Below are 56912 nucleotides of genomic sequence, written 5' to 3' on the forward strand. Positions count from 1 at the left end.
CGCAGTGCCGGGAAACGACGGAACACCCACTTGCTGAGCCCGGAATAGGCGCGCTCATCGCGGGGGATGATCCACGGCGGGGTACGCTGCACCACGGTCAGGTGCCCGGCCTCCTTGGCTACATGGGGCACATACTGAATAGCGCTGGCGCCGGTGCCGATGGATACCACCTTCTTGCCGGCCATGTCGTAGTCATGGTCCCATTTGGCGGAATGGATCACCTTGCCCTTGAAGGCATCCAGGCCCTTGAAGTTGGGGATGGAGGGCACATGCAGCGGACCACTGGCCAGCACCCAGTGCTGACACTCCACCCGTGAGCCATCCTTGAGATTCAGAGTCCAGCGGGCGCTCTGCTCGTCAAAATGGGCGCCGGTCACCTCGGCATTGAAGCGGGTGAAGCGGCGAATATCGTGCTTGTCGGTGACCCGCTCGATGTAGTCATGGATCTCCTGCTGACCGCTGTAGCGGTGGCTCCAGTCCGGGTTACCCTCGAAGGAGAAGGAGTACATGTGGGATTGCACATCACAGGCGGCGCCGGGGTAGCTGTTGTGGTACCAGGTACCGCCCACGTCGTCTGCCTTTTCCAATAGCACAAAATCATCAATACCGGCTTCACGCAGCTTGATAGTCATGCACAGACCGCCGAAACCGCCGCCCACGATGGCGACCTTCACACGACGGGTGTCTACGTTGATATGAGCCTGACTGGTCATTGTTATCCTCCTGATACAGGGTGCTGAAAAGCCTCCTTGAGACTTTTCAAGCCAGCTTCACGGCGCAGGTCCGTAAAGCTGGACAGGGAAAATGAAGCGCTCGGCGCGTTTCATTTTTCTGGCGTCCCGGTCGCGCCGCCAGAACAGGCTGCTTGCAACAACCTGTTGGGATGCCTATGCATCGTCAATGGCTGATACCTTAGTCTTGCCAGGGACCTGTGAATACGTGTTAACCTGACTGAAAAATTGATAATTCCGGCCATGTCTGCACGCTCCATTCTTGCCCTGATCTACACCATTGACCTGCTCGAGACCGAGAAGGGCATCGACTGCCGCCCGGCGCTGGCCCGCCATGGACTGGACCGGGACAAGCTCGACCCCAACAGTGAAATCGGCCGCGACCGGGAGCTGCTGATTTTCACCGAGCTGCTGCCCCAGGTGGATGACCCGCTTCTTGGCTTCGAAATGGGCAGCCGTTTCGGTTTTGCCGGCTATGGACAGCTGGCCATGCTGCTGATGACCAGCGAAACCGCCTTCCAGGGCTTCCAGTTTGGTGTCAAATACCAGGCGCTCACCTATCTCTATGGCGAGATTGCCCTGGTACCCGGGGAACAAACCACGGCCCTGGAGCTCTACCCGATTCCGCTCCCCCAGGAAGTCAGCCGCATCCTGATCGACCGGGACATGGTTGGCACCTTCAAGCTGGTCAATGACATCCAGACCCAGCTCAACCTGGACCTGAAACCGGTGGAAGTGTGGATGCCCTACCCCAGACCACCCCATGCCGCCGTTTTCGAAGACTATTTCGGCTGCCCGGTGCGTTACGAGCAGCCCCATTGCAGGGCCGTCATCCGCAACCAGGATCTGGCCCTGCGCATGCCGGGCTACAACCGCATGGCCCAGGACATGTACCGGGAACAGTGTGACGCCATGCTGGCCCGGCGCGAGCAACCCACGGAGCACCTGGCCAGCCGCGTGGCCGCCTACCTGACCCTGTTTGTGCGCACCTTTCCCACCGCCGAGCAAGTTGCCCAGGCCTTCGGCATTCCCGAACGCAGCTTCCGGCGGCAACTGGGCAAGGAAGAGCGCCCCTTCCAGGGCATTCTTGATCAGGTCAGGGAAGAAAAGGCAAAACGCTATCTGGCGGACTCCGAACGCAGTGTGGCGCAGATCGCCGAACTGCTCGGCTACAGTGAATCAGCCGCCTTTGTGCGGGCGTTTGAAAGGTGGACCGGGGTGACGCCGGCCAAACACCGGAAAGGCGATGGATAATTGATAACGGCGCGGATCACTACTGTGCCAACCGAAACGAAAGAGGCCGCGTCCAGATTTTGATCGCGGCCTCTTCGGGTCTGGAAAGCTGCAAGCCCTGGCTCGCGAGCTATCAATTATCCATTCTCAATTATCAATTAATCCTTCTCTCTGATTCTCTCCACGATCTTGGTGGTGGAAATATCATCAATAAAGTCGAGCACCTTCACCTCACCGCCGTAGCTGTGCACGAACTCGTGGCCGACCACCTGGTCGACGCTGTAGTCCCCGCCTTTTACCAGCACGTCCGGCTTGATCGCTTCCAGCAGGGGCTCGGGGGTATCGGTGTCGAAGGGGACCACCCAGTCCACCGCCTCCAGCGCGGCCAGTACCGCCATGCGCCGCTCCAGCGGGTTAATAGGCCGGCCCGGGCCTTTCAGGCGGCGGATGGAGTCGTCGCCGTTGACCGCCAGCACCAGGCGATCACCCTGGCGGCGAGCGGAATCCAGATAGCCCACGTGGCCGGCATGAATAATGTCGAAGCAGCCATTGGTGAAGACAATTTTCTCGCCCTGGGCACGGGCATCGGCGATGGCGATCAGCAGCTGCTCTTCGGTCATCACACCCCGGCCCAGGCCGCCTTCCTGATGGACTGCCCGGCGCAGCTCCGGCGCCGACACCACCGCGGTGCCCAGCTTGGCAACCACGATACCGGCGGCGATATTGGCCAGTGCCACCGCATCTTCCATGGGCGCACCGGCCGCCAGGGCCACCGCCAGCACGGAAATCACCGTGTCACCGGCACCGGTTACATCAAACACTTCCCGCGCCCGTGCCGGCAGATGCAGCTCCGGCTGGCCATCGCGCAGCAGGGTCATGCCCTTTTCACTGCGGGTCACCAGCAGGGCCTGCAGGTCAAAATCACGGATCAGCTGCTGGCCCTTTTCAATCAGGTCCTGCTCATCCTTCACCGCCCCGACCACGGCCTCGAACTCACTCAGGTTGGGCGTCAGCAGGGTGGCTCCCCGGTAAGGGGAAAAATCGGTGCCCTTGGGGTCTACCAGCACCGGCACACCGGCGTCCCGGGCCATGGCGATCAGCCCCGGGCAGTCGCGCAGCGCGCCTTTGGCATAGTCCGACAGCACCAGTGCGCCGCAGTGAGCCAGCTGAGCCTGTACCCGTGCGGCAAAGGGCGCCGGGTCCTGATCATGAAAGGCCTCTTCAAAGTCCAGCCGCAGCAACTGCTGCTGACGGCTGATCACCCTCAGCTTGGTGATGGTGGGCAGCGCCGGCACTTTCTGAAAATGACAGGCCACCTCCGCCGCCGCCAGGCGCTCCTCCAGAATCCGCGCTGCCTCGTCATCGCCGGTGATGCCCACCAGCTCGGCACGGGCTCCCAGGGCCGCCATGTTCAGGGCCACGTTGGCAGCGCCGCCGGGACGATCTTCCAGCTCGGTGACCCGCACCACCGGCACCGGCGCTTCCGGCGAAATCCGCCCGGTGGGGCCGTGCCAGTAACGGTCCAGCATCACATCGCCGGCCACCAGGACGCGGGCCTTGGCCAGGGCGGGGATCTGCGGGTTATGCATGGAAGTCTCCTGAACTGATCAGATTGGGCACGGTATGGCGAAACCTTACTGCACTGCCGATGTCTTGTCTTGCCAAGCACCTCACGATGTAACAGCCGGGTTACAGCGCCAAACGGCGGCGCAGTGTAGCATAGCGGTGGATACCGCCGGACGCTGCCTTTAAACTCTGCCAGCGCCGGGATGCAGGCAGTCAACACACGCACAATGGAAATCCGTATGCCGCTATTGAACAACATCATGCAGGGTCGCTGGTTGCGCTGGTGGCTGACACTGTCGTTTGCGGTGATGTTTTCCGCGGTTTTCCTGTTCAATTCCCGCACTTCCATGCTCAACGTGGTGGACTTTCTGTTTTTCCTGCCCTCGTTGACACTGGTGACCCGGGCCGTGGTCAGCGGTGACCACCGCCTGCTGACCGCGCCGCTGATGCTGCCCCTTTATTTACTGCTGGCCTGGGCACTGCTGAGCATGGCCTGGGCGGAACAGCCCAATGGCTCACGCACCGTGCGGGGGGTGGTACAGATCCTGATCATGGCCGGCATGTTCCGCTGGTTGCACCTGTATTACCGCCATACCTTCAAACAGGCACTCACCAACGGCGCCCTGTGCGCCATGATCGTGGCGACCACGGTGGTGGTGAGTTACTACACCACCCAGCCGATCAACAGCCCACTGTTCAGTGAGCCGGCCAACCTGATCTTCCACCTGCCGTCACTGGAGGCACCCACCGCCCTGATGGCACTGGTGGCGCCCACCTTCATTCTGGTGGCCCAGGCGCGGGAAGAAGGGGCCACCGGCAAGGGCGGCCGACGCCTGGCCGGCGCCATGGTCGGGTTTGCCATTCTCTGCCTGACCTCGCTGCCGCTGGGGCTGATGAGCATTTTCCTGGCGCTGGCCTGGCTAATTGCTTCCGGGCGCTACCGCTGGTTTGCCCTGTTACCGTTGCTGGCAGCGGTGTACCTGCTGGTCGATACCAGCCACCTGCAAACGGCGGCCAACTATATGCTGCACCCCTGGTTCGGTAACGGCCTGAACCAGGAAACCCTCAACAATGTGCTGGCCCATGATGGCGATGCACTGCGCAGCCTGGCCCACCCGCGCAACATGTTTCTGCTGTTGATTCATGCGCTCGGCGTGGTCGGCCTGCTGTTGTTCGTGGCCTGCTGGGCCGTGCCTCTCGCCCTGCTGATACGGCGAAAGACCCCCTGGTTCGAAGACGGGCTGTTCACCGTTACAGTGGCCCCCTCCCTGTTCATGCTGTTTGCCACCGGTGCCTTTTTGCTGGTGCCCTTCCACAGCAGCTGGGAGAGCCTTTGGGTTCCCATGGCCCTGTTACTGGCGCGACTCAGCGAGCGGGACGTGATCCGCCCGCTGGCGACCCGCTAACGGTCGGACAACGTCATGGGAACACGCCGCAACCGCCCCACCCGCCTGTCTGATCCGCGCCTGTTGCCCACCTGGATCGGCTTCGGCCTTTTCTGGCTGATCGGTCAATTGCCCTGGAACCTGCTGCTGGCAGCGGGTCGCCTGCTTGGCCACCTGGCCTGGTATCTGGCCAGCAGCCGCCGCGACATTGCCCTGACCAATATCCGACTCTGCTTCCCGGAACGGGACGAACAGCAACAACGGAAACTGGCCAGGGCCAGCCTGGTCAGTACCGGTGAAGCCATTCTGGAAATGGCCGGCAGCTTCAGCAATCACCGCATCAACCTGGATAAACGCCTGAGCGTAACCGGCATGGAACATATCAAGCGAGCCCAGGAAAATGGCCAGGGCGTGCTATTGCTGGGCATGCACTTCAACAGTATCGATGTGGGTTCCAGGCTGCTCGGCTATCTGATCGATTTCTATGCGGTCTATCGCCCCAATGACAACCCGGTGCTGGACAAGATCATCAACAAGGGACGTGGCAACTATCTGAAGGGCAATGTCCCCCGCAGCGACATTCGGCAAATGATTCGCGTACTGCGCCAGGGCGATGTGCTCTGGTATGCGCCGGATCAGGATTACGGCATCAACCATGCGGTATTCGTGCCGTTCTTTGGCAACCTGGCGGCCACCATCACCGCCACCAGCCGCATCGCCAAAATGGGCAAGGCCGCGGTCGTTCCCTGTGCCCACTACCGTTTCCCCGGCGGCCGCTATCTGATTGAGTTCGGCGAACCGCTGTCAGACTTTCCCTGCGGCGATGACGAACAGGACACTGCCCGTATCAATCAAACCATTGAGCATTATGTGCGCAAGCACCCCGAGCAATATCTCTGGGTGCACAAGCGCTTCAAGCACCAGCCGGACGGCCAACGCTCTCCCTACCGAAGAAAAAAATGACACAGACCTCCACGGAATCCCCCTGGTACAAGGGGTTTATTGCTTTTATCGCTTGCGGTTTTCTACTCTGGGTAGCCGGGTTTTACCTGGCCCCATCCAGTGGTGCCCAGGACCGTATTTACTACAATTGCTTTGTCATCCCCTTTTTGCTTTTAAGCTTTTTCAAAGGCAAGGAATTTGCCCTGGATCCCAGGTATCGCAATCAACGCTGGCTACTTTTCATGGTTTTTCTGCTGTGGCTTCCGGTTTGTTGGGGCAACAGTGACAATCAGCTGGATGTGGCGCGCAAGGAATTCAAGAACTTGCTGATGATTTACAGCATTCTTTTCGGCACGGCGTTTCTACTCTACCGTCCGTCCTCCCTGCTAAAACATGTTCAAGCCACGATTGTTTCCGCCGCCGCCATTGCCGCTGTTCTTTTCTTTCATGGCGCCTGGCAAACCTTTCACCAGGGCAGTGGCATTGGCGAGGGCCTTAACGGCTACGGCAATCTGGGGGATAACCCCAATGAGACCGGTCTCGCTTTTGCCGCAGCCTTGCTCGTGGTGATGCACAAGCTGCCGGATTTGCGCGGCAAAAAACTGGCAGGCGCTCTGCTCTTTGCCTTCGCTATCCTGGTGGCTTTACTCCTGACAATGGGGCGAACAGGCATGCTGGCCGTGGCAGCGGGAACACTGGCGTCCTACGCCCGCTATCTGCGTGCCAGACAAGTGGCCGTACTTTTTCTTTCCGGCGGCGCAGTTTTCCTGGTCTCGCTGGCGGCCTTTCCGGAATGGTACAGCTATATTATCCAGGCAGGCCTGAGCCGCAGGCCGGATGTCTGGCAGCCAAGGATCGAGGATTTCCTCAACCACCCCCTGTTTGGTATCGGCCTGAACGGGGAGCACGTGCGCTATATCCCCGAACTGCAGCAAATGCTGGACAGCCACAGCCTCTATATCGATACGGCATTACGCAGCGGCATTTACGGCCTGCTGGTCCTTACGGGGATCATTGTCTTTTCTGTGTCGAGGGGGATAACGCTTCCCAGAAAGGAAAGCCTCTTTCTCTATCTGCTGGTATTTGGCCTGGTATCCCAGTTTTTTGAAGGCTACTACACCCTTTACGATCCGAATTCGTTCTGGCTTTTTATCTGGCTACCCATCGCCATGATCGCGGCACTGAGTGAAAAGTTAGCGCCTCGCGGCGCTAAGGCAGGCCTTTAGCGCCTTGAAATGCACTCTCAGATCGAACCACGCGGGCACCCCTGATCGCTGCAGGTACCCTTTCCAGACACTCAGCGCATCCGCAGAATGGCCCTGCTTGGCGACAATGCGCAGCAGCCCGCGCACCTTCATACGATAGATGGAGACTCGGTAGCGCTCCAGCTGCTGGCAGTGATAGGGGGGCGCGAACAGTACATCCATGTTGGCAAAGCCTTCCTGCAGAGCCTTGTCCTTGGCCTTGCTTACAGCGCCCCGATACTTGTGGTAACGAACCATTTCCACTTCCATGACCAAGCACTGAAGTCTCGCCAGGCAGGAAAGAAAAAACGGGATATCCTCCTGGGTGGACAGCCCCTCCGGGAAAGGCGCCTGCAAATAGGCATCACGGCGAATCAGATAAGCGCCCTGCTGAACACTCAATCGGCCTGCCAGGTAATTCCTGACACCCTGGTTGTTGCCGAGAGTGGCGGGCATGCATTTCACCGTGCCATCTTCGTATTCGATGGAATAACGACCGATATAGAGATCGTGAGCGGCCCCGTCAGACTCGATGGTATCGACCGCCGCGGCCAAACCACCGGCGCAGATAACGTCATCCGCATCCAGAAACAGCAGAAAATCACCCTTGGAGGCTTTGGCGCCGTTATTGCGAGCGACGGCAACCCCCTGATTGGATTGCCTGACAATGGAGACTTGTGAATAACGCTGTTTCAGATCCGCCAGCACAGGTTCGATATCGTCGGTTGAGCCGTCGTCGACAACAAGGATTTCGACCTGACCATCAAAGTTGTCCAGCACCGAATCCACCGCACCCGGCAAATACTGACTACTGTTGTAACAGGGGATAATAACTGAAAGCAGCATACTCTTAATTCAATATCCTTTTCGCCACAGCCTTGAAGGTTGCTACCCGGTAGTGCAAACCTTTAAAGACCGTTAAAATGCTGGCCCGTATTTCCTACCGCTGACGCCATGCCTCATTTTACTTACATCGCCCCGAGCCTTGATCAAAAGGCACTGCATGAGGGGATAAAATCCGTTTTATCGGATCAGAAAGGCTGGTCTGTGGTAAAACAAAACGCCCGTAACCTGATTGCCTATCAGGAAAACGGCCGACTGTATTTCAAAAGCTTCAATAATGACCGCCTCAAGGAGCTGGCCAAACGCTCTCTGGGCGGCAGTCGCGCCTGGCGCACCCTCAAGGGTACCCGGCTACTGACGGAGGCCGGATGCCTGGCACCTGCCATTATTGCATGTGGCCACCACCAGCGCTGCGACTTCATACTCATGGAGGATCTGGAAGGCCCGCAGCTGCTCAATGCGCTGGAGTCGTTCCTGCAAGCCCCCTCGGCCCGGCCATGGCGCCGTGAGCTGTTCCGTGCCCTGGGGCATATGGTTGGCCGGATGCATGCCGCCCGGGTAGCCCATGGCGACCTGCGCCCCAACAACATCATCATACACCCTGGCCGCCTGGGCTACCGGCTGGCCCTGATCGATAACGAACGTACCCGCAAACCGCTGCAGTTTGGCCGCGAGCAGAAGCGTAACCTCAAGCAGGTCATGCTGCTGGCCGATGACTACATCACACCGGCCGAGCGACGGCGTTTCTTCGCCGCCTATTTTTCCCGGCTGGACCTGCCCCGGCACAAACAGCGCCGACTTTACCGGGAAACCCTTGAAAGCGTCCGCGAACACTTCGCGCGCAAAGGGGTGGCGCGTGGCACGCCGATAAGCCAGGACTACTGGTACATCTTGCGCCATCAGCAACCGGACTACCGCTAACCCTTCACCCTGCCGGCCACGGATAAGGCATCCGCCTGCGCACAGACACGGCAGTAGCCCCTGACGAACGCCTCGCTGCGCGTCGCATCCAGCACCAGGCCACTGCGCCGGTTTCGATACCAGGCGCGCTCCAGGGAGCGCAGCGCGGCCTGTTTATGCCAACCGGGCCGACCCGGCGGTTTTTCCCGGTCCAGCAAGATCAGCTGATGTCGGTCGACAATCACATCCTTGGCGCGCAGGGGCTCATAAACACCCAGGCCATGCAATTGAGCACACAGGGCACCATAGGCCTCGGCCAGTTCGCTGCGCCTGGGCGACGGCGCGCTCTGCAACAGTGCTTCCAGGGGGTCACCAGGCTGGGCCCGACTGAGCATGAAGCCGGCCACCGGCAAGCCGAACCGGTAACGGGTGGCAAGCGTCTGCACCGGTATCACCGCCACCCCCTGGCCAGCCAGCCATTGCAGGTTGCGTCCCTCCAGCTCCGTCGAGGAGCACCAGGCGCGGGCCTTCCAGAGTCGAGGCAACAGGCTTTTCAGCGACTCAGGCTCACTGACCTTGAGAAAAAAGGGCTCACCGTCAATTTCCAGGGCGTACACCCGGGTAGTCGTACCGGCACCGGAAATCGGCGTACCGGCCCCTTTTAGCAGGGCCTCAAGATCCAGCGGGTCAGGCCGGTAGCGCCACATCAGAACGGCTCCCCGGACAGGATCTGATCCAGCCTCTCGCGCATACGCTGCGGATAATCAGGCCCGTATTCCGGCCAGCGCCCTGGCACCAGATACTGCTCGCGCAACCAGGCGACGAAATGACGCACCAGCGCGCCATCAAACGGCAGCGCCTGCGGGTCGCTCACCAGCCCGCGCAGGGTATCCCGGTTATCGGCATGGGCAACCAGTTCTTCGATGTTGTAACAGGCGTTACCCAGCGTAATCACCGGCCGCCCCAGCAGCAGGCTTTCGATGCCGACGGTGGAGTTGACCGTGATCACCCCCAGCGAACGCTCGATCAGTTGCTGGGTGTCGTTGGCGTTGGCAAACAGGATACGGGGGTGGCGCCCATGCAGTTCCGGATAGGCTTTTTTGGAAGTGGGGTGCTCCTTGACCACATAGACACAGTCATCCGGCAGGGCATCCACCGTCTCGACCAGCGCCTGGTAAAGCGCTTCCATACTGGGAACCCAGGGCGAATGGATCAGGATCTGGGTATCGTCATACACCTGGAAAGGCACGAACAGGTAGCGCGCTGGCAGCTCGATGGGCTCGCCCACCGGCTTGCGCGGTGGCCGCCGCACCAGGGTGGCATCCGCGACCTCTCCCCGGGGCGAGTAGTTGCGATAAAAAGCGGCCTGCCGGGGAATGCTGTTGGCATAATTCACCCCGGCACCATCCAGCGCCATGGTATTGGGCAGAAAGCCCAACTCCAGATAGGCCACCTTGAGACCGGCTTCCCGGGCCCAGCTGATGGCCGCCTGCTGTTTGTAGTGAGCCCCGTTGAGCACGAACAGCACCTGCGGTTGCCAGTCACGGACCTGCCGCATCAGGCCGGCCATCAGGTGAGCAATGCGCAACCCCAGGCCGAACCGGAACCAGCGCCCGTGGGCACCGTCATTGAGCTGCCCCTTGCTGACCCGAAAGCGCAGCCAGCCCGGCAACTGGTCACGGCGCCGCCAGAGCCAGCCCAGGGCCGTGAGCCAGGGGCCACGCCCGGGGTGCTTGGCATTGATGACCCGGCCGTCCACCGGCATCTGCTCGGCCAGGGCACGAAAATGTTTTTCCTGATTGCGGCTCATGGCCAGAAACAGCACCCGTGGCAATGGCGGCGTCACTGATCACCTCCGGTCTTCTGGCGCGGAGAAAAGGCCGAATCGCTTATCAGGCCACGCGTATCCATGGCCGCGTACATCAGCGTTTCCTGATAGGCTGCCTGGGCCGGGGGGATTTTCTGGCGCAGATGATCATCCGCACCAAGGCGATAACGGTAGCCGTAAATCAGGTCCACCATGATCTTGTCATCGCCATCCAGCAGGCTGGCATTGGACGGCGCGTTGCCCTTGCGAGTCTGCGAATAAAGCAACAGGGGCCGGTTGTTGTCACCGGCCATCAGGGTACGACCAAACACCGGCGCCGGGCATTCGATGCCCAGCAGATCCAGTACCGTGGGCATCAGATCAAAATGGGTGGAGCGATTCAGGGTGGCGGCATCCAGCTTCGGGTGCTGCATCACCAACGGCACCCGCACCTGGGGATTGACGCTGGCACTGGAGTGGGACACATAACCGAATTCCCCGAAGCTCTGACCATGGTCACCGGTATAGACGATCAGGGTATTTGACAGGTCACGGCGCTCGCCCAGTGCGGCAAGAAAGCGGGCCATGACCTCATCCGCTTCTTCGGCGGCATTCTTGAAATGCGCTTCACGACTTTCATCGCTGTGCCGACTGAAACGCGCCTTTTCCACCACCTGATAAGGTGAATGGGTCTGCTCGTTTTTCAGATGCAGAAAGAAGGGCCCCTCACCCAGGGCCTCATTGATGGCATCCACCTGATCGAGGAAGGCATAATCGCCGCGGGCCGGCTCCAGCCCCTGGCTATCGCGGTCCAGTACCCGGTCAAATCCGATATCCGCCAGAATATCGCAGAGGTTAAAAAAGCGGGTTCGGGAAATCATCATGTAGGTGGTGCTGTAACCGGCCGCCTTGAGCAGCGGCAGGAAGGGGTAATCCGGCGAGCAGGGATAGTTGCCCTGATAGATATGCTGGATGGCCCGGTTGGTATTCGGGCAGCAGGCATAGTGGTTATCGGACACCAGCCCCTGGGCCGCCAGACTTTTCAACCAGGGCAGATCCGCCCCTTCCGGGTTGTAGGGCTGGATGTAATCCCGCGCCAGCGACTCCATGGTGATCATGATCACGCTGGCCCCCCGGCAACGGCCAAAGGCCTCACTGGGCATGGGCGACGCCTGCGGAAGAGAGACAAAACGCTGACGGTCCGCTTCGCTCAGGGTCACCGACTTGCTGGGCCGCAACCGGGCGCCATGGATGAAATCACGAACCGGAGAGCGGGCCGAGAAGAAACGGCTGGCCACCCCGCGCCCGAACAGCTTGGCGGCAAAAACCAGCACCACCAGCGCCAGCGCCGACCAGGCAAAAACGTGCTGCCAGAGCAGCACCGGCAGATCGTCCAGGTGCTCGATCACCAGATAAGCCAGCCCCGCCAGCCCCAGCCACACCGGCGCGCCGACCAGACGAAACCGGCTCTTGGTAATACCCATCAGAAACAGGGCAAGAAAGCCGCTCCAGGCAATCTGTTCGCCATCGTTCCAGGCTTCCATGTTGAGAAAGGAGGATAGCGCCAGCATCACCACCGCCAGCGGTGCGGCCAGAAACCAGGAGCGTTTTTTCAGGTTATCGAGCAACTCCCGGGAATCGCCGGAAAAACTTTCCGCCCCCTGCAGGAAAATGCGGATATTACTGAGATTGACCTCAAAGCCGAACAGGTGCACCAGCACTGCATCCAGCCACATGATCAGCATGGAAACCGTCACCACGGTCAGCAGCACACCGTGCAACCAGGGCACCGGTGCAGTGGCGGCCACCGCCAGCGCCACCAGCGCCAGCATCCATAAATCGTCCAGACAGGGGCGGGTTTCCACATAGTTGCGCAGCGCATAGATCTTGCGCTGCATGTACAGCACCGCCAGCATGCCGCTGAACAGTTTCAGGAAAATCAGCCCCATATCCGACAATTCATTCATCACACTGTCGACCCGTATTTGTCGCGATGCCGTCTGGCAAGTTTATTATAAGCCGGCGTCAGGTCCGCCCGGACCTGGTCCACGGAGCGCCCCCGCGCCCGCGCGTACATTGCCAGCAGGGTATCAATATTGTCCGGGGCGGCCCCCAGCTCTCTGGCATTGAGAATAAACCGGGCCAGATCGCGGCCAAAGCGCTTGTTGCGAAACAGCCAGGGGCGCCGCAAGCCATCCAGATCGATCAGGATCAGTTCCCGGGACGCCTCATCGACCATCAGGTTGGCCCATTTCATGTCACCATGGGCAAAACCCGCTCCATGGAGCGCCACCAGCATGGTGCCCACACGCTCAAACACCCGGGCTTCGCCGCCGATCTGGTCGAGCCCCGGCCCGCAGGCAACACTCTTCAGATCGCGGGCCCGCAACGCCTCACAGACAAAAAAGGAGGATAGCCTGTCACGACGGCGATCCAGCACATAGGCCAGCGGCTGCGGCACGCGCACGCCAATGGCCAACAGGCAGAGGGAAAGGCGGAACATACGCCGGGCCCGGAAGCCGGTCAGCGCCACCAGTGCCCGGCGCAGACGGCTGGCCACCTTGTATTGCTTGACGAACACCGGCCCGGAGGACGACGACAACAAACGGGCATCCACCTTGGCATTGTGCTTGAGGGAGCGATGCGGCTGATCGAACCATTGATCAACAGGGGCCCCCTCCAGCAACGGCTGAACCGGCCCGGCCTGATGATAGCCAATCATGGCCACGGCACTGCGATGGGTTTTCAGATCCAACGTGGCGCCTCCCGGCCCATGTCTTTTTGATAAAGGGTTTCCGCCCGCCGGCGCACGGCCAGCCAGAAAGACCGGTCTTCGCTTAGCGTGCGGCGCCAGCTCTTGCCGGTATAGAGGGCCATGGCCCGCAGCAGGTCCCGGTGGGTGAGACCGATATCCATGGCGGAATAGAACAGCCCGGCCACATCCTTGATACGCCAGCGCAGCGGCACAGCCCGGCGCAGGCCGGCCCGGTGCAGGTCGATCAGATGACAGCGAATCTGCGCCACACTGCTACCCTGCTCCAGGCTCTCCGGCACCAGCAGGAAGTGACACAGGTAAAAATCACGATGATTGATGCCGCAACCGTGCATGGTGGCGGCCATCCACATCACCTTGTGCAACAACCGCCGCTTTTGTGCCACCGGCGGCGGCTGGTCCGGCCAGCCCCGGCAGTAATCCTCCAGGCTGACGGTGCCGACCAGGTCATCGGTAATCAGAAAACTTTCCACCGCCGCCGGGTTATGGCCACGGCGGCCATAGGCCGCCGGCGTCAGGGTATCCACCCCGGCCTCGGCCAGTGCCAGGCTGGCCAGGTACTCGTTACGGGCACTGACCACCGGCGCTCGCCCCTGCAGCAGATTCTTGATCACCTCGCCCCAGCCAACGCCCTGGTGGTATTTGAGAAAGTAGGGCCGTCCCGCATGGAAAAAACGCAGGGTGCGGCGCCCTTCCTTGCTGCGAAAGACGTCGCCGTCCAGCGCCTGGACCCGGGCGAACGGATCCTGCCCCTGCCAGGCGGCACGGAATTCCTCGCGCAGGAACAACTCAGTCACGGGCGCTCCCCTCCAGCCAGTCCACCACGGTTTCCGGCAGCCGATAGAGGCTCTCCTGCTGGCCGTATTCGATACCGGCGGCGGACCAGGGCCCGGGCCGCTGCGCCAGCATGTTGGCCAGGGTGCGATTGAGGGCCTGCTGATCAAAGGGCGAAGCAATGACTTCGCCGGCACCGGCCTCCTGCACATAACGGGCATAGCCACAGGTATCGGTGGTCAGCACCGGCAGCCCGGCCACCGTGGCCTCCAGCAGCACCATACCGGCGGATTCCCGGTAGGCCGGGTGCAACAACAGGTCCGCCGCCTGCAACAGGGCCGGCACGTCATCCCGGGGGCCGAGCACGCTGACGCGGGCGCGCTGTTCATGGCTCAGCACTTTCAGGTAAGGCGTCGCATCATCATTGCCTACGATCAGCAGGCGCAGTGGCGCCGGCTGGGACGCAAACGCCGCCAGCGCCCGGTCCAGACCCTTGACCTTGAACCCGGAACCGAGGAACAGCAGTACCGGCTCATCATCGGCCAGTCCCAGCTCGGCACGCAGCCCGGCGCGCAGTTGCTGGTAATTATCCGTGCGCCGGCGGTCACGCTCGATGCCCGGTGGCAGCAGGCGATAACGTGACTCGGTCAGCGGATAGTGCGCCTGATACTGGCGGCGCTGGTGGTCATTGAGAAACAGCAGCAGGGGACCGCCCTCGGCCATCACCGCCTGCTCCAGTTTCAAATAGGTGCGATAACGGGGCAGCCTCTTTGCCAGGCCCGGCTTGCTGCGCAGATGCTCGGCGAAACAGCTGTCCGCGGCAAAATACAGATCGAGGCCCGGCAGGCGGTTAAAACCCAGCACCCGGTCAAAACTTTCCGTCGCCAGCTGGCCACGCACCGCGCGGGCAAAGGACGCCATGCGGCCATGGTTGCTGCTGCCCTGCACGTCCAGCTGCTCCACGGTCACCCCCTCCAGCCAGTCGCCCTGCCAGTCGGCCACCAGCGCCACCACCTGGTGACCCCGGCGCACCGCTTCCCGGGCAATGCGGGCAAAGTCGCGTTGCAGACCGCCATAGGGAAAATAGTGATAGAGCACCATGGCCAACTTCATGCCGTCACCTCCAGCAGCCGCTGCCAGACCCGGTGGGGTTTGAGGCTGCTGAAACAGGGTGGATCGACGCCCTGACCCAGCTCACCGCGATAGGTGCACTTTTCCTGTACGCAAGGCGCACAGGGAAATTCCGCCGCCAGGGAGCGGGCACGCAGCCCCTCGACTCCGGTGAGCGTCGGGTCGGTGGGACCGTAAAGACCGAGTCCCGGCAGGCCGGCGGCGGCGGCCAGATGGGCAAGGCCGGTATCCACCGCCACAAAGGCATCCCATTGCAGCATGCGGTCGGTGAGTTCGTGCAGGCTGAGTTTGTCGAGCACCCGGGCCCCGTTCAGCCCCTCGGCAAGCCGGCGCGCACGGGCCAGCTCGTCCTCACTGCCCCAGGGCAGATAGACCGTATGCCCGGCCCGGCAGGCCAGGGTCAACAATTCACGCCAGAAGGCTTCCGGGTAATGCTTGGTGGGCCAGGTGGTGCCGTGACAGAACAGCAGTTGTGCCGGCTCTTGCAGAGGCCGTGGCTCATGGCTGCGAATCAGGCCGTAATCCGGCGCCCCGGACGGTAGCGGGTAGTTGAGCGCCAGGGCGAAAAGCTGGCGCACCCGGGCAATGGCATGCTGGCCCCGGGGCACCGACAGCGGGTGATCCAGCACCCGGGCGGACAGCCCCTCACGGGCGCAGTGCTTGTCCAGGCCATATTTGGGGCCCCGCGCCAGGCGGGTGACAAAGGCGCTCTTGAGCAAACCCTGGGCATCGATCACCGCGTCGTAGTCCTGGTGCTGAAGCGCCGCCTTGAAGTCGGCCCATTCGCCACTGCGGCGGGCGCGCAGGGGATGCTGGCGCCAGCGACGCAGGGCACAGGGAATGACTCGCACCACGGCCGGGTGGCGGCGGGCCAGGTCGGCAAAACCGTCCTCCACCACCCAGTCCAGTTGCAGATCGGGAATCGCCGCCAGCGCATCGGTCAGTGCCGGCAGGGTGTGGATCACATCACCCATGGAGGATGTCTTGATCAGCAACACTCGCATGTCAGGGCAGACTCGCGCTCAGAGAATCAGGCATCCGCACTTTCCAGCTGCTGCAGGGCATCAATGACCCGGGATGGCGGCAGCTGTCGCAGACAGTTCAAATGCCCCAGCGGACATTCGCGCTCGAAACAGGGGCTGCATTCCAGCCCCAATCGTACCACGGCCACGCGATCACCGAGGGGCGGGGTAAAGCCCGGCGAGGTGGAGCCGTAAACCGCCACCAGCGGCCGCTTGAGGGCCGCGGCAATGTGCATCAGGCCGGAATCATTGCTGACCACGGCAGTGGTGGCCGACAGCAGATCCACCGCCTGCTCCAGGGATGTGGCCCCGGCCAGCACCCGGGCCTGTTCGCCCAGCTCGCCCAGCTCCGCCACGATGGTGTCGGCCACCGGCACGTCCTTGCCGGAGCCGAAGATCCACACCTGCCCGCCCTGCTCGATCCAGTGACGCGCCACGGCGGCGTAGTGATGCTCCGGCCAGCGCTTGGCCGGGCCGAATTCGGCACCGGGGCACAGCCCCAGTACCGGGCGACCGGTATCCAGCTGGTGGGCCTTCATGGCCTGGGCACGGGAATCATCGCTGACCTGCAGATGCGGTGCGCTGATCGATTCCAGCAGCGGCACCGGCGCCCGGGGCGGCAACGCCAGCGCCACGAAACGCTGCACCATCAGCGGATAGCGCTGCTTGTCGAGCTTGCGCACGTCATTGAGCAGGCCATAACGCATTTCCCCGCGCCAGCCAGTACGCACAGGAATGCGGGCCGACAACGGCACGATGGCGGACTTGAGGGAATTGGGCAGCACATAGGCCTGCTGGTAACGACCACGCAGGGAGCGCCCCAGGGCACGGCGTTCACCCAGGCGCAGGTCGCCGTGATCAAAGGGCAACGACAGCGCCTCACGCACCTCCGGCATGCGCGACAGCAGCGGCCGGCACCAGGCCGGCGCCAACACGTCAATGGCACAGTCGGGGTGTTGGCGACGCAGTTCGGAAAACAGGGTCTGGGCCATCACCATGTCGCCGACCCAGGACGGGCCGACGACAAGAATGGCGGACGGATGATCCGGTGCCATCACTGGGCTCAGCCCACGTAGGTGAGCCAGTCCTTGTGGTCGTCGAGCTTGCCGCGCACCAGGTCGAAGTAGACCGCCTGCAGCTGCTCGGTGATCGGGCCGCGCTTGCCTTCTCCGATGATGCGGCCATCCAGCTCGCGGATCGGCGTCACTTCGGCGGCGGTACCGGTGAAGAAGGCCTCGTCCGCCACGTAGATCTCGTCACGGGTGATACGCTTCTCGCGGACCTGGTAGCCACGCTCTTCGGCCAGCTCGATGATGCTCTTGCGGGTGATGCCATCCAGGCAGGAGGTCAGTTCCGGGGTGTAGAGCACCTTGCCCTTGATCACGAAGATGTTCTCGCCGGAGCCTTCCGCCACATAGCCTTCGTTATCCAGCAACAGGGCCTCGTCGGCGCCGCCGGACAGGGCTTCGTTCAAGGCCAGCATGGAGTTGATGTAGTTGCCGTTGGCCTTGGCCTTGCACATGGTGATGTTCACATGGTGACGGGTGTAGCTTGAAGTGCGCACCTTGATACCCAGCTCCAGGGCTTCCGGCGACATGTAGGCCGGCCATTCCCAGGCGGCCACCATCAGATGCACTTTCAGGTTGTGGGCACGCAGACCCATGCCTTCACTGCCGTAGAACACCATTGGGCGCAGGTAGGCGTGGGGCAGCTTGTTGTCCTTCACGGCGGCCAGCTGGGCGGCGTTGACCTCGTCCTTGGAGAACGGGATCTTCATGTTCATGATGTGGGCACTGTTGAACAGGCGGTCAGTGTGCTCCTTGAGGCGGAAAATCGCCGGGCCGCTGTCCGTCTCGTAGGCGCGCACCCCCTCGAACACGCCCATGCCGTAATGCAGGGTGTGAGTCAGCACATGAACCTTGGCCTCCTGCCAGGGAACCATTTCACCATCCAACCAGATAAAACCGTCTCGTACAGCCATCGACATGGCAGGGATACTCCCGAACTGAGGACCTGGGGCTGAATGCCCTAGAGGTCAAACCAATGAGTCCAGATCGTCCGTACGCCTTCTCGCAAATCGCGGAATTGGGTGTCGTCGACGATGGATTTCTCTTTGCGCAATGACGCGCGATGAGCCGCGGATCGGTAAGCGAGGTACGCTTCCCGCAGCAGGCCGGCATCCTGAGCCGACATCAAATCCAGTGCAGCCAGTGTTTCCAGCAACCGCACGTTATCGGTGAAACGGGTCAATTCACCGTGGGAGGAGGCCCATCTAAGAACCCCATATTGCACCATAAATTCGATATCAACGATACCACCCGGATCCTGCTTGAGATGAAAACAGCCCGGCTGGTCGGCCGCCAGGTGATCGACCATCCGGCGGCGCATGGCCAGCACATCCTCGCGCAGCGTTTCCAGCGGCCGTTCGCGGCACAGCACACCGGCGCGAATCTCATCAAAGCGCTGGCGGGCACGGGCACAGCCAGCCACTACCCGGGCGCGCACCAACGCCTGATGCTCCCAGGTCCAGGCATCGTTGCGCTGGTACTTCTCGAAGGCATCCATGGAGCTGACCAGCAGCCCGGAACTGCCGGACGGGCGCAGCCGGGTATCCACGTCGTAGAGCTGGCCGCTCATGGTGCGGGTGGAAAGAATATGGACGATGCGCTGGCCCAGGCGTGCGTAGAACTGCTCGTTGGCCACCGGCTTGTCGCCATCGGTCATGCCGCCACTGGCCGCATCATGCAGGAAGACCAGGTCCAGATCCGAGTTGTGGCCCAGCTCGATACCGCCCAGCTTGCCATAGCCGACCACCACGAAATCCGGATTGCAGGGCTGGCCGTTACTGCGCGACGGGCGTCCATGGCGCTCCACCAGCGGCTCCCAGGCAAGCATCACCACCTGATTGAGAATACTTTCGGCCAGCCAGGTGAGGTAATCACTGACCTTCATCAGCGGCAGCACTTCGGTGACTTCCGACGCCGCCACCCGCAGCAGGTGGGCCTGCTTGAAGTTACGCAGCACCTCCATCTGCTGTTCCAGATCATCCTCGGCCACCCGCAACAGCTGCTGGCGCAGCTCGTCATCCAGCTCGGCGCGTTCCGGCGGCGAATAGAGGGTGCGCACATCCAGCAGCTCGTCGAGCAGCACCGGGTGCAGGGTGAGCCGTTCGGCAATCCAGGGGCTGGCGCCGGACAGCTTGACCAGCTGGGTCAGGGCATCCGGGTTTTCCACCAGCAGCGCAATGTAGGCGCTACGGCGCAGCACCGATTCCATGAAGGCCAGCAGACGGGTAACGGTGGTTTCACCGTGGCCCTGATAGCCGAGCGCCTCCAGCAACAGCGGCATCACCCGGTCGAGACGCTCACGACCGATGGCCTGCATGTTCTGCACCGCGCGGCTGTCACGGAAGGTGCACAGGTGCTGATAAACCGCCGGCGCTTCCAGCACGCCGATATTTTCCAGCAGCGACACCGCCGCCTCTGTCTCCAGCTGACCGAGCCACAGGTCCAGCAGCTCCTGGTCGGCCCCCTGCACGGTGTCGTTTTCCTTTTCCGGGTCGGCGATCACCTGACTGAAGTGGTAACGCACATTCTCGCGCTGGCGCCGCAGTTGCCGCTCGAAGGCGGCACGGGCGGAAAAGCCCATGGCAAAGGTCAGACGCTGCCAGCCCAGCTCGTCATCGGGCAGGCGCTGGGTCTGCCTGTCGCCCACGGCCTGCAGGCGGTGCTCCACGTTGCGCAGGAACAGGTAGGCCTCCATCAGTTCCTCGGCCACGTCCTCGGGCAGCAACTCCTCGTCCACCAGCCGCGGCAGCACCCGCATCAGGTTGGGCTGGCGCAGGGCGGGTAGCTGCCCACCGCGGATCAGCTGAAAGGCCTGCACGATGAATTCCACTTCACGGATGCCGCCGGCGCCCAGCTTCACATCCGCCTGCATCCCCTTGCGGTTTACCTCCCGCTCGATCAGGGCCTTCATTTCACGCAGTGACTGGAAGGCACCGAAGTCGATGTAGCGGCGATAGACAAAGGGGTTGAGCCGGCGAATCAGGCGGGCGCCAGCGGCCAGATCGCCGGCCACCGGGCGCATCTTGATCAGTGCATAGCGTTCCCATTCGCGCCCCTGGGTTTCGTAGTAGCCCTCCATGGCATCGAAGCCGATGGCCAGGGCGCCGCTTTTGCCCCAGGGGCGCAGGCGCATATCCACCCGGAATACGAAACCGTCTGCGGTGGTCTGGTCGAGCACCTTGATCAGTTGCTGGCCCAGGCGCAGGAAAAACTGGTTGTGGCTCAGCGGCCGACGTTCGCCAGGCACCTCGCCTTCATGTTCGTAGGCGAAAATCAGATCAATGTCGGAGGACAGGTTGAGCTCACGGGCGCCCAGCTTGCCCATGGCCAATACCACCAGCCGCACGGCCTCTCCGTCCGGGCCGACCGGCGTACCATTGCGTTCACAGGCCCAGCCATAGAGCCGTTCCAGTGCCACGCTGATCAGGGTGTCGGCAAGCAGGGACAAATCCGCCACGGTGGAGTGATAGTCCCCGATGGCCGCCAGATCCCGCCAGATGATGCGGCTCATGTGGCGGTGACGCAGGCGCCGCAGGGCGCGCTTGAGATCGTCCTCGCCAACACAGCCTGATACCGCTTCCTGCACCTCTTCGGCCAGCGAGGCCGCATCCAGGGGGCGGGTCAGGCCACAGGCGGCCAGCCAGTCGCCCAGTTGCGGGTCGCGAATGAATTGCTCGGCCACATAGTCGGAGCCCGCCCACACCCGTGGCAGGTCCTTGTGCAGGGAGTCCGGCAGGCGGTGGCCGGCCTCGACAAAGCGCTGCCAGTGCTGGCTGACCAGCACGGACAGTTCGTCGGGCAGGGAGTGATATTGCGGTTCGGTCATGGGCGGCTATTGTCCACCGCCGGGGCGGCAAAGACCAGCGTCCCGAGCATCATCAGCCATCAATCACCGATCAGGACATCCTGGGACGGCGTCACCCGCATGACCTCCTCGATGGTGGTCAGGCCACGCACCACCTTTTGCGCACCACTGATGCGCAGTGGCTTCATGCCGGCCTTGAGGGCCTGGCGGGTAATCTGCTCCAGGTCCCCGTGGCGGCTGATGGTGCCTTTCAGCGCCGGCCCCAGAGGCATGGTTTCATACACGCCCATGCGACCATGGTAGCCGGTCCCCCGGCACTCCAGGCAGCCCACCGGCCGGTAGAGTTTTTCCGGCATTTTCATCTTGAAGGGGCGCACCAGCTCTTCCCAGGCCACCGGGTCCGCGTCGATTTCCTGCTTGCAACTGGGGCACAGGGTTCGCACCAGGCGCTGGGCCATGACACCGATCACCGTGGCGGAAATCATGTAGGGCGGCACCCCCAGGTCCACCAGCCGGGTCACCGAGGACGGCGCGTCATTGGTATGCAGGGTCGACAGCACCAGGTGGCCGGTAAGCGCCGCCTGGATGGCCATGTCGGCGGTTTTCAGATCACGGATCTCACCGATCATGATGATATCCGGGTCCTGACGCAGCATGGCCTTGACGCCCTGGGCGAAGTCCACATCGATATTGGCCTGCACCTGCATCTGGTTAAAGCTGGGCTCCACCATTTCGATGGGGTCTTCGATGGTGCAGACATTGACCTCGCTGGTGGCCAGCTGCTTGAGGGTGGAATAGAGCGTGGTGGTCTTGCCCGAGCCGGTGGGGCCGGTGACGAAGATGATGCCATGGGGGCGCTCGGTCATCTTCTGCCAGGCGGCGTGGTCCTCGCGGCTGAAACCCAGTTGCTCGAAGTTGCGCACCAGCACGTCCGGGTCGAACACCCGCATCACCATCTTTTCGCCAAAGGCGGTGGGCAGGGTGGAAATCCGCAGCTCCACCTCGTCCCCTTCCGGGCTTTTGGTCTTCAGACGGCCGTCCTGGGGCTTGCGCTTTTCGGCCACGTTAAGGCGACTGAGAATCTTCAGGCGGCTGGTCACCGCAGCCATGATGGCCGCCGGCAGCTCGTAGACATCATGCAGCACGCCATCGATGCGAAAGCGCATCTTGCCGGTCTCCCGGCGCGGCTCCAGGTGGATGTCGCTGGCGCGCTGGGAAAAGGCGTACTGCAGAATCCAGTCAACGATATTGACAATGTGCTGATCGTCCGCGTCCGGGCTGCCCTTGCCCACCTCCAGCAACTGCTCGAAGTTGGTGATGCTGCCCATTTCCTGGCCGGTATTGTCCTTGGCGCTGGCGATGGAACGGCTCAGGTTGTAGAACTCGATGCGATAGCGACGCAGCTTTTCCGGATTGGCCATCACCACATCCAGATCGCGATCACGCAGCACCTGCTTGAGATGCGCCTGCCAGTCGTGCACGAACGGCTGGTCACAGGCCACCACCACCCGGTCACGGTAGACCTCCACGGCGACAATGCCGTGGCGCTCCGCAAAGGCGTAGCTCATCACATTGGTCACCTGATCCACATGCACCTTGAGCGGATCAATGTGGTAGACCGGCATGTTGGCCTTGTCGGCCAGCCAGCGGGTGAGAAAGTCCACATCCAGCAGCTGGTGGGTATTGCTGCGATCGGTGAGGCGATACTTGGCCAGCACCTCAATGGGGTGCCAGTTGAGCTCCTTCTTCTCGCGCGGGGTGGTGGAAATGACGTTGTAATCCTCCCGGCTGACGCGGCCCTCCTCAAGCAGCTCGCGGGTCAGCCAGCGCACATCCACGTGCAGGCCGTCCAGATGGGGGGGAATGGCGGATGCGTTCACCAGGGCTCTCCGGGTTATTCTTGTGTCACTCTTTTTACCTACTCTACAAGGCACCCGCTCCGCTGACTATCCTGGCCGGGTTGTTCTCCCTGACATGGCGGGCGGGTTTCACTATACTCGCCTCCAGTTTCATGACCATACTGTGACAGTGACCGCGGCGACCCCGGTCGGCCCATGGCCCCGCGCCCCGGTTCGTCACATCATGGGACCCCATCGACCTGAACTGGACCCGAGGCAGCCATGTCCTTTGGAAGCTCCATAGCCGGCCTGTTTGGCCGCTCACCGATCAAACCCCTTCAACAGCACTACGATACCGTGCATGCCTGCGCGGAAACCCTGGCGGCTTTCTTCGCAGCCGTTACAGACGATGACTGGGAACAGGCCAGCGGCCTGCGTCGCCAGATCGCCGACCTGGAAAACCAGGCCGACGAGCTGAAGAAGGAATTCCGACTCAACCTGCCCAAGAGCCTGTTTCTGCCCGTGCCCCGCACCGACCTGCTGGACCTGGTCAGCGTGCAGGACAAGGTGGCCAACAAGGCCAAGGACATTGCCGGCCTGATGCTGGGCCGCCAGATGACCATACCGGCCTCGCTGGCCGACGCCATGCGCGACTATGTGCAAGGCGCCATCGACACGTCCGCCCAGGCCCAGAAAGCCATCAATGAGCTCGACGAACTGGTGGAAACCGGCTTCAGCGGCCGGGAAATCCACCTGGTGGAAGACCTGATCGAAGAACTCGATCGCCTGGAACGCGCCAATGACGACCAGCAGGTCCGTATTCGCGCCGGCCTGTTCAAGCTGGAGGCCGAGCTGCCTCCGGTGGACGTCATGTTTCTTTACCAGATCATCGACTGGGTGGGCGATCTCGCCGATCGCGCCCAGAAAGTGGGCGGCCGCCTGCAGATGTTGGTCGCACGCTAGCGAGGAGAAGGCTTTATGGAGTGGATGCTGGAACACAGCTACCTGATGCTGTTACTGGCCGGCGCGTTCGGCTTTCTGATGGCCTGGGGCGTGGGCGCCAATGATGTGGCCAACGCCATGGGGACCTCGGTGGGGGCCCGCGCCCTGACCGTCAAGCAGGCGGTACTGATCGCCATCGTTTTTGAATTCTGTGGCGCCTACCTGGCTGGCGGCGAAGTGACCGCCACCATCCGCAAGGGCATCATTGATGCCGGCGCCTTTACCGACACCCCGCAGTATCTGGTCTATGGCATGATGTCAGCCCTGCTGGCCGCCGGCATCTGGCTGGTGATTGCCTCCTGGTTCGGCTGGCCGGTGTCCACCACCCACTCCATTGTCGGCGCCATTGTCGGCTTTGCGGCGGTGGGCCTGGGCTATGACGCCGTGCACTGGAACAAGGTCGGCAACATCGTTGCCAGCTGGGTAACGTCACCGATCCTCGCCGGTGTCATTTCCTTCGCCCTGATCAAGAGTGTGCAGCGGCTGGTGCTCAATCACGAGGACCCGTTCGAGCGCGCCAAGAAAATCGTGCCCTTCTACATGTTCCTGGTGGGCTTCGTGATTTCCATGGTCACCCTGATCAAGGGGCTGAAACATATCGGCCTGGACATGAGCTTCGCCCACAGCTTCCTCTGGTCCCTGCTGGGCGGCGCCGTGGTCATGGGCCTGGGTATCGTTTTCCTCAGCCGCATCAAACCGGACCCGGCCGCCGACAAGGCGTTCCGCTACAGTTCCGTGGAACGGGTGTTCGCGGTTTTGATGATCTTCACCGCCTGTGCCATGGCCTTTGCCCACGGTTCCAACGACGTGGCCAACGCCATCGGCCCGCTGGCCGCCATCAACAGCGTGATCGCCTCCGGCGGCGTGGTCGGCAGCCAGGCCCCCATGCCCAGCTGGATCCTGCTGCTCGGCGGCCTGGGCATCGTCTTCGGGCTGGCCCTGTTCGGCGCCCGGGTGATGGCCACCGTGGGCAAGAAGATCACCGAGCTGACCCCGTCGCGCGGCTTCGCCGCCGAGCTGGGCGCCGCCTCTACCGTGGTGCTGGCCTCCGGCACCGGCCTGCCGATCTCCACCACCCACACCCTGGTGGGCGCCATCCTCGGCGTGGGCATGGCCCGCGGCATCGGCTCGCTGAACATGCGCACCATCGGCGCCATCTTCACCTCCTGGATTGTCACCTTACCGGCCGGCGCGCTGCTGTCGATCCTGTTCTTCTATTTCTTCAAGGGGCTGTTCGGCGCCTGATCGCCGGTCGACGCCATGCCCGTCAACGCCGCCCTTTCCGGGGCGGCGTTCTTGTTTGTGCGGCGCACACCGCGGCACATCGCAACGCTGGCCCCGGCGCCCGCCGGCTCGCTATACTGGCCGAATACCCTTTGATTCAAGGCCGACAGCATCGTGTCCGAACGCACCTTTGACCAGGTCAGCTGGTTCCGTAACAGCTCGCCCTACATCAACGCCCATCGCGGGCGCACCTTCGTGGTCATGTTGGCCGGCGAACTGCTGGCCGGCCCGGCACTGCCGACCCTGATCCACGACCTGGCGCTGCTCAACACCCTGGGCATCAAACTGGTGCTGGTGCACGGGGCACGCCCGCAGATCAGCGAGCGGCTGGCCGCCGCCGGCATCGAATCGACCTTCGAGCAACACAGCCGCATCACCGATGCTGCCGCCCTGGATAGTGTCATGGCCGCGGTGGGCGCCCTGCGCCTGAAGCTGGAGGGGCTGTTCTCCATGGGCCTGGCCAATTCCCCCATGCACAACGCCAGCATCCAGCTGATCAGCGGCAACTTCGTGATTGCCAAACCGGTGGGTGTGCGCAACGGCTTCGACTACCAGCACACCGGCGAGGTGCGCCGCATCGAGGTGGACCCGATTCGCCGCCAGCTGGAGGCCGGCAATGTGGTGCTGCTGTCACCGCTGGGCTGTTCGCCCACCGGCGAGCTGTTCAACCTCAACGCCGAGGAAGTCGCCTCCAGCGCCGCCATCGCCCTGCGCGCCGACAAGCTCATCATCATGGGGCCGCAGGTCCGTATCAACGACAGCGACGGCCAGCAGCTGCGTGAACTGAGCCCGCAACAGGCCGGCCGCATGCTGGCCGACGACCAGCTGCAGGCACCGGGGCTGGAGCGCCAGCTCACCGCCGCCTGCCATGCCGCCAGCAACGGCGTGGCCCGGGCGCACCTGCTCGACACCGGCGACGACGGCGCCCTGCTCAGGGAACTGTTCACCCGCGACGGCTGCGGCACCATGGTCACCCGGGAGAATTACGAGACCCTGCGTGGCGCCCGCATCGAGGACGTGGGCGGCATTCTCGAACTGATCGAACCGCTGGAAGCAGACGGCACCCTGGTGCGTCGTTCCCGGGAACTGCTGGAAAACGAAATCCAGCGTTTCGTGATCATCGAGCGCGACGGCATGGTGATCGCCTGCGCCGCCCTCTACCCATTCCCGGACGACAAGGTCGGCGAGCTGGCCTGCGTGGCCGTGCACAGCGGCTACCGCAAGGGCGAGCGCGGCGCCCAGCTGCTCGGCTATGTGGAGCGGCGGGCCCGGGAGCAGGGGCTGCAAAAGCTGTTCGTGCTCACTACCCTGACCGCCCACTGGTTCCAGCAGCAGGGCTTTGAAGCGGCGGGGGTGGAGACTCTGCCGGGGGCAAGGCAGTCACTGTATAACTGGCAGAGGAACTCGAAGGTATTTGTGAAACCGTTATAGGGTTAGGGAACCTTCTTAATCGGCCCCGGATATTTCGCCACCATCTCGTCGCCGGTCAGCAACAAAAACCCCTCGTACTCCGCCTGGGCGACCAGAATACGGTCAAACGGGTCACGATGGATCGGCGGCAGATGGCTAACACCGAGCGTGTGGCTACTGATAATCGGCAGTTCTTCATAGCCATTTTCCAGCAACCCGCGACGAAACAGATGGGGATCAACCCGAAAATCCGCTCGGTCCAGACCGTTCTTGATGGTGATTTCCCAGATACTGGCGGCACTGAAAAATACGCGATTATCCGCATTGGCGATCAGCGACCGGGCCTCTTCGGAAAGCCGCTCGGGCATACCCGCCGCCCATAGCAGGATATGGGTATCCAGCAACAGATTCATTCAGCCCTCGAACAGGTCGGCAATGCTGTCTTCCCCGAGACGATCAAAGTCGTCAGGCACCTGGATTTGCCCCTTGAGAAATCCCAGCCGCCGGGCCGCGCCGGGCTCCGGCGCTTCGATGGCTGACACCCGAGCCACGGGCTTGCCCGCACGGGCAATAATGAACGGTTCGCCCTTGGCAGCCTTATCCACCAATTGCGACAAGCGGGTCTTGGCATCATGCATATTGATAATGTCCATACACTCACCTAGCTAATACTAATTAGCTAATGCTAATCAGCAATCCCTTCCAAGGCAACCAATGCCGCCTACAGACTGCCGCATCAGTAGGTTACAATAACGCCCCTTACGCACAGTTACTGACCATTACGAGGTTCCCATGCCGCAGTATCGCTCCCGTACCACCACCCATGGCCGCAACATGGCCGGCGCCCGCGCCCTGTGGCGCGCCACGGGCATGAAGGACGGCGATTTCGGCAAACCCATCATCGCCATCGCCAACTCCTTTACCCAGTTCGTGCCCGGCCATGTCCACCTCAAGGACATGGGCCAGCTGGTGGCCGGTGAAGTGGAAAAAGCCGGCGGTATTGCCAAGGAATTCAATACCATCGCGGTGGACGACGGCATCGCCATGGGCCATGACGGCATGCTCTATTCGCTGCCCAGCCGGGAGATCATCGCCGACTCCGTGGAGTACATGGTCAATGCCCACTGCGCCGATGCGCTGGTGTGCATCTCCAACTGCGACAAGATCACCCCCGGCATGCTGATGGCCGCCATGCGCCTGAATATCCCGGTGATCTTCGTATCCGGTGGCCCCATGGAAGCCGGCAAGACCAAGTTGGCCGACACCAAGCTGGACCTGGTGGATGCCATGGTGATGGCCGCCGATGACAGCGTCGACGACGAGACCGTCAACGAGGTGGAGCGCTCCGCCTGCCCCACCTGCGGCTCCTGTTCCGGCATGTTCACCGCCAACTCCATGAACTGCCTGACCGAGGCGCTGGGCCTGTCGCTGCCGGGCAACGGATCGCTGCTGGCCACCCACGCCGACCGCCGTGAGCTGTTCCTGGAAGCCGGCCGCCGTATCGTTGGTCTGGCCCAGCTCTACTACGAGCAGGACATGGAAAGCGTGCTGCCGCGCAACATCGCCACGGTCAAGGCATTCGAGAATGCCATGAGCCTGGACATCGCCATGGGCGGTTCCACCAATACCGTCTTGCACCTGCTGGCCGCCGCCCAGGAAGGCGAGGTGGACTTCACCATGGAAGACATTGACCGGCTCAGCCGCAAGGTACCCTGCCTGTCCAAGGTGGCGCCGGCCACCCAGAAATACCACATGGAAGATGTGCACCGTGCCGGCGGCGTGATGGGCATCCTCGGCGAGCTGGACCGCGCCGGCCTGCTGCACCGGGACATCCCCATGGTGCACTCGGCCACCGTGGCCGAAGCGCTGGAACACTACGACATCATCCGCACCCGCGATGAGGGCGTGAAAAAGATGTTCACCGCGGGCCCGGCGGGCATCCGCACCCAGACCGCCTTCAGCCAGGACACCCGCTGGGAAAGTCTGGATGACGACCGCGAAAACGGCTGCATCCGCAATTACGAGCATGCCTACAGCAAGGACGGCGGCCTCGCCGTGCTGTATGGCAACATTGCCGAGCGCGGCTGCATCGTGAAGACCGCCGGGGTGGATGACTCCATCCTCATCTTCACCGGCCGGGCACGGGTGTTCGAATCCCAGGATTCCGCCGTGCGCGCCATCCTCGGTGACCAGATTGTCGCCGGCGATGTGGTGGTAATCCGCTATGAAGGCCCGAAAGGCGGCCCGGGCATGCAGGAAATGCTCTACCCCACCAGCTACCTGAAATCCAAGGGGCTGGGCAAGCAGTGCGCCCTGCTCACCGATGGCCGTTTCTCCGGTGGCACCTCCGGCTTGTCAATCGGCCACGCCTCGCCGGAAGCGGCGGAAGGCGGCGCCATTGCCCTGGTGGAAGAAGGTGACACCATCGCCATCGACATCCCCAACCGCACCATCAATCTGGATGTCAGCGATGAGGAAATTGCCCACCGGCGCACCAAGATGGAGGCCCGTGGCAGCCTGGCCTACAAGCCCAAGGAAATGCGTCAGCGCCGGGTAACGGCCGCCCTCAAGGCCTATGCGGCCCTGACCACCAGCGCCGACCGTGGCGCCGTGCGCGACCTGAGCCAGCTCAAGTAAGCGACTCGCCCGCCCCTCCCCTGACGGGAGGGGCATGCAAAGGAGCCCCTCCCGGATGAGCCTCAAGCACCGTCTGATGCCACTGGTGGCGCAGCTAATCACCAGTGAGCGCCTGCAAAATCTGCGCCGCCACTGGCTGGAGTGGCGCCGCAAACTGCGGCGCCGGCCTCACCAGGCGGTGTTCTACTACCGCATCGACGATCCCTATTCGGTGCTGATGGCCCAGGTACTGCCGCGCTTTGCCGAGCACTTCGGCATCACCATCACGCCGCGCGTCATGCTCTACCTGGATCAGCAGATGTACCCGGCCGCCGACATGCTCAGCGAGCTGGCGCCCCGGGACGTGGCCGCACTGGCCAAACTGCACGACCTGCAATTTCCCGGCGACTGGCAGCTGCCCGCCCGGGAAGTGAGCCTGGCGGCCACCCGCTGTCTGCTGCGTCATGAACACGACGAACGCTTCTGGTCACTGGCCTCGGCGCTGGCCGATGCCCTCTGGCGTGACGACCACGAGCAGCTGGAAAGCCTGCTGGAAGAGCACGGTCAGCAACCCGCCGACCAGGCCCACCTGGCCCTGGAAGCCCGCCGTGACCAGTTCCTCAACGATGGCCATTACCTCACCGCCACGCTGCACTACGGCGGCGAATGGTACTGGAGCATCGAGCGCCTGGATCACCTGGCCCGCCGACTGGAACAACTGGGACTGGGCGGTGGCGTCTGGCCCATGAGCTACGACAAGGCCAAGACCGCCCGGCTGGACGGGCCCGCCTTTGACCGCGATACGGCCCCGGAACTGGAATTTTTCTTCTCTTTTCGCAGCCCCTACTCCTACCTGGCACTGGCTCGCACCTTTGCCCTGGCGGACCACTACCAGCTGGACCTGACCGTGCGCCCGGTGCTGCCCATGGTCATGCGTGGCCTGACGGTGCCCCGCGCCAAGCGCTTCTACATTCTCAAGGATGCCGCCCGCGAGGCCCGCCTGCACAGCGTGCCCTTCGGTCGCGTCTGCGACCCGGTGGGCCTGGGGGTGGAACACTGCATGGCCCTGTGGCCCTTTGCCGAAAAGGAAGGGCGCCTGCGCGAATGGCTGCTGACCGCCGCCGCCGGCATCTGGAGCCGTGGTATCAATGTGGCCAGCGAAGCCGGCCTGCGCCGGCTGGCCGAAGACGCCGGACTGGACTGGAACCGGGCCCGGCGCTGGCTGGACGATGACCAGTGGCGCGGCCAGGCCGAGGCCAACCGCCAGCGCATGATGGAGGCCGGCAGCTGGGGCGTGCCCAGCTTCCTGACCCACGGTGACATGATCTGGGGCCAGGACCGCATGGCCATCGTCGAGCAGACGCTTCTTGATTCAATTGATAATTCCTAATGGATAATTGATAACGAAACACAGGGAGCGAAACCCCCGGCCATTGAAAATGAATCATCTAGGGCCTGTTCACACTACCGAGATGGCACCTGTTCAGCCCCAAAACCCGTCAATCTAGCCATGAGGAGCGCAGTTTGGTGGTCCAAATAAGTGACGAATAACGACGAGTGGCGGGTTTTGGGGCTCAACCCGAAGGGCTGATCCCTTTTTCCGCCCAGCAGCGCCATGCGCTATTTATGTAGAATGACTACACGGCATATCGCCTGACACTACTGGACGAAAAAATGTATTCAGCAGGAGCCGTCTCGGTAGTGTGAACAGGCCCTAGGCCGGAAGGTACGCGTTATTCATTATCGACTATCCACTATTGATTGAGGTTGCCATGACCCTAGCCTACTGGTGTGTGCTTGCCGCCATCTTCCTGCCTTACCTGAGCACGGCCTTTGCCAAGTTCCAGGGCGGGTTCGGCCCGAAACAGAACCATAACCCCCGCGAGTTTCTGGAAACCCTGGATGGCGGGCGCAAACGGGCCCACTGGGCCCAGCAGAACGGCTTTGAAGTGACGCCGGCCTTTGCCGCCGCCGTCATCATTGCGCACCTGGCACAGACCGCCCCGCAGGGCACCATCGACGGAATTGCCCTGGCCTTTGTCGCCAGCCGCGTGCTCTACACCGCCTGCTACGTGGCCGACTGGGCCAGCGCCCGCACCCTGGTCTGGGCGTTTGGCATGGGCTGTATCGTGGCCCTGTTCGTGGGCGTGGGCGCATAAAGAACAGGCAATTGATAATTGGGAATGGATAATTGATAACGTAAAGCCCATGGGGCCACTTGCCGTGTCAACGGGAAGTGGATTTCGTTATCCATGTCCCATTATCCATTTATCAAAACGTGTCCCGGACCTACACCATCACCGTCAACGGCAAGGCCTCCTTCCCCTGCCGCACCGACCAGACCATCGTCGACGCCGGCCAGCAAGCCGGCTTCGGCTTCCCGGTGGCCTGTCGCAATGGCGTCTGCCTGCGCTGCCAGGGCCGACTGCTGTCCGGTGATGTCCGACAGAAAAGCCACACCCTTCATGCGGGCGAAGCCGGTAGCGATGAGGTGCTATACTGCGTGGCCGTTCCGCTCAGTGATTGCGAGATAGATGTGCCCGAGGTGACCGCGCCCGGCGAACTGCCGGTTCACAATGTGCATTGCCAGGTCGATAGCATCGACCCGCTGAACCACGACGTCAGCCGCGTCTGGCTGCGCCTGCCCGCCGGCAAGCGCATTGGCTGGCATGCCGGCCAGTATCTGATGCTCAACATCGACGGCGAGGCCTACCCGTTTTCCATTGCCAATCACTGTGCGGACCGCCGGCTGGAACTGCATATCCGTCACGGCGACGACAACAGCGCCGCCCGGGACATCATGGCCCACCTGCAGCAGTCACCGGGTGTGGATGTGACCCTGCCCGCGGGCCTGCGCTTTATTGACGGCCCACCTCAGCAACCGGTGTGGTTTATCTGCGGGTCTACCGGCTTTGCGCCGGTGAAGGCCATGATCGAACGGCTCATCGAGCTGGGCTTCGAGCAACCGGTGCGCCTGTTCTGGGGCGCCCGCACGCCGCAAGACCTCTACCTGCCGGACCTGCCCGCCCAGTGGCAGGGCGCACTGGCCGATTTCCACTACACCACCGCCCTGTCGGATATCCGCCACCCGGACCATGCCGAAGGCCTGGTCCACGAAGCCGCTATCGAGGCCCTGCGCGAACCGGCCCTGCCGCTGTTCTTCCTGGGTGGCTCCCCGCCCATGGCCTGGGCGGTATTCGACGCGCTGGTGGCCGAAGGCGTCCCCGCCAGCAATATTCACTGCGACGTGTTCGATTACGCCCCCCGGGATTAACTGGCCTCGCCACCGGCCCTGCTGCACAATAAAGCCACTGACACAGGGAAGACTGTCATGGCGACTGCGGCTTCAGCCAACAAGGGGGTGCTGGCCTGCCCGGAATGCGACCTGGTGATTCATATCCAGTCGCCGGCACCGGGGCAATGGGTTCGTTGCCCACGCTGCCAGTATGCCCTGGTGCGCCACCTGCCCGATGATCAACTGACCCCGGCCCTGGCCCTGAGCGCCCTGATGCTGCTACCCATGGCCCTGTTCCTGCCCTATATCGGCTTCGAGAAAAACGGCCTGGCGCGCAACATGTCGCTGCCGGATGCGGCGCTTGAACTGCTGCACTATCACTATCCGTTTCTTGCCATGGTGATTCTCGCGCTGGTAGTGATCCTGCCGCAGCTTTACCTTTTCAGCGTTAGCTGGCTGACACTGAGCCTGCGCCTGCAGCGCCCCCTGCCCGGCGCCCTGGCCATGCTGCGGCATCTGCCACTCATGCAGCGCTGGTTGATGGCGGATGTGTTCGCCATCGCCGCCCTGGTCAGTCTGGTGAAAATCATTGGCATGGCAAAGGTGCAGCTGCTGGGCGGCTTCTGGGCCTTTGGCGCCTATGCCCTGCTGTTGCTGATCATCAATAACCGCATTGATACCCCCCTGCTGTGGCGCAGGCTGGCCGGCCCGGCGCCGCTACCCGCCGGTGCCCGCCAGGGTATCAGCGCCCGGACCCAGGGGCTGATCGGTTGCCATTGCTGTGGTTGCGTACAGACAGTTCAGGAGGGGCAAGCATGCCTGCGCTGCGGTCATCGCCTGCATCCGCGCCGCCCTGCCAGCCTGCAACAGGTCTGGGCCCTGCTGGCCACCGCCGCGCTGCTGTGCTTCCCCGCGCACCTTTTCCCGATCATGGAAACGACCACCCTGGGACATACCATGCCCTCCACCATTATTTCCGGGGTAATCCTGTTCTGGCATCACGGCGACTGGCCCATCGCCCTGATCATCTTCACCGCCAGTGTGCTGATCCCGTTCGGCAAGATTCTGTCGCTGGGCTGGCTGTGCTACCGGGCCCGCAGCCCCCGGCCGTTTGACGGCCACAGCACCATGCGCCTTTACCGTGTCACGGAGTGGATCGGGCGCTGGTCCATGATTGATGTCTTTGTGGTCGCCATCGTGGTGGCCCTGGTACAACTGGGCAATTTGATGAATGTGGTACCGGGCCCCGCCGGGCTCGCCTTTGCCGCCGTGGTGATCGTCACCATGCTGGCCGCACAGCGTTTTGACACGCGACTGATCTGGGACCAACAACAACGGCTCAACCATGACCTCCAACGACTACAGCCAGGCAACAGCCTCTAAGCGCCCACGGCTGTCCGCCGTGTGGCTGATCCCCCTGGCCGCCCTGCTGCTGGGGCTGTGGCTGCTGATGCGCTACGTGTCTTCCCAGGGCCCCACCGTGACCCTGGTGATGGACGACGCGGAAGGCATCAACGCCGGCAAGACCGCCATCAAGACCCGCAATGTGCAGGTGGGCATGGTGGAAGGGGTGGAGCTGTCACAGGACCTGGCGCATACCCTGGTGACAGTACAAATGCAGGCGGACAGTGAGCGCATGCTGGGTGAAAAGGCCCGCTTCTGGGTGGTCAAGCCGCGCATCGGCCGGGAAGGCATCAGCGGTCTGGGCACCGTGCTGTCCGGTGCCTATATCGAATTGCTGCCCGATCAGAGCGGCAAACCGCGGCGCCGCTTCACGGTGGAAAACACCCCACCGGTCACCGAAGCCGGCAGTGATGGCCTCTACCTGAACCTGGACAGCGAACCGGGCAACAATGTCTCCACCGGTGACCCGGTGCTCTATCACAACCTGGTGGTGGGGCGCATCGTCGATCGCCAGTTCAACGTCAGTGAACGACGCTTTGCCCTGCGCATTCTGATCAAGGCACCCTACGATGTGCTGGTCACCGACCATAGTCGCTTCTGGAGCACCAGCGGTGTAGACCTGCAGCTGAATGCCGAGGGACTGAAAGTGCAGGCACCGTCACTGGAAGCGGTGTTGGGCGGCGGCATTGCCTTTGCTGACCTGGACACCGGCAACGAGCTGGCCATGCCGGCAGAAAAAAACCAGCACTTCACGCTCTACGCCAATCGTGAGCAGGCCCGTCGCGGCCTCTATCAGCAGCATCTGGATTATGTGCTGTTGGTGCCGGGCAGTGTGCGCGGCCTCAGCGCGGGCGCACCGGTGGAATATCGCGGCGTGCGGGTGGGCACGGTGGAGCAGGTGCCCTGGCAATTCATCCGCAGCAACCCGGCCTCCCTGGGCCGTGACCCGATTCCCGTACTGATTCGCATCGAACCGCAACGCCTGGGCGGCCAGCAAAGCATCAGTGAAGCGCTCTGGCGCCAGGGCATCGACAAGCAATTCAAGCAGGGGCTGCGTGCCAGCCTGCGCTCAGGCAACCTGCTTACCGGCGGGCGCTATGTGGACCTGGACTTCCACGATCATTCCGACCGGCAATCCTGGCCGGCCAGCTACCACCAGGTGCCGGTCTTCCCGACGGTCAACGGCGGTTTCTCGCAACTGGAAAACCAGCTCGGCCAGCTACTGAAAAAACTCAACCAGCTGCCCATGCAGGACATTGCCCACAACCTGAATGCCAGCCTGGCCAACCTGTCGGCCCTGACCTCGCAACTGCAACAGGTACTGGACGACCCGGCCCTGCAACAACTGCCACAGCAGATGGCCGACAATCTGGAAGCGCTGCACCGAACACTGGATGGCCTGCAACCGGGCAGCCCGGGCTACGGCAACCTGCAGGAGACGCTCAAGCAGCTGGATACCACCCTGCGTGACGTGCAGCCGCTGCTGCGCACCCTGCGCGAGCACCCCAATGCCCTGATCTTCTCGCCGAACCCACCGGCGGACCCGCAACCACGAGCACCACGCCATGACTAGACCCGTCATCTTTCTCACCTCGCTCATGCTGCTGCTGGGTGGCTGCCAGTCCTCACCGCCGCCGACCCGTGATTATCTGCTGCCCTCGGCGCGGCAGGTGAGCCAGGCTCCGGAACGAATCCAGGTGCAACTGGCCGGTTATCTGGACAGCGGCGCCATGGTGCTGGAACTGAGCGATACCCGGCTGTACCAGGCCCGCCAGCATCGCTGGGCGGAGCCACTGGCTGACCAGATCCGGCGGGCCCTGGATGTGCAACTGACGGCGCAGGGCATCCGGCTGGCGGACTACCCGGCGCTGGTTGTGCAAATCACCGCTTTTCAGGGCACCCCTGACGGTCAGGCGCGACTGCGCGCCCACTGGCGCTGTGGCGAAAAAGAAGGAAGGGTGGACTGGCAGCAAGCGCTGCCGGAAGACGGCTACGATGCCCTGGTTGGCACGCTCGACCAGGGCGTCGCCGAGATGGCGCGGCAGCTGGCTGCCGCGCTTCAGGGTTGAGGCAGGTCGGGCAATTGCTCGGCCAGCAAGCGGGCGCGCCGCTCCAGGGTATTCTGCATCTTGCTGCTATCGCCCAGGGACTGGTACAGACGGCTCAGCTCCGCCAGGGCGGTGGCGCTCTGGCTGGAATTGGCGGCCGCTTCGAAGAAGCCCTGGGCCTTGCCCCACAGACGCGCCTTGAGCGCCACGCGCCCGGCGGTAATCAGCACCGCGGCGTTGCCCGGGCGATTGGCCAGCCAGCCCTCGAGTACCTGTAGCAGATTGTCCGGCGCCACATCATCAATGGCTTCCAGCACCGGCGGCAGGCGATCATCCCAGTCCCGCTCCTGCTGGTGACGAACCAGCTCCAGCGCTTTGCCACCGGCCCCCAGCTGGGCCATGAAACCGGCATAACGGGCCACCATGGCCGGGTCGTTCTTGAGCGATAGCGGCACCGTTTTCCACAGCCGCGCCAGCTCGTCACGGCGGCTGTCGGCGTCATTGAAGCCGGGTTTGCGGGCGGCTTCCTGTACCCGGGCCAGCCAGGCACGGCGCTCACGGCGGGCCTGGTCGGCATCACCGAAGACCCGCTTGAGGCGGGGCATCAGTTCGCACAGGGCCGCCCAATCCTTTTCGCTTTCCAGCACGTCGGCATAGGTTTCCAGAATCCGGCGGTTACGCGGTGCCATATCCGCCAGCACCTTCAACTCTTCCCGGGCCTGTTGCGGGTAACCGTCGGCGAGCGCGAATCGGGCCTTCATCAGGCCCGCCACCAGGCGGCCACGGCGGTCTTCGCCGGCCTTTTCCAGGTAGCGCTGGCTGCCATCCACATCACCGCGCTCGCGGGCGGATTCCGCCGCCAGCAACCAGCCGGCCAGCGGCCAGTCGCCTTCCTGCGCGGAGGCCACCAGCAGCCGCTCGGCCCGCTCATGCTCGCCATCCACCAGCTGCAGAAAACCACTGTAGAGACGGCGGCGGGCGGTGGCTTTCTTCCAGCGCCGGGTAGCGCGAATGGGTTCCACCGCATTCCAGGCGGCATTGGCCAACAGGGTCAGGATCACCAGGGACAGCGCGCCCACCAGCAGCGCCAGCAGCACAAAACCCAGGGTCATATCGACCTGCAGGTCATCACGGATAATCAGCACATAACCGGAATCCGCCGCCATCCAGCGGCCCAGGGCCAGCGCTGCGAGCAGGACGACAACAATCAGCAGGACAATACGCTTCATTGGCCCGCCTCCTTGCGCTTGAGCACCTCAATGGCGGTCAGGCCGGCACCGATATCCGGCAAGGCCTGCTCCACGGTCTGGCCACCCAGTTCGTCCAGCGCCGCCAGCATCTGGGCGACACGCGGGTCATCGGCCCGGAACCACTGTTTGAGCGTGGCACGGGTGCTGTCCAGGGCCTGCTGATAAGCCTTGCCACGGCCCTGCATCAATGCCAGCTGGGCCTGCTGCAGGCTGCCATCCAGGGTCAGGCGCACCTGGGCGGCCTGGGCATCGTTGAGAGGCAACGGCACCTTGCCGTCATAGTGACGCACCTGCACCGGCAGGCGCTCCAGCAGCCCCTGCCACAGACTCTTGTCCTTGCTGTCGTCGAGATTGCGCTCCGGCGGGGTGGGGCTGGCGGGTACCGCCAGTTCGGTGGCCAGCTGGCGCAGAGCGCCCAGGCGCAGCACCATGGCCTGGACATCCACCCGGGTAGCGCCGCTGAGTTTTTCCATGTCCGCCGCCAGCGCCTGGCGGGCCGGCAGGGCGCGCGGATCATCCAGGCGCGCCAGTACGCCATCCGCAGCCTTCAGCAAACGGCGGGAAGCCGCAGCATCCTGGGTAAGCAGCAGCCGCTGGCTGGCCAGGCTGGCCAGGGCCCGGGCCTCGTTGATCAGCCACAGGCGCTGGCCGCCACTTTTCAGATCCGCCAGAGCACTCTGGTCGCTGTCGATACGTGATTGCAGGTTCTGCTGCTTTTGTTGCAGGTCCGCCAGGCTGGCCTGCAGGTTCTGCTGCTGGCGCGCCTGCCCCTGGCGCAGGTCCGCGACCTGCTGTTCCAGCGTCGTCTTTTCGGCATAGAGCCCGCTCAACTGCTGCCAGCCCCACCAGCCTCCGGCCGCCACCGCGGCAATGATGACCAGCAACACCAGCACTACCCAGAGGCTCGCGCCCTGTTGACGGGAAAGAAGACGATCCTGCGTCATGTCAGCTCCATTGTTTGTTATTCAGGGGGCCGTCACCCCGGCCACGACCCTGTCAGCGACTCGCGCCTACCGTTGCAAAAACCTTAAAGTGAGCGGCTCAGGCTGTCCAATGATTACGGTAGCGCCCGTTGCAGCGCCTGCACCATGTCTTCATCGTGGGCCGTTTCGGCCACCTCCAGCGGCCCGCCGTGGCCGGCCCGCACGGCGGCGGCCACCCGTTCCCCGGCGGCCACCACCAAGAGCGAGGCTGGCAGGCTGTCAGCCACTGCCTGCCAGCTTTCGATACTGGTAATCATGACGGCGTCAACGCCGTCGGGCACGTAAAAATCTGTTGCCGGCTGGCGGCGATAGAACACCAGGGAGGACACCGTCGCCCCGCGCCCGTGCAGCGCTTCGGCCAGCAGGCCCCGGCCGCCTTCGCCCCGGCAGATCAGCACCCGCTTGTCCTGCAGATGTTGCAGACAGGGAAGCGTCAGCAGGGCTTCGGAGTTGAAGCCCTTGTCAGGCAGGGTGGGCGTCAGTTGTCGCCGCTGCAGCTCGGCGCCGGTGGCCTGCCCCACGGCCAGCCAGTGCACGCCCACCGGCCACTGGGGCCACAGATCGGCCATGGCATCCAGCGCCAGCCGCGCGGCATTGCGGCTGATGAAAATCACCGCATGGAACAGGTCCAGATCCATCAAGGTGCGGCGACAGGCATCGGTCACCGGCAACGGTACGATCTGCAGGGCCGGGCGATGAACCACCCGGTAGCCAGCCCCGGCCAGCTGCTGTTGCAGCTGGTGGTGCTGGCCCTGCGGGCGGGTGATCAACACGGTATGACTCATGGCAAGGCGCTCTTGGCGGGCCGCCTACTGGCTCTGATAGAGCGCCTGGAGAATGGCATCGGCCCCCTGCTCCAGCAGCTGCTCGGCAATGGATTGCCCCAGCGCCGCCGCCTGTTCCCGGGGCGCGCGCCCCTCGGCCCGCAGTACCCGGCCGCCGTTTTCCTCGGCCACCAGTCCACGCAGCCACAGCTCGCCATTCTCCAGCAGGGAGAAACCGGCGATGGGCACCTGACAGCCCCCTTCCAGCCGACGGTTCATGGCCCGCTCGGCCACCACCCGATCCCAGGTGTCCGCGTCATTGAGCGGTGCCAGCCAGGCTTTTACCTGAGCATCGTCATCCCGGCACTCGATGCCCACGGCGCCCTGGCCCACCGCCGGCAGGGATTCTTCCGGTGGCATTTCGTAGCGGATGCGTTCATGCATTTCCAGGCGCTTGAGACCGGCGGCGGCCAGGATGATGGCATCGAATTCACCGGCATCCAGCTTGCCCAGGCGAGTCTGCACATTGCCGCGCAGGCTTTTCACCACCAGGTCCGGGCGATTGGCCTTGACCTGGGCCTGGCGGCGCAGGCTGGAGGTCCCCACGCAGGCCCCCTGGGGCAGGGCCGTCAGGCTGTCATGGTGGTTGGAAACGAAGGCATCGCGGGGGTCTTCGCGCTCGCAGATCACCGGCAGGGCAAAGCCCGGCGGCAGCGCCATGGGCACATCCTTCATGGAATGCACGGCGATATCCGCCCGGCCATCCATCATTGCCTCTTCCAGCTCCTTGACGAACAGTCCCTTGCCACCAATCTTGGCCAGCGGCGTATCCAGGATCTTGTCCCCCTGGGTCTTGATGCGCACCAGTTCCACACGCAGACCATCATGCAGCTGCTCCAGGCGCTGCTGAACATATTCGGCCTGCCAGATGGCAAGCGGGCTGGATCGGGTGGCGATGCGCAGAATCTCGCGACTCATGGACGGTCCTGTACTGATTGGGGGAAAAGGCCAGTGTACAGGAAAGGCGCGTGGGAGCCGAAGCCGGGACGGGCAAGAGGCAGGTGTCAACCGGAAACCGTTCTGCCGGGCAGCAAACGCAAGAGGCCGCGCCCGGGGTAGGGGCGCGGCCTCAATGCGTGATTCAAACCGCCCCGCTCACACCGCGTGGCAACTTGAAACCTGCCTCTTTCGGCTCAGTTGCCGTAGACCACCACGGTGAACTCGGACAGCACACCGAAGAAGTTCTGGGACTCGTAATCCACATGGTGAATCTCGGTGATACCGCCGTTACGGGCCGCCGTCTGAATGCTGGCGTCACCGGAGGCAATAATGCCGAGAATGGAGCGGGCGCTGGCCCGGCCCACGCGGGTGGGCTTGTCCGCGGAGGCGGTGGCGCCCAGCGGTGCTTTGACGTTGCCGTACATGAAGCCGGTCACCGGCATCATTGAGTTGGCGCAGCCACTCAATGCCACCATGCTGACCAGGAGCAAAATCCACTTTTTCATAACCGGTATCCCCGTGTTGTTGTTATTCGCCGCCGCCAAGGCTAGCACGTTGCCCGGAGGCTGTTTAGTGGCCAGCGGTTAAAGATTCTGCAGCACCCGGCGCAGGCCCGCCACGTGGCGGCGACTGACCGTCAGGCGAGCGTCCATGCCGCGCAGACGCACCTGATGGTGGCCCGCAGTGGCCAGTTCCATGCCCTCGATATACTTGAGTGCCACCAGCGCATTGCGGTGAATGCGCACGAACTGGTCACCGAACTCGGTTTCCAGCTCCTTGAGGGTCTCATCAATCAGCACCTCGCCCTCGGCGGAGCACACCGTCACGTATTTCTGGTCGGCCAGGAAATAGCGGATTTCATCCACCGGCACCAGCTCCAGCCCCCGGTGGGTGCGGGCGCTGATGTGACGGCGGCGGCGCGGTTTCTCTTCACTCACTTCCCTGCCGATTTCCGCCAGCTGGGCGCGATTGAGGGTTTTCGCCTTGCTCAGCGCGCCCTGCAAACCCTCGGCATTAACCGGCTTGAGCAGATAATCCACCGCATGCACCTTGAACGCCTGCAGGGCATGTTCGTCGTAGGCAGTGCAGAAGATCACCGCCGGCGGATTGTCCATCTTGCTCAGGTGTTCGGCCGCTTCCATGCCGTCCATGTCCGGCATGCGGATATCGAGCAGCACCACGTCCGGCCTCGATTTCTGCGCCTCCACCACGGCTTCACGGCCATTGGCCGCTTCGGCCACCACCTCGCAGCCGTCGGTTTTCTCCACCAGGCGTTTGAGCCGCTCCCGGGCCAGATGTTCATCGTCACAGACAAGCACCCGCATAGTCTTTTCCCTTATCGTTGCAGCGGATATCGGATTTCGATCTCGTATTGTTCTTTTGCCGGGCGGGAATCCACCACCACCCGATCGCCATACAGGGCCTCCAGCCGGTGCTGGATGTTTTCCAGCGCCATGCGGTTGCCATTATGGCTCTGGCCGCCGACCTCCGGTTTGGGATTGCGCACCGTCAGGCTCAGCATCCCATCCTCGGCACAGGCCCGAATCACTACCAGACCACCGGCCGCCAGTGGTTGTATGCCATGATAAATGGCATTTTCCAGCAGGGGTTGCAAGGTTAACAGAGGAATCAACACGTTTTCCGCATCCACCTCCACCTGCCAGTCCACCTGCAGGCGGTCGCCCATGCGCAGCTGTTCGATATGTATATAGCGCCGGCACAACTCCAGTTCCTCGGCCAGGGTTACCTCGTTGCCCGAGTTCTTCAGGCTGGCACGGAACAGCACGGACAGATCTTCCACCACCTGCTCGGCGGCATCCGGATCCACCGCGATCAGGCTGGCAATGATATTCATGGAATTAAACAGGAAATGCGGGCGAATGCGCGATTGCAGCGCCTGAATACGGGCCTGCAGCTCCGCCTGGCCCTTCTGGCGCAGCTGTTCCTGAACATAGAAATAACGCATCACCAGGCCGGCAATGATAGCCGCGATCAGGCCGTTGACCAGAATATCCTGATCCCAGAGCGGGTAGATCTCGCCCACGTCGTTGAACACCCAACCCAGAATCAGCCGTGCCAGCACGCTGAACAGCAGGGTATCGATGACCACCAGCACCACCACCGCACAGGCCGCCCACGCCTGGGGCAAACGGTCCAGACGCGGGCGCAGCTGGCAGACCAGCGCCGCCGAGGTCAGCCCCACCCACTGCACGAACAGTGAGGTGGTGGCCAGCTGCTGCAGGCTGAAGGCCCGGTAATAGGTGGCCACCAGGCACACCACCAGCGCCATCAGCTCCGCCACCACCACCACCACCAACACCGCCCGGGTGCTGCACAAGTCCGGCAGGAAGCTGTCCTGTGTCTGTTCGTTCATGATCCCCGCCGCCAGTCGTTATCCATAACCAATTGATTCTTTCTGTTGTTACTGCCGTTATACCCCATTGCAGCTGCCTCTCCCAAGGGGTGGTGTCGCCCTGCTATACTGCGCCCCCGCAAAACGGTTAGAGCTAGACCACGATGACTGACAAGCAGCAGAACAAACTCTGGGGCGGCCGCTTCAGCGAATCCACCGACCAGTTCGTGCAGGAATTCACCGCCAGCGTGAATTTCGACCAGCGCATGTACCGTCAGGACATCTACGGCTCCCAGGCCCACGCCACCATGCTGGCGGAAGTGGGCGTGCTCACCGAAGACGAGCGCGACGCCATCATCAATGGTCTGGCGGAGATCCAGAAGGAGATCGAAGCCGGTCAATTCCAGTGGTCCGTGGCCCTGGAAGACGTGCACATGAACATCGAGGCGCGCCTCACCGACAAGATCGGCATCACCGGCAAGAAGCTGCACACCGGCCGCAGCCGCAACGACCAGGTGGCCACCGACATCCGCCTGTGGCTGCGCGACGAAATGCTGATTCTGGAAGAGCAGTATCTCTACCTGATGCAGGGCCTGCTCAATCTGGCCGAGCGCGAAGCGGCCACCATCATGCCCGGCTTCACCCACCTGCAGACCGCCCAGCCGGTCACCTTCGGCCACCACCTGTTGGCCTGGTTTGAAATGCTCAAACGTGACCGCGAGCGCCTGCTGGACTGCAAGAAGCGGGTTAACCGCATGCCGCTGGGGTCCGCCGCCCTGGCCGGCACCACCTACCCGATCAACCGCGAGCGCACCTGTGAGCTACTCGGTTTTGACGGCGTGTGTGAAAACTCTCTGGACGCGGTGAGCGATCGTGACTTCGCCATCGAATTCTGCGCCCTGGCCGCCCTGTCCATGACGCACCTGTCGCGCATCAGCGAAGAGCTGGTGCTGTGGACCAGCGCCCAGTTCAACTTCATCAACCTGCCCGACCGCTTCTGCACCGGCAGCTCCATCATGCCGCAGAAGAAGAACCCGGACGTGCCGGAGCTGGTGCGCGGCAAGACCGGCCGCGTCAACGGCCACCTGATCAGCCTGCTGACCCTGATGAAGAGCCAGCCGCTGGCCTACAACAAGGACAATCAGGAAGACAAGGAACCGCTGTACGACGCCGTAGACACCCTCAAGGGCAGCCTGCGCGCCTTCGGCGACATGATTCCTGCGCTGGAGCCCAACCGCGAAGTGATGCGCGAAGCGGCCCGCCGCGGCTTCGCCACCGCCACCGACCTGGCCGACTATCTGGTGCGCAAGGGCATCGCCTTCCGTGACTCCCACGAAATCGTCGGCAAGGCCGTGGCCTACGGCGTGGAAAAGAAAAAGGACCTGGGCGACATGTCCCTGTCCGAACTCAAGCAATTCAGCGACCAGATCGACGAAGACGTGTTCGAGGTCCTGACCCTGGAAGGCTCGGTGAGCGCCCGTAACCACATCGGCGGCACCGCCCCGGACCAGGTGCGCGCGGCCGTGGCCCGTGCCCGTGAAGCGCTGGACAATACCGGGCAGTAATATGCTGCCGCGCCCGGCTCCGGGCGCGGCATCGGCCCAGTCCCAGCTTCCCACTGGCGTCCATCGTCGCCACCGACAGAAATCGCTATACTGCCGCCATTCGATCATCGCTGGAGCCCGCCCATGCGCGCCCTGATTCCCCTGTTGCTGTTAGGCCTGCTCAGTGCCTGTGGCCAGAAAGGCTCGTTGTACTTTGCCCCCCAGCCGGCCAAGCAGGCCGCGCCCGCCGCTGACACCACCCCGGACACCAACAGCAGCGAGAAAAACGAGCAGGACAAGAACCAGGAACAACCGGACGCCCAGGCGGCCGAACAGGACTAATCATGGATCATTTTCAGTATCGCGACGGTGAACTGTTTGCCGAGGAATTGCCGGTGGAGCAACTGGCCGCCCGCTTCGGCACGCCCCTCTATCTGTATTCCCGCGCCACCCTGGAGCGCCATTTCCAGGCCTTTGACGAGGCCTTCGGCGACCACCCTCACCAGGTCTGCTATGCGGTCAAGGCCAACTCCAATCTGGCGGTACTGAATGTGCTGGCCCGCTGTGGGGCCGGTTTCGACATCGTCTCCGGTGGTGAGCTGGAGCGGGTACTGCGCGCCGGCGGCGATCCGGACAAGATTGTGTTCTCCGGTGTCGGCAAGACCGCCGAGGAAATGGCTGCGGCCCTGAAAGCCGGCATCCATTGCTTCAATGTGGAATCCGCCGCCGAGCTGGAACTGCTCAACCTGGTGGCCGGTGAACTGGACCTGCAGGCCCCCATCGCCATCCGCGTGAACCCGGATGTGGATGCCCAGACCCATCCCTATATCTCCACCGGGCTGAAAGACAACAAGTTCGGCGTGGACATCGACAAGGCACCGGCCCTGTACCAGCGTGCCCACGAGCTGCCACATATCCGCATTCTCGGCATCGACTGTCATATCGGCAGCCAGCTGACCAAGCTGTCGCCGTTCGAGGATGCCCTGGAACGGGTGCTCAAACTGCTTGATCAGCTGCAGGCCCACGGCATCGAAATCCAGCATCTGGATCTGGGTGGTGGCCTGGGTGTGACCTATGATCAGGAAACCCCGCCGGCCCCGGCGGACTATGTGCAGGCCCTGCTCAAGCACATCCCCGGCGACCTGCCGGTACATATCGAGCCGGGCCGCGCCATCGCCGCCAACGCCGGCATCTTTGTCACCCAGGTGCTGTTCCTCAAGCCCACCGAGCACAAGAACTTCGCCATCGTCGACGGCGCCATGAACGATCTGATCCGCCCGAGCCTGTACTCGGCCTGGCAGAACATTGTGCCGGTCAAGCCCCACGATGCGGACTGCCGTACCTGGGACATCGTCGGCCCGGTGTGTGAAACCGGCGACTTCCTGGGCAAGGAGCGCGCCCTGTCGCTGGATACCGGCGACCTGCTGGCGGTGCGCAGCGCCGGCGCCTATGGTTTTGCCATGGCCAGCAACTACAACAGCCGTAACCGCCCCGCCGAAATCATGGTCGATGGCGATCAGGCCTTCGTGGTGCGCCAGCGGGAAACCGTGGATGACCAGCTCAAGCTGGAATCCTTGCTGCCCTGAACCATGACAAAGCGGGCTTGCGCCCGTTTTCTATCGCGTTAGGACAATGCGTGTCCTGCAAACGCTGCCCGCCAGCGTTGCCCTTTCTTACAAAGCGGCAACGCTCTGTGTCTCGATTGCCATGGCCCCCAAAAAGATAATTCAGAGAGAACAATAACTCTGGAGTTGTCATGTCTGACACATTCGCAAAGGGGCTGCTGGCACTACTGCTGGGCCTGAGCCTGGCGGCCTGTGGCGGCGGAGGCGGCGGAGGCGGCGGCAGCAGCGACCCGCAAACCACCAGCACCACCCCGACCCCCAAGGCCCCGGCCACGCCCGATGAGCCGGCCACCCCGGTACCGGAACAGGAACCGGACTTCACCCCCGGCCCGCTGACCCGCTGTGACAGCGCCAGCTACCCGTCACTGACCTGGACCCAGTGCGAAGCGGAAAATTACGCCGTTACCCTGCAAAACCCGAGCACCCACGCAGAGCTGCTGCCCGGCGTACTGGCGGCCACCACCGCTTACCAGACGGCCCGCCTGACCCTGGCCATCAGCGACCCGGCACGCCAACCCAACCCCAACAGCTGCACCAGCGTGTTGCTGTGCCCGGTGGACCCGCGCGTGCAGGACTGGCAGTCCCGGGGCGGCCTGGTGGAGCCGGTGCTGTTCACCTCGCGCTCCGGGGCCACCCTGTCCGGCCATGTCTGGGCTACTGAAGAAGGCCCGGCCCAACGCCCGGGCATCGTCATCATCAACGGTTCGGTGATCGGGTTTGAACAAATCTACTGGTACGCCGCCCAGGCCCTGGCCAAGGCCGGCTTTGAGGTAATGACCTTTGATGCCCAGGGCGAAGGCATGTCCGACCAGTTCGGCGAAGCCCCGGACTATCTGGAAGATGCCTTTGCCGGCACCCCGGGCGTGGGGCTGCTGGCCCCTGACGGCTACCGGGACAATGGTCTGGGTGGCAACGGCCTGCCCTTTTATGATGGCGGTCAGGATGCCCTGAACTTTTTCCTGTCTACCCCGGATGCCCCCTATCAGCCAGTGGCCAGCCGCAGCACCGGCACCTCTCACACCGACAAGCAGCAACGCCGGGTCGAGGCCGGCCGCAACGCCGCCTTCAACCCGCTCTGGCAACTGATCGACACGGATCATCTGGGCCTGGCCGGGCATTCCTATGGCGCCGAGGCGGCCAGTTGGCTGGCCCAGCAGGACAACCGGGTGGACACCGCCGTGGCCTGGGACCAGCTTTGTGTGCCGGTCTCGCCATCACCGGATGAGGCCTCGGCCATTATCAACACCCCGGTCAACCGCCCGGCGGGCGTGCCATCACCGGCGGTTTACGGCCTCGGCACCCCCTGCTTTGGCGCGCCGGACGAACCCCTGGCGCCGATTCGCAAGCCGGTGTTCGGTATCAGCTCCGACTATGCCCTGGCGCCCCTGCCCTACCCGGTCGCCCCGGACCCGACACTGAAAAGCGAAGCCTCCACGCAATACAGCCAGGCCGGCGTCGACAGCGGCACCGTGGTCATTCGTGGTGGCACCCATTACGACTACAACGACGTGCCGGTGGCCATTCCCGCCAGCCTGCGGGGCATTGATCTGGTGACCTGGTACACGGTGGCCTGGTTCAAGAAATATCTGCAACACGACCCGCTGGGCGAAACCATGTTGCTGTCCACCCGCTGGCGCAATGATGCCGCCACCGGCGCTGTGGACCCGGCCGGCGATGCCAATGCGTTTTCCTGGCACTACCATTCACGGCTGGCCATTACCCGGGAGGACGGCAGCGCCTTTGTCTGCGAAGACCTGCGCCGCGGTTGTGCCGGCCAGGTGCCGGCGGAAAAGGATGGCGAAACCGTCAGTTACAGTTTCATGGACAAAATCCAGTAACGATGGAGAAACCTCGGCGCCCGGGGCGCCGGGGTGTCAATGCTCTGCGGTGAGCGGTTTGACCAGGGTGTGGCCACCCACATCGCAAAGCTGCTGGCGCAGTACCGGCAGGGTCTGGGATAACTGCTGGGCCAGGGTGTAGGGCGGGTTGATCACCAGCATGCCGGACCCGGTCATGCCCCGGCCACTGCCGTCGGCGCGTGCACAGCACTCCACCCGCAGCAGATCCGGGAAACCGGCCTTGACGAAACGACGCACGAAACCTTCGGTGCGTTGGCGATCCAGTACCGGGTACCAGACCGCATAGGTGGCGGTGGCAAAGCGGCGCAGGCCTTCCCTTACCCCCTCCAGCACATCGGTGTAATCCGCTTCCAGCTCATAGGAAGGGTCGATCAGAACCAGCCCCCGGCGATGGGTGGGCGGCAGCATGGCCCGCATGCCCTGCCAGGCATCCATCTTCTCCACCCGCACGCGCTTGTCGCCGGCAAAACGCTGCTGCAACAGCGGGAAGTCGGTGCTGTGCAGTTCGGTACATTGCAGTCGGTCCTGCTCGCGCAGCAGGGTGGCGCTGATCAGCGGCGACCCGGGATACTCGCGCAGGTGCCCGACCGGATTGAGCCCGGCCACCAGCGTCAGATAACGGTCCAAAAGAGGGTCGCCGAATCGCTGGCCAAACAGGCGGCCAATGCCATCCACGTATTCACCGGTCTTCTGCATGTGCTCATTGGCAATGGCATAGCTGCCCGCCCCGCCATGGGTATCATGCACGGTGAACGGCTTATCCTTTTTCTTCAGGTACTCGATGATGGCAATCTGCACGATATGCTTGAGAACATCGGCAAAATTGCCGGCATGGTAGCTGTGGCGGTAGGAAAGCATGATCAGAACCTGCGGGGTATGTGGTGGCGCATTGTACACCCTCACTGCAGGAGCGTCGCTGGCGGCGCGATCAAAGAACAGGAGCCAGAACACGACCACAGCAGAGCACTCTTCGCCCCCCTGACGATAACCGCCGGCCGGAGTACAATGGCCTTTTACCCGTAGCGGACATCCCACATGAACCTGCGCTTCACCAAAATGCATGGCCTGGGCAACGACTTCATGGTGATTGATGGCATCAATCAGCCCTTGCCGGAAACCGGCCTGCCCCTGCCGGCGGCGGAGATCCGTCGTCTCGGTAATCGCCATTTCGGCGTCGGCTTCGATCAGATGCTGATCGTGCAGCCGGCGCAGGGCCCGGAGGCGGATTTTCGTTATCGCATCCTCAATGCCGATGGCTCGGAAGTCAGCCAGTGTGGTAACGGCGCCCGCTGCTTTGCTCGCTTCGTGCGTGATGCCGGACTCACCGACAAACAGGAAATCGTGGTGGAAACCGCCGCCGGGCAGATGACCCTGACGGTCACCGGCGATGAGCAGGTGACCGTGGACATGGGCGCCCCGCGCTGGGCCCCGGCGGATATCCCGATGACCGCCAAGGCCGAAGCGGACAGCTATATCGTGGTGTCCGGGCATCAGGCCTGGGAGGTAGGCGCCGTGGGCCTGGGCAACCCCCATTGCACCCTGCTGGTGGAAAACGTGGACCAGGCCCCGGTGGAGACCGTGGGGCCGCTGCTGGAAAGCCACGAGCAATTCCCGGAGCGGGTCAATGTGGGCTTCATGCAGGTGGTCAGCCGCAGCGAAATTCGCCTGCGCGTCTATGAGCGTGGCGCCGGCGAGACGCTGGCCTGCGGCTCCGGCGCCTGCGCTGCGGTGGTGATCGGCCAGCGGCGCGGCCTGCTCGACAGCCAGGTCACCGTGCATCTGCCGGGCGGCCCGCTGCAGATTAGCTATGACGGCGAAGGCGGCATCCGGATGACAGGGCCGGCCAGCCGTGTCTATGATGGCAGCATCAACGTAACCCCGGCGGAATAGGAAGCACGCCCCATGACGGAACAGAGCAAGGCCAGCGCCGACCAGGTGGCCGCCTACCTGCGCGAGAACCCGGACTTTTTCCAGCAACGCCCGGAGTTGCTCGAATTGCTGCGCCTGCCCGACTCCCGCGGGGAAGCGGTATCACTGCTGGAACGTCAGGCCAGCATCCTGCGTGACCGCAACAACGAACTGCGCGACCGCCTCAACGGCCTGCTCGATGTGGCCCGGGAAAACGACCACCTGTTCGACAAGACCCGTCGCCTGACCCTGGCCCTGCTGGAAGCCCGCGGCGCCGAGAAGCTGTTCCGCAATCTGCTCAAGAGCCTGGCTGACGATTTTCACTGTGACCGGGTGGCACTGATGCTCTATGACCGGGAAGTGCCGATTCTGGGCGACCTGCGTAACCAGGTACGCTGTGTGGACAGTGATGCCCTGCCCGCCGCGCTCAATCACCTGCTGCGCAGCGGCAAGGCCGTATGCGGCGCCATGCGCGAAGAGGAAATGCAGGCGCTTTTCCAGGAACACGCTGCGGACATCCGCTCCGCCGCCATGGTGCCACTGGAGTACCAGGGTCGTATCGGCCTGCTGGCCATCGGCAGCAAGAGCGCCATGCATTTTCGCAGCTCCCTGGGCACTCTGTTCATCACCCACATTGGCCAGGTTCTCAGCCGCCGCCTCTACGAAGTGGTACGCCAATACCCGCATCAGGCCGCGATGAAATCAATGAATAGTGAATAATTCATAATGAATCATGAAAAGAACGCCTCTTCAGACGTTACTGATTCTTCATTATTCATTATCAATGCGTTCCTGGAACATCTCTCCAGCGAACGCCGCCTCTCCACCCATACCGTGATCAATTACCAGCGCGACCTGACCCTGGCGGCTCAGGTATTCGGGCGGCGTGACTGGGCCAGCCTGACCGTGCATGACATCCGCAGTCTGGTGGCCACCCTGCACCGCCAGGGAAAAAGCGGCAAAACCATTCAGCGCTGCCTGTCCACCCTGCGCACCTTTTACCGTTACCTGATGCGCGAAGGCCTGGCCCGGGATAATCCGGCCGTGGACGTGCGTGCGCCCAAAAGCGGCAAGCGCCTGCCCAAGGCACTGGATGCGGATCAGGTCAGCCAGTTGCTGGACGCCGGCCAGGCCAGCAGCGAACCGCTGGCCGTGCGTGACCAGGCGATGATGGAAATGCTCTATGCCTGCGGCCTGCGTCTGGCGGAACTGCTCAGCCTCGACCTGGACAGCATCGACATGCGTGCCGCCCAGCTGATGGTCACCGGCAAGGGCAACAAGACCCGCCTGCTGCCGGTGGGCGGCCCGGCGCTCAAGGCCCTTGGCCGCTGGCTGAAAGTCCGCGCCCTGCTGGTCAAGGACCCGGACCAGACAGCGCTGTTCGTCAGCCGCAACGGCCGTCGCCTGTCGCCGTCCAGCGTGCAACAGCGGCTAAGGCGCGCCGCCCTGGAGCGCGGCCTGAGTGACCACCTGCACCCGCACAAACTGCGTCACTCCTTTGCCACCCACCTGCTGGAATCCTCCGGCGACCTGCGTGCCGTGCAGGAACTGCTCGGCCACGCGGACCTGGCCACCACCCAGGTCTATACCCACCTGGATTTCCAGCATCTGGCGCAGGTCTATGACGGCGCCCACCCCCGTGCCCAGCGTCGCCGGGACGACGAGGAACCGAACGACGGCTGAACGGGTACCCTCCGGGCCGGCATTACCGTTAAACTGGGCAGTCCGTGCCCCAGGCAGCCGCCGAAGATGCCCCCATGAGCACCCTGAAACTGATTACCTTCGATCTCGACAACACCCTGTGGCCGGTGGACGAAGTGATCCGCCAGGCGGAGAAGGTGTGTAGCGAATGGATCGCCGAACGTCACCCGGAAGTGGCCCATTCCCTGACCGCCAGCCGCATCCGCGACCTGCGCACCGCCCTGATCCGGGAAAAACCCCACTACCTCAACAACCTTACCGCCCTGCGCCGTGACGCCATGGCCCGCGCCTTCGAGCAGGCCGGCTACAGCCAGCGCGAGGCCGGCCGGATCGCCGATGACGCCTTTGTGGTGTTCCACGAAGCGCGCAACCGGGTGACCTTTTTTCCCGGCGCCCTGGAGGTGCTGGAAACCCTGGCCGACAGCTACCAGCTGGGCGCCCTGACCAACGGCAATGCGGACCTGAAGCAGATCGGTATCGCCGACCTGTTCGCGTTCCATCACTCCGCGGAAACCGTGGGCAAGCGCAAACCGGCCCCGGACATGTTCCTGGCGGCGCTGCGCTGTGCCGGCGTGCAAGCCAGCCAGGCCATGCATGTGGGCGACCACCCCCAGGAAGACGTGCAGGCGGCCCGTGACCATGGCTGGCACGCGGTCTGGGCCAACCTGATCGACCTGGAATGGCCGGTTGAACTGGAACGCCCCCGTCACCATATTCATAACCTTCACGAACTGACTGACCTGGTACCCCTCTTCGATGACTAAACGCACACAGCTGGCCGGCTTACTGGACGATCTGCAAACCGAACTGGACCAGCAGGGTCTGTGGGAAAGCATGCCGCCCGCCCCCAGCGCCTTTGACAGCCAGACGCCCTTCTTTGCCGACACCATGGCTTTCACCCAGTGGCTGCAATGGGTGTTCATCGCCCGCTTCCGCGCCATCCTGGATGCGCAGCATCCGCTGCCGGGCCAGTGCGATGTGGCGCCCATGGCCGAAGAAGCCCTCAAGGAAATGGACCAGGAAACCACCCAGATCATCGCCCTGCTCAAACAGTTCGACGATCATTTCTAGGGCCTGCTCACAACACCAGGGAAGAGTCTGTATCCCTGCCTTGCCGAAAATGTAGACAGCGCGTATACAGGTAACACCGCTATTACAGGAGTGCCCCATGGCAAGGCCCGCCCCGCTTCCCGAGCACACCCCGGCGCATGCCCGCGGCTTTGCGAATCTGGATATCGAGACCAGCCTGAATATTGCTCCGCAACAGATTCGCGGGCGTATTCCCGACAGTGTGCGCGGCACCTTTTTCCGTATTGGTCCGGGCCGTAACCAGCTGGGTGGCGAACAGTTCGGCCACTGGTTCGATGGCGACGGCATGATGCACGCCATGACCTTCAGCCAGAATGGCGCCTGGTACCGCAACCGTTATGTGCGCACCCCCAAGTACAACCGGGAAACCGCCGCCGGCAAAATCCGTTGCCGCAGCTTCGGCCACAATGCCCCCGGCGGCATGCTCGCCAATGCCGGCCGACCACCGGCCAACGCCGCCAATACCAGCCTGGCCTGGCACGGTGACCGTCTGCTGGCACTCTGGGAAGGCGGGCGCCCCTGGCAGCTTGACCCGGGCGACCTGTCGACCCTGGGGGAGTGCGATTTCGCCGGCGGTTTACGTCCGTTCGAACCGTTCAGCGCCCATGGTCATCACCACCCGGACAACGGCTGCTACTACAACCACGGCATCAGCGTGGGCCGACGCGGGCCACAGATAAACCTCTACGAAATCGGCGCCAACGGACGCATGAAACGGCGCCGCCGCCTGCCGATTTCGCGGCTGGCGTTTTTACATGGTTCCGCCCTGTCACGTCGCTACTGGTTGTTCCTGGAACAGCCGCTGGCAATGAAGGGCATCGGCCAGATGTTGCTGGGCCGGCGCACGGTGGACCAGTGCATGCGCTTCGATCCCCGCTGGGGCATGCGGGCCCTGGTGGTGGACCTGGAAACCCTGACCCTGGCCCATACCTTTGAGCTGGATCCCTTTGTGGTCTTTCATTTCGGCAACTGCCGGCAAGAGGGGAATGAACTGGTGGTGGAACTGGTGCGCTTCGACGATTTTTCCGTCAACACCGCCCTGCGGAATATCTTCACCTATCACCAGGACGAAGCCGGCGAACCCTGCCAGCTGCGGCTGAACCTGAAAACCGGCGGCCACGTTCTGCAGGCGCTGCCCTGCCTGGCCGGTTGCGAATTTCCCCAGTACGACCTGCGCTATACCGGCCGGTCCAGCCGCTTTCTCTACAGCACGGCCCTGGCCGACCATGGCGGTTTCTTCAATGCCATTCAGCGCCAGGACACCGAAAGCGGCAAGGTTGCCCTGCATACACTGGGGCCGGGGCGATTTGCCTCAGAGGCTGTGTTCGTGCCGGAAGGGGAGCGGGAAGGCGATGGCTATCTGTGTGCCGCCATTTATGATGCCAACCAGCACCGCAGTGAGGTGGTATTGCTGGATGCCCGCAGTGACCAGCTGGAAGAGGTGGCCGCAGTGCCGCTGCCCCACCATATCCCCCATGGCTTTCACTGCGGCTGGGTGGGCCGGGAACGATTGGCGTTTTAAGCAGGGCCTAACAGCCCTAACACTGCCGGATGACACTGTTGCCCAGCAGGGTACGCCAGCGTGCTTCATCCTCGTCACCGGCGGACAGGGTCCACAACCACTCGCCCTTTTCATCCAGCGCTTCCAGCGCCGTCAGCACCTGCCCGTCACCGGGTTTGCGCAATCGCCACAGGCTGCCCACCCGCGCCATGTCCAGGGAAACCAGGGCACCATTGTGGGCCAGGTGGCAATGGTTGCCCTGCCAGCGCGGCGCTGACCAGGGGGCGCTCATACACAGGCGCACACCGCGGTTGCCCACGCACAGGGTGGTGGCGGTATCACTGTCGGCGGCACTGGCCAGCACCGCCGGCAGGGTTTCCGGGCGTAACGGACAGGCAAAGCTGTCACGCACGGCGCGATAAAGGTGAGCGCGGCGATTGCCATAACGCATCAGCAGACGGGAAAAACTGTCCTCGTCATCACTGCGCGTCCAGTCGCGCTCCAGCTCGGTCAGGGAGTCCAGGCCGCGCCCCTGGCGCCGGTCGACATCGCCGGGGAAGCACAGGCGTTGCTGGTCCGGATGCAGCATGGCACAGACCAGCTCTTCAAAGGCCAGGCCACCACTGCCCGGCGCCACCGCCATCTGTTGCAGGGCATCGCCATGGCGGTCAAAAAACAGCAGGCTGCGAGCCGGCAAGTCGCCCACCGGTTCCAGCACCGCCAGCACCGAATGCCAGTGGTCAACCTGCAGACTCTGGCGCAGCCGGCACCGTTGCCCCACGGCTTCCAGCCACCATTCACCATCATGGAGCACCGGGTAATGCATGTTCTGCGACACCCGCGAACCAGCGCTGAACGTGGTCACCACCAGATTACCGAGCCGGTAAAGCGCCTTGAGAATCGCGAGCGGCTCTTCCTGCAGCCGCAACACCCGGTCGCCGAGTGCCCCGCCACACTGGCGGAACAGGGAAGGGGACGCCGCCACAGGCCAGCTTGTCACTGACATGTTTCCTCCAGACACCGGACCCATGAGATCCGGCAAATATTAAGTGTGGGCAGCTGGCGGCGGCTGGCCTGCCCACGTCAGGGAAGTGGAAAGTTACTTGGTCAGGATCAGACGATTATTGGAAGTACGACGCAGCAGATAGCGCTCACCGGCATGCTCGATCCAGAGCTTGCCCTGATGATTGAGCAACAACTGGCTGGCCACCAGGCTGTCCGGGGTAATGGCAACACGGCGAACACTGTCACTGACGGTTTTTTTCGGCTGGGTCATGGGTGGCCTCCATTCTCTATTTGAGAATAATTATCATTAATATTTTTCAGTCGTCAATGCCTGTCGCGATTTTTTCTCGCCCGTGATCACCGTTTCACCACAGGCGCTGCAAAAAACACTCATAAAAATTGCAAAACCCACGCCCTGCCCCTATCGAAAGCCCCCGGTCATCGCGCTAGACTGAAACCATGAATATCGCAATGGCACCGCAGATGACTGACTCACCCCAGGAACGACTGGCCGCCATTCTCGACAGCCACCAGCCCCGTTCGGTGCTGGCCATCAGCCTTAACCCCATCCCCGTGGTTGAACACTGGTGCAAGGACCATGATTGCACTCTGACCACCATTGCCGAGCAGGATCCCTTCAAGGCACTCAACCAGGTGGAGCGGGTGGATATGGCGGTGATCGCCGACCAGCTCGAATACATGAGCCACCGCGACGGCGAGGCCCTGCTGGGCCTGCTGCGCAACCTGCACACCGATTCACTGGTGGCGGTGTACCAGCCGCAGCTGGCGCCGCAGCGGTTACGCTGGCCGAGCAATGGTTTTCTGGCACTGGGCTGCCGGGAACAGGGTCACTTCGCCGAGAACGGCCGCAGCCTGGACATGTACAGCTACGACCTGGACAACTACAACTTCGAGCGCAGCTGGAACAATCCTCGCTTCTGGGCCAACCCGGAGAACTGGGGCAAATACTGGTGGTGAGACCCGCTCCGGCGGGTTGCAGACCCGGGCTAGTCAAGGACGCGCCCTTATCGTAAGGTGCGCCCTCTGCCCTGCCGTGACATATCACCATGATCGGACAACGTCTTCGCGAAATTCTTTACTTCTGGTGGCGCCACCTGCCGGCGCTGTTTCTTGTCAGTGCGCCCTTCGCCCTGCTCAATCAGGTCATTCAGATGTTGATGGGCCCGGTGATGGTGATCAACCAGGGCGACCTGTCCGGCCTTAACGTGTCCACGGCGTTGGTGATCCTGCTGATGCAACCGCTGGCCGGCGGTGTGCTGGTGGTGCAACTGGCATCCATCCAGGGCGGCAAGGGTCGCGGCCTACTCGCTTGCCTGCTGCCGGCTGTGCAGCATTATCCACAGCTGATGCTTGCCTATCTGCTGATGGGCGTGGCGGTCTCTCTGGGCTGGCTGGCGCTGTTCTTCCCGGCCCTGTGGGTCTATGCGCGACTGTGCTTTGCGCCCTACCAGATCCTGCTTCGCAACCGCTCGCCACTGGATGCCCTGCGCGACGCCTTTACTCTGTCGCAATCCCAGCAGTGGGTCATCGTGCTGGTCCTGGTGATGGTGTTCTGCAGCATGTATCTGGTCAGTGCCGCCCTGACCAGCCTGTGCATTACCCTGCTCGGAGACAACGCCGGCAGCCAGTTGCTGGCCACCCTGCCCGCCGCCCTGTTCGGTACAGCATTGAATGTGGCCGTTTTTCGCTTCTGGATGCTCGCCGGCGGTCAATCCACGGATCCATCCAGCGGACAATGACACTGTGGATGCTGCCGGTTTGATGGCATACTGAAACCTGCGTACACGAGGTTTTTTTATTGTCTGTCAGGGGGAATACCGTGCCGCAACACAGCATGCATCTCAGCTGGACCGCCCATGGCGATCAGGGCCATTACCTGTGGCACCTGCCCGACGGCAATGAAGTCCGGGTGGTGGATGGCCACAACGGCCATCAGGAATTCATGGAGCCGGAAGAAGCCTTCCTGGCGGCCATTGCCAGCTGCCACCTGCTGTCATTTCTCACCGAGAGCGCCCGCGAGGGCCTGTCCGTGGCCAGCTACGATGACGACCCGCTGGCGGTGCTGGGGCAGAACGACCAGGCGCGCATCTTCGTCAAGCAAGTCACCCTCCAGCCGCTGGTGACCTTCAACGGCAAACAACCGGACGCCGGCACCATCCAGGCGCTGCATCAGCGGGCCCATGAAAAGTGCTTTATCGCCCAGTCGGTGAAGAGTGAGGTAATTATCGAGCCGAGGGGCTGACAAGCAGC

General features: G+C 63.0%; 54 protein-coding genes (1 of these 54 cut by a window edge). 28 read left to right on the forward strand and 26 right to left on the reverse strand.

Going from position 1 to position 56912, the window contains the following annotated elements; all coding sequences use genetic code 11:
- Positions 1 to 713: the beginning of a flavin-containing monooxygenase gene (locus A11A3_RS03685; protein ID WP_008927920.1), read on the reverse strand. 811 nt of this gene lie to the left of the window's left edge; the window shows 713 of its 1524 coding nt (coding positions 1-713); the start codon lies at positions 711 to 713; its stop codon lies off the left edge, out of view.
- Positions 714 to 974: 261 nt separating this feature from the next.
- Between A11A3_RS03685 and A11A3_RS03690 the strand changes: the two genes are divergently transcribed.
- Complete coding sequence (locus tag A11A3_RS03690; protein ID WP_008927921.1) at positions 975 to 1985, forward strand: AraC family transcriptional regulator; 1011 nt, start codon at positions 975 to 977, stop codon at positions 1983 to 1985.
- A 137-nt stretch (positions 1986 to 2122) separates the two neighbouring features.
- Here A11A3_RS03690 and hldE read toward each other — a convergent pair whose 3' ends face one another.
- The gene (gene hldE / locus A11A3_RS03695) at positions 2123 to 3553 is read right to left on the reverse strand and encodes a bifunctional D-glycero-beta-D-manno-heptose-7-phosphate kinase/D-glycero-beta-D-manno-heptose 1-phosphate adenylyltransferase HldE (protein WP_008927922.1); all 1431 of its coding nucleotides are present in this window, start codon (positions 3551 to 3553) and stop codon (positions 2123 to 2125) included.
- A 216-nt stretch (positions 3554 to 3769) separates the two neighbouring features.
- Between hldE and A11A3_RS03700 the strand changes: the two genes are divergently transcribed.
- Genes A11A3_RS03700 through A11A3_RS03710 form a run of 3 tightly spaced genes read left to right on the forward strand, consistent with a single transcriptional unit; the run spans position 3770 to position 7083 of the window.
- Positions 3770 to 4936 (forward strand): O-antigen ligase family protein, encoded by a 1167-nt coding sequence (locus A11A3_RS03700; RefSeq protein WP_008927923.1) that lies wholly within the window; start codon positions 3770 to 3772, stop codon positions 4934 to 4936.
- Between the two features lie 15 nt (positions 4937 to 4951).
- On the forward strand, positions 4952 to 5878 hold the full coding sequence (lpxL, locus tag A11A3_RS03705; RefSeq protein WP_008927924.1) for an LpxL/LpxP family Kdo(2)-lipid IV(A) lauroyl/palmitoleoyl acyltransferase: 927 nt from the start codon (positions 4952 to 4954) through the stop codon (positions 5876 to 5878).
- Positions 5875 to 7083 carry an O-antigen ligase family protein gene (locus tag A11A3_RS03710; protein WP_008927925.1) on the forward strand — a complete coding sequence of 403 codons (1209 nt, stop codon included), beginning with the start codon at positions 5875 to 5877 and terminating at the stop codon, positions 7081 to 7083. The genes lpxL and A11A3_RS03710 overlap by 4 nt, the downstream gene beginning before the upstream one ends.
- Here A11A3_RS03710 and A11A3_RS17220 read toward each other — a convergent pair.
- Positions 7051 to 7947: a glycosyltransferase family 2 protein gene (locus A11A3_RS17220; protein ID WP_051011742.1), complete on the reverse strand. Its 897-nt coding sequence runs from the start codon at positions 7945 to 7947 to the stop codon at positions 7051 to 7053. The two genes, A11A3_RS03710 and A11A3_RS17220, sit on opposite strands and share 33 nt — an antisense overlap.
- Positions 7948 to 8148: 201 nt before the next feature.
- Between A11A3_RS17220 and A11A3_RS03720 the strand changes: the two genes are divergently transcribed.
- Entirely contained in the window at positions 8149 to 8865 is a 717-nt protein-coding gene (locus tag A11A3_RS03720) for a lipopolysaccharide kinase InaA family protein (protein WP_008927927.1), read from the forward strand.
- Here the strand turns inward: A11A3_RS03720 and A11A3_RS03725 are convergent.
- From A11A3_RS03725 to tfpB, 11 genes are read right to left on the reverse strand one after another with little or no spacing between them, the layout of a single operon-like run.
- Positions 8862 to 9551 carry a phosphotransferase gene (locus A11A3_RS03725; protein ID WP_008927928.1) on the reverse strand — a complete coding sequence of 230 codons (690 nt, stop codon included), beginning with the start codon at positions 9549 to 9551 and terminating at the stop codon, positions 8862 to 8864. The two genes, A11A3_RS03720 and A11A3_RS03725, sit on opposite strands and share 4 nt — an antisense overlap.
- Positions 9551 to 10690, reverse strand: coding sequence for a capsular polysaccharide export protein, LipB/KpsS family (locus A11A3_RS03730; protein ID WP_008927929.1), 1140 nt, complete (start codon positions 10688 to 10690; stop codon positions 9551 to 9553). The genes A11A3_RS03725 and A11A3_RS03730 overlap by 1 nt, the downstream gene beginning before the upstream one ends.
- Positions 10687 to 12618: a sulfatase-like hydrolase/transferase gene (locus A11A3_RS03735; RefSeq protein WP_008927930.1), complete on the reverse strand. Its 1932-nt coding sequence runs from the start codon at positions 12616 to 12618 to the stop codon at positions 10687 to 10689. Before A11A3_RS03735 ends, A11A3_RS03730 begins: the two co-directional genes overlap by 4 nt.
- Entirely contained in the window at positions 12618 to 13406 is a 789-nt protein-coding gene (locus tag A11A3_RS03740; RefSeq protein WP_008927931.1) for a lipopolysaccharide kinase InaA family protein, read from the reverse strand. Before A11A3_RS03740 ends, A11A3_RS03735 begins: the two co-directional genes overlap by 1 nt.
- Entirely contained in the window at positions 13397 to 14221 is an 825-nt protein-coding gene (gene rfaP, locus A11A3_RS03745; protein ID WP_008927932.1) for a lipopolysaccharide core heptose(I) kinase RfaP, read from the reverse strand. The genes A11A3_RS03740 and rfaP overlap by 10 nt, the downstream gene beginning before the upstream one ends.
- Positions 14214 to 15311 (reverse strand): glycosyltransferase family 4 protein, encoded by a 1098-nt coding sequence (locus tag A11A3_RS03750; protein WP_008927933.1) that lies wholly within the window; start codon positions 15309 to 15311, stop codon positions 14214 to 14216. Before A11A3_RS03750 ends, rfaP begins: the two co-directional genes overlap by 8 nt.
- The gene (waaC, locus tag A11A3_RS03755; protein ID WP_040296678.1) at positions 15308 to 16333 is read right to left on the reverse strand and encodes a lipopolysaccharide heptosyltransferase I; all 1026 of its coding nucleotides are present in this window, start codon (positions 16331 to 16333) and stop codon (positions 15308 to 15310) included. The genes A11A3_RS03750 and waaC overlap by 4 nt, the downstream gene beginning before the upstream one ends.
- Before the next feature lie 26 nt (positions 16334 to 16359).
- Complete coding sequence (waaF, locus tag A11A3_RS03760; protein ID WP_008927935.1) at positions 16360 to 17406, reverse strand: lipopolysaccharide heptosyltransferase II; 1047 nt, start codon at positions 17404 to 17406, stop codon at positions 16360 to 16362.
- An 8-nt stretch (positions 17407 to 17414) separates the two neighbouring features.
- A complete protein-coding gene (locus A11A3_RS03765) occupies positions 17415 to 18338 on the reverse strand; it encodes a branched-chain amino acid transaminase (protein WP_008927936.1) in 924 nt (307 codons plus the stop codon).
- A 41-nt stretch (positions 18339 to 18379) separates the two neighbouring features.
- Positions 18380 to 21244: a bifunctional [glutamate--ammonia ligase]-adenylyl-L-tyrosine phosphorylase/[glutamate--ammonia-ligase] adenylyltransferase gene (glnE, locus tag A11A3_RS03770; RefSeq protein ID WP_008927937.1), complete on the reverse strand. Its 2865-nt coding sequence runs from the start codon at positions 21242 to 21244 to the stop codon at positions 18380 to 18382.
- 59 nt (positions 21245 to 21303) lie between these two features.
- Entirely contained in the window at positions 21304 to 23103 is a 1800-nt protein-coding gene (gene tfpB / locus A11A3_RS03775; protein ID WP_008927938.1) for a type IV pilus assembly ATPase TfpB, read from the reverse strand.
- 240 nt (positions 23104 to 23343) lie between these two features.
- Between tfpB and A11A3_RS03780 the strand changes: the two genes are divergently transcribed.
- From A11A3_RS03780 to argA, 3 genes are all read left to right on the forward strand, one after another.
- On the forward strand, positions 23344 to 24024 hold the full coding sequence (locus A11A3_RS03780) for a TIGR00153 family protein (RefSeq protein ID WP_008927939.1): 681 nt from the start codon (positions 23344 to 23346) through the stop codon (positions 24022 to 24024).
- Between the two features lie 15 nt (positions 24025 to 24039).
- Entirely contained in the window at positions 24040 to 25308 is a 1269-nt protein-coding gene (locus tag A11A3_RS03785; protein WP_008927940.1) for an inorganic phosphate transporter, read from the forward strand.
- Positions 25309 to 25461: 153 nt separating this feature from the next.
- Positions 25462 to 26778: an amino-acid N-acetyltransferase gene (argA, locus tag A11A3_RS03790; protein WP_008927941.1), complete on the forward strand. Its 1317-nt coding sequence runs from the start codon at positions 25462 to 25464 to the stop codon at positions 26776 to 26778.
- Positions 26779 to 26780: 2 nt separating this feature from the next.
- Here argA and A11A3_RS03795 read toward each other — a convergent pair whose 3' ends face one another.
- On the reverse strand, positions 26781 to 27170 hold the full coding sequence (locus tag A11A3_RS03795) for a type II toxin-antitoxin system VapC family toxin (protein ID WP_008927942.1): 390 nt from the start codon (positions 27168 to 27170) through the stop codon (positions 26781 to 26783).
- Entirely contained in the window at positions 27171 to 27410 is a 240-nt protein-coding gene (locus A11A3_RS03800; protein ID WP_008927943.1) for a type II toxin-antitoxin system Phd/YefM family antitoxin, read from the reverse strand. It lies immediately after the preceding gene.
- Between the two features lie 139 nt (positions 27411 to 27549).
- On the opposite strand from A11A3_RS03800, the gene ilvD reads away from it, so the two are divergent.
- The 7 genes from ilvD to A11A3_RS03835 all read left to right on the forward strand — a co-directional run bounded on the left by ilvD (position 27550) and on the right by A11A3_RS03835 (position 36081).
- Positions 27550 to 29394 carry a dihydroxy-acid dehydratase gene (gene ilvD / locus A11A3_RS03805; RefSeq protein ID WP_008927944.1) on the forward strand — a complete coding sequence of 615 codons (1845 nt, stop codon included), beginning with the start codon at positions 27550 to 27552 and terminating at the stop codon, positions 29392 to 29394.
- A gap of 55 nt (positions 29395 to 29449) precedes the next feature.
- Positions 29450 to 30763: a DsbA family protein gene (locus A11A3_RS03810; RefSeq protein WP_008927945.1), complete on the forward strand. Its 1314-nt coding sequence runs from the start codon at positions 29450 to 29452 to the stop codon at positions 30761 to 30763.
- Between the two features lie 382 nt (positions 30764 to 31145).
- A complete protein-coding gene (locus tag A11A3_RS03815) occupies positions 31146 to 31532 on the forward strand; it encodes an MAPEG family protein (protein ID WP_008927946.1) in 387 nt (128 codons plus the stop codon).
- A 119-nt stretch (positions 31533 to 31651) separates the two neighbouring features.
- Positions 31652 to 32647: a 2Fe-2S iron-sulfur cluster-binding protein gene (locus tag A11A3_RS03820; RefSeq protein WP_040296705.1), complete on the forward strand. Its 996-nt coding sequence runs from the start codon at positions 31652 to 31654 to the stop codon at positions 32645 to 32647.
- Positions 32648 to 32704: 57 nt separating this feature from the next.
- Entirely contained in the window at positions 32705 to 33991 is a 1287-nt protein-coding gene (locus tag A11A3_RS03825; protein ID WP_008927948.1) for a paraquat-inducible protein A, read from the forward strand.
- Positions 33954 to 35585, forward strand: coding sequence for an intermembrane transport protein PqiB (gene pqiB, locus A11A3_RS03830; RefSeq protein WP_040296679.1), 1632 nt, complete (start codon positions 33954 to 33956; stop codon positions 35583 to 35585). The genes A11A3_RS03825 and pqiB overlap by 38 nt, the downstream gene beginning before the upstream one ends.
- Positions 35578 to 36081 (forward strand): PqiC family protein, encoded by a 504-nt coding sequence (locus tag A11A3_RS03835; RefSeq protein ID WP_008927950.1) that lies wholly within the window; start codon positions 35578 to 35580, stop codon positions 36079 to 36081. Before pqiB ends, A11A3_RS03835 begins: the two co-directional genes overlap by 8 nt.
- Here A11A3_RS03835 and A11A3_RS03840 read toward each other — a convergent pair.
- The 7 genes from A11A3_RS03840 to A11A3_RS03870 form a co-directional block, all read right to left on the reverse strand.
- On the reverse strand, positions 36072 to 37289 hold the full coding sequence (locus A11A3_RS03840; protein WP_008927951.1) for a heme biosynthesis HemY N-terminal domain-containing protein: 1218 nt from the start codon (positions 37287 to 37289) through the stop codon (positions 36072 to 36074). The two genes, A11A3_RS03835 and A11A3_RS03840, sit on opposite strands and share 10 nt — an antisense overlap.
- Positions 37286 to 38254, reverse strand: a complete 969-nt coding sequence (locus A11A3_RS03845; RefSeq protein WP_008927952.1) for a uroporphyrinogen-III C-methyltransferase — start codon at positions 38252 to 38254, stop codon at positions 37286 to 37288. The genes A11A3_RS03840 and A11A3_RS03845 overlap by 4 nt, the downstream gene beginning before the upstream one ends.
- 113 nt (positions 38255 to 38367) lie before the next feature.
- The gene (locus A11A3_RS03850; protein WP_008927953.1) at positions 38368 to 39078 is read right to left on the reverse strand and encodes a uroporphyrinogen-III synthase; all 711 of its coding nucleotides are present in this window, start codon (positions 39076 to 39078) and stop codon (positions 38368 to 38370) included.
- A gap of 24 nt (positions 39079 to 39102) precedes the next feature.
- Complete coding sequence (gene hemC, locus A11A3_RS03855) at positions 39103 to 40035, reverse strand: hydroxymethylbilane synthase (RefSeq protein ID WP_008927954.1); 933 nt, start codon at positions 40033 to 40035, stop codon at positions 39103 to 39105.
- Positions 40036 to 40250: 215 nt separating this feature from the next.
- A complete protein-coding gene (locus tag A11A3_RS03860) occupies positions 40251 to 40562 on the reverse strand; it encodes a TRL-like family protein (protein WP_008927955.1) in 312 nt (103 codons plus the stop codon).
- Between the two features lie 78 nt (positions 40563 to 40640).
- Positions 40641 to 41381: a LytR/AlgR family response regulator transcription factor gene (locus A11A3_RS03865; RefSeq protein WP_008927956.1), complete on the reverse strand. Its 741-nt coding sequence runs from the start codon at positions 41379 to 41381 to the stop codon at positions 40641 to 40643.
- Between the two features lie 11 nt (positions 41382 to 41392).
- Positions 41393 to 42430: a sensor histidine kinase gene (locus tag A11A3_RS03870; protein WP_008927957.1), complete on the reverse strand. Its 1038-nt coding sequence runs from the start codon at positions 42428 to 42430 to the stop codon at positions 41393 to 41395.
- A 143-nt stretch (positions 42431 to 42573) separates the two neighbouring features.
- On the opposite strand from A11A3_RS03870, the gene argH reads away from it, so the two are divergent.
- The 4 genes from argH to A11A3_RS03890 all read left to right on the forward strand — a co-directional run bounded on the left by argH (position 42574) and on the right by A11A3_RS03890 (position 47416).
- Positions 42574 to 43974 carry an argininosuccinate lyase gene (argH, locus tag A11A3_RS03875; protein WP_008927958.1) on the forward strand — a complete coding sequence of 467 codons (1401 nt, stop codon included), beginning with the start codon at positions 42574 to 42576 and terminating at the stop codon, positions 43972 to 43974.
- A 123-nt stretch (positions 43975 to 44097) separates the two neighbouring features.
- Entirely contained in the window at positions 44098 to 44295 is a 198-nt protein-coding gene (gene lptM / locus A11A3_RS03880; RefSeq protein WP_008927959.1) for an LPS translocon maturation chaperone LptM, read from the forward strand.
- Positions 44296 to 44297: 2 nt separating this feature from the next.
- Positions 44298 to 45539: a diaminopimelate decarboxylase gene (gene lysA / locus A11A3_RS03885; protein WP_008927960.1), complete on the forward strand. Its 1242-nt coding sequence runs from the start codon at positions 44298 to 44300 to the stop codon at positions 45537 to 45539.
- Positions 45540 to 45709: 170 nt separating this feature from the next.
- Positions 45710 to 47416, forward strand: a complete 1707-nt coding sequence (locus A11A3_RS03890; RefSeq protein WP_008927961.1) for an alpha/beta hydrolase family protein — start codon at positions 45710 to 45712, stop codon at positions 47414 to 47416.
- A gap of 36 nt (positions 47417 to 47452) precedes the next feature.
- Here the strand turns inward: A11A3_RS03890 and A11A3_RS03895 are convergent, their stop codons facing one another.
- The gene (locus tag A11A3_RS03895) at positions 47453 to 48295 is read right to left on the reverse strand and encodes a 23S rRNA (adenine(2030)-N(6))-methyltransferase RlmJ (protein WP_040296681.1); all 843 of its coding nucleotides are present in this window, start codon (positions 48293 to 48295) and stop codon (positions 47453 to 47455) included.
- A gap of 177 nt (positions 48296 to 48472) precedes the next feature.
- Between A11A3_RS03895 and dapF the strand changes: the two genes are divergently transcribed.
- From dapF to A11A3_RS03925, 6 genes are all read left to right on the forward strand, one after another.
- Complete coding sequence (gene dapF / locus A11A3_RS03900) at positions 48473 to 49327, forward strand: diaminopimelate epimerase (RefSeq protein ID WP_008927963.1); 855 nt, start codon at positions 48473 to 48475, stop codon at positions 49325 to 49327.
- Between the two features lie 12 nt (positions 49328 to 49339).
- Complete coding sequence (locus A11A3_RS03905; RefSeq protein ID WP_008927964.1) at positions 49340 to 50065, forward strand: DUF484 family protein; 726 nt, start codon at positions 49340 to 49342, stop codon at positions 50063 to 50065.
- Between the two features lie 6 nt (positions 50066 to 50071).
- Positions 50072 to 51028 carry a tyrosine recombinase XerC gene (gene xerC, locus A11A3_RS03910; RefSeq protein WP_008927965.1) on the forward strand — a complete coding sequence of 319 codons (957 nt, stop codon included), beginning with the start codon at positions 50072 to 50074 and terminating at the stop codon, positions 51026 to 51028.
- A 74-nt stretch (positions 51029 to 51102) separates the two neighbouring features.
- A complete protein-coding gene (locus A11A3_RS03915) occupies positions 51103 to 51810 on the forward strand; it encodes an HAD family hydrolase (protein ID WP_008927966.1) in 708 nt (235 codons plus the stop codon).
- Positions 51803 to 52117, forward strand: coding sequence for a YqcC family protein (locus A11A3_RS03920; protein ID WP_008927967.1), 315 nt, complete (start codon positions 51803 to 51805; stop codon positions 52115 to 52117). The genes A11A3_RS03915 and A11A3_RS03920 overlap by 8 nt, the downstream gene beginning before the upstream one ends.
- Before the next feature lie 97 nt (positions 52118 to 52214).
- Complete coding sequence (locus A11A3_RS03925) at positions 52215 to 53657, forward strand: carotenoid oxygenase family protein (RefSeq protein ID WP_008927968.1); 1443 nt, start codon at positions 52215 to 52217, stop codon at positions 53655 to 53657.
- Positions 53658 to 53673: 16 nt separating this feature from the next.
- Here A11A3_RS03925 and A11A3_RS03930 read toward each other — a convergent pair whose 3' ends face one another.
- Positions 53674 to 54642, reverse strand: coding sequence for a ChuX/HutX family heme-like substrate-binding protein (locus A11A3_RS03930; protein ID WP_008927969.1), 969 nt, complete (start codon positions 54640 to 54642; stop codon positions 53674 to 53676).
- Positions 54643 to 54735: 93 nt separating this feature from the next.
- The gene (locus tag A11A3_RS03935; protein ID WP_008927970.1) at positions 54736 to 54912 is read right to left on the reverse strand and encodes a hemin uptake protein HemP; all 177 of its coding nucleotides are present in this window, start codon (positions 54910 to 54912) and stop codon (positions 54736 to 54738) included.
- 212 nt (positions 54913 to 55124) lie between these two features.
- Here A11A3_RS03935 and A11A3_RS03940 point away from each other — a divergent pair, with 212 nt between their 5' ends.
- The 3 genes from A11A3_RS03940 (at position 55125) to A11A3_RS03950 (ending at position 56904) form a co-directional block, all read left to right on the forward strand.
- A complete protein-coding gene (locus A11A3_RS03940) occupies positions 55125 to 55619 on the forward strand; it encodes a DUF6231 family protein (RefSeq protein WP_237738824.1) in 495 nt (164 codons plus the stop codon).
- A gap of 89 nt (positions 55620 to 55708) precedes the next feature.
- Positions 55709 to 56401 carry a hypothetical protein gene (locus A11A3_RS03945; protein ID WP_008927972.1) on the forward strand — a complete coding sequence of 231 codons (693 nt, stop codon included), beginning with the start codon at positions 55709 to 55711 and terminating at the stop codon, positions 56399 to 56401.
- 80 nt (positions 56402 to 56481) lie between these two features.
- Positions 56482 to 56904: an OsmC family protein gene (locus A11A3_RS03950; protein ID WP_008927973.1), complete on the forward strand. Its 423-nt coding sequence runs from the start codon at positions 56482 to 56484 to the stop codon at positions 56902 to 56904.
- The last annotated feature ends 8 nt before the right edge of the window (positions 56905 to 56912 follow it).

The sequence above is a fragment of the Alcanivorax hongdengensis A-11-3 genome, assembly GCF_000300995.1.
Taxonomy (GTDB): Bacteria; Pseudomonadota; Gammaproteobacteria; order Pseudomonadales; family Alcanivoracaceae; genus Alcanivorax; species Alcanivorax hongdengensis.

Coding starts and splice junctions, on each gene's coding strand:
- A11A3_RS03915 (WP_008927966.1), top strand. CDS start 51,103: ATGAGCACCCTGAAACTGATTACCTTCGATCTCGACAACACCCTGTGG.
- A11A3_RS03700 (WP_008927923.1), top strand. CDS start 3,770: ATGCCGCTATTGAACAACATCATGCAGGGTCGCTGGTTGCGCTGGTGG.
- A11A3_RS03835 (WP_008927950.1), top strand. CDS start 35,578: ATGACTAGACCCGTCATCTTTCTCACCTCGCTCATGCTGCTGCTGGGT.
- A11A3_RS03800 (WP_008927943.1), bottom strand. CDS start 27,410: ATGGACATTATCAATATGCATGATGCCAAGACCCGCTTGTCGCAATTG.
- A11A3_RS03750 (WP_008927933.1), bottom strand. CDS start 15,311: ATGAAGTTGGCCATGGTGCTCTATCACTATTTTCCCTATGGCGGTCTG.
- xerC (WP_008927965.1), top strand. CDS start 50,072: ATGAATCATGAAAAGAACGCCTCTTCAGACGTTACTGATTCTTCATTA.
- lpxL (WP_008927924.1), top strand. CDS start 4,952: ATGGGAACACGCCGCAACCGCCCCACCCGCCTGTCTGATCCGCGCCTG.
- A11A3_RS03780 (WP_008927939.1), top strand. CDS start 23,344: ATGTCCTTTGGAAGCTCCATAGCCGGCCTGTTTGGCCGCTCACCGATC.
- A11A3_RS03815 (WP_008927946.1), top strand. CDS start 31,146: ATGACCCTAGCCTACTGGTGTGTGCTTGCCGCCATCTTCCTGCCTTAC.
- A11A3_RS03860 (WP_008927955.1), bottom strand. CDS start 40,562: ATGAAAAAGTGGATTTTGCTCCTGGTCAGCATGGTGGCATTGAGTGGC.
- A11A3_RS03905 (WP_008927964.1), top strand. CDS start 49,340: ATGACGGAACAGAGCAAGGCCAGCGCCGACCAGGTGGCCGCCTACCTG.
- lptM (WP_008927959.1), top strand. CDS start 44,098: ATGCGCGCCCTGATTCCCCTGTTGCTGTTAGGCCTGCTCAGTGCCTGT.
- A11A3_RS03940 (WP_237738824.1), top strand. CDS start 55,125: ATGACTGACTCACCCCAGGAACGACTGGCCGCCATTCTCGACAGCCAC.
- A11A3_RS03930 (WP_008927969.1), bottom strand. CDS start 54,642: ATGTCAGTGACAAGCTGGCCTGTGGCGGCGTCCCCTTCCCTGTTCCGC.
- hldE (WP_008927922.1), bottom strand. CDS start 3,553: ATGCATAACCCGCAGATCCCCGCCCTGGCCAAGGCCCGCGTCCTGGTG.
- A11A3_RS03920 (WP_008927967.1), top strand. CDS start 51,803: ATGACTAAACGCACACAGCTGGCCGGCTTACTGGACGATCTGCAAACC.
- hemC (WP_008927954.1), bottom strand. CDS start 40,035: ATGAGTCGCGAGATTCTGCGCATCGCCACCCGATCCAGCCCGCTTGCC.
- A11A3_RS03845 (WP_008927952.1), bottom strand. CDS start 38,254: ATGACGCAGGATCGTCTTCTTTCCCGTCAACAGGGCGCGAGCCTCTGG.
- A11A3_RS03810 (WP_008927945.1), top strand. CDS start 29,450: ATGAGCCTCAAGCACCGTCTGATGCCACTGGTGGCGCAGCTAATCACC.
- A11A3_RS03710 (WP_008927925.1), top strand. CDS start 5,875: ATGACACAGACCTCCACGGAATCCCCCTGGTACAAGGGGTTTATTGCT.
- pqiB (WP_040296679.1), top strand. CDS start 33,954: ATGACCTCCAACGACTACAGCCAGGCAACAGCCTCTAAGCGCCCACGG.
- A11A3_RS03765 (WP_008927936.1), bottom strand. CDS start 18,338: ATGTCGATGGCTGTACGAGACGGTTTTATCTGGTTGGATGGTGAAATG.
- A11A3_RS03890 (WP_008927961.1), top strand. CDS start 45,710: ATGTCTGACACATTCGCAAAGGGGCTGCTGGCACTACTGCTGGGCCTG.
- ilvD (WP_008927944.1), top strand. CDS start 27,550: ATGCCGCAGTATCGCTCCCGTACCACCACCCATGGCCGCAACATGGCC.
- argH (WP_008927958.1), top strand. CDS start 42,574: ATGACTGACAAGCAGCAGAACAAACTCTGGGGCGGCCGCTTCAGCGAA.
- A11A3_RS03725 (WP_008927928.1), bottom strand. CDS start 9,551: ATGTGGCGCTACCGGCCTGACCCGCTGGATCTTGAGGCCCTGCTAAAA.
- A11A3_RS03795 (WP_008927942.1), bottom strand. CDS start 27,170: ATGAATCTGTTGCTGGATACCCATATCCTGCTATGGGCGGCGGGTATG.
- A11A3_RS03840 (WP_008927951.1), bottom strand. CDS start 37,289: ATGAAGCGTATTGTCCTGCTGATTGTTGTCGTCCTGCTCGCAGCGCTG.
- A11A3_RS03825 (WP_008927948.1), top strand. CDS start 32,705: ATGGCGACTGCGGCTTCAGCCAACAAGGGGGTGCTGGCCTGCCCGGAA.
- lysA (WP_008927960.1), top strand. CDS start 44,298: ATGGATCATTTTCAGTATCGCGACGGTGAACTGTTTGCCGAGGAATTG.
- A11A3_RS03895 (WP_040296681.1), bottom strand. CDS start 48,295: ATGCTTTCCTACCGCCACAGCTACCATGCCGGCAATTTTGCCGATGTT.
- A11A3_RS03690 (WP_008927921.1), top strand. CDS start 975: ATGTCTGCACGCTCCATTCTTGCCCTGATCTACACCATTGACCTGCTC.
- A11A3_RS03945 (WP_008927972.1), top strand. CDS start 55,709: ATGATCGGACAACGTCTTCGCGAAATTCTTTACTTCTGGTGGCGCCAC.
- waaF (WP_008927935.1), bottom strand. CDS start 17,406: ATGGCACCGGATCATCCGTCCGCCATTCTTGTCGTCGGCCCGTCCTGG.
- A11A3_RS03850 (WP_008927953.1), bottom strand. CDS start 39,078: ATGAGTCATACCGTGTTGATCACCCGCCCGCAGGGCCAGCACCACCAG.
- waaC (WP_040296678.1), bottom strand. CDS start 16,333: ATGCGAGTGTTGCTGATCAAGACATCCTCCATGGGTGATGTGATCCAC.
- A11A3_RS03735 (WP_008927930.1), bottom strand. CDS start 12,618: ATGAATGAATTGTCGGATATGGGGCTGATTTTCCTGAAACTGTTCAGC.
- A11A3_RS03925 (WP_008927968.1), top strand. CDS start 52,215: ATGGCAAGGCCCGCCCCGCTTCCCGAGCACACCCCGGCGCATGCCCGC.
- A11A3_RS03865 (WP_008927956.1), bottom strand. CDS start 41,381: ATGCGGGTGCTTGTCTGTGACGATGAACATCTGGCCCGGGAGCGGCTC.
- dapF (WP_008927963.1), top strand. CDS start 48,473: ATGAACCTGCGCTTCACCAAAATGCATGGCCTGGGCAACGACTTCATG.
- A11A3_RS03785 (WP_008927940.1), top strand. CDS start 24,040: ATGGAGTGGATGCTGGAACACAGCTACCTGATGCTGTTACTGGCCGGC.
- A11A3_RS03870 (WP_008927957.1), bottom strand. CDS start 42,430: ATGAACGAACAGACACAGGACAGCTTCCTGCCGGACTTGTGCAGCACC.
- A11A3_RS03935 (WP_008927970.1), bottom strand. CDS start 54,912: ATGACCCAGCCGAAAAAAACCGTCAGTGACAGTGTTCGCCGTGTTGCC.
- A11A3_RS17220 (WP_051011742.1), bottom strand. CDS start 7,947: ATGCTGCTTTCAGTTATTATCCCCTGTTACAACAGTAGTCAGTATTTG.
- glnE (WP_008927937.1), bottom strand. CDS start 21,244: ATGACCGAACCGCAATATCACTCCCTGCCCGACGAACTGTCCGTGCTG.